42 protein-coding genes and 1 riboswitch (1 of these 43 only partly in view) are annotated in these 43453 nt (G+C 45.0%); of the genes, 18 read left to right on the top strand and 24 right to left on the bottom strand.

Annotation, left to right across the window (positions count from 1 at the left end; translation table 11 throughout):
- Positions 1-590, bottom strand: the beginning of a protein-coding gene (locus tag ACFO4O_RS09695; protein WP_382407836.1) for a methionine gamma-lyase. Its footprint begins 706 nt before the window's first position; the window shows 590 of its 1296 coding nt (coding positions 1-590); it begins with the start codon at positions 588-590; its stop codon lies beyond the left edge, outside the window.
- A 118-nt stretch (positions 591-708) separates the two neighbouring features.
- Here ACFO4O_RS09695 and ACFO4O_RS09700 point away from each other — a divergent pair, with 118 nt between their 5' ends.
- Both ACFO4O_RS09700 and ACFO4O_RS09705 read left to right on the top strand, forming a co-directional pair.
- The gene (locus tag ACFO4O_RS09700) at positions 709-1176 is read left to right on the top strand and encodes an Lrp/AsnC family transcriptional regulator (protein ID WP_382407838.1); all 468 of its coding nucleotides are present in this window, start codon (positions 709-711) and stop codon (positions 1174-1176) included.
- A 122-nt stretch (positions 1177-1298) separates the two neighbouring features.
- Complete coding sequence (locus tag ACFO4O_RS09705; RefSeq protein ID WP_382407840.1) at positions 1299-2216, top strand: M14 family metallopeptidase; 918 nt, start codon at positions 1299-1301, stop codon at positions 2214-2216.
- Between the two features lie 12 nt (positions 2217-2228).
- Here the strand turns inward: ACFO4O_RS09705 and ACFO4O_RS09710 are convergent, their stop codons facing one another.
- Both ACFO4O_RS09710 and ACFO4O_RS09715 read right to left on the bottom strand, forming a co-directional pair.
- A complete protein-coding gene (locus tag ACFO4O_RS09710) occupies positions 2229-2750 on the bottom strand; it encodes a GNAT family N-acetyltransferase (RefSeq protein WP_382407841.1) in 522 nt (173 codons plus the stop codon).
- Positions 2751-2932: 182 nt separating this feature from the next.
- Positions 2933-3085, bottom strand: coding sequence for a hypothetical protein (locus ACFO4O_RS09715; RefSeq protein WP_382407843.1), 153 nt, complete (start codon positions 3083-3085; stop codon positions 2933-2935).
- A gap of 621 nt (positions 3086-3706) precedes the next feature.
- Here ACFO4O_RS09715 and ACFO4O_RS09720 point away from each other — a divergent pair.
- Positions 3707-4636, top strand: a complete 930-nt coding sequence (locus ACFO4O_RS09720; protein ID WP_382407845.1) for a GGDEF domain-containing protein — start codon at positions 3707-3709, stop codon at positions 4634-4636.
- Positions 4637-4703: 67 nt separating this feature from the next.
- On the opposite strand, the gene ACFO4O_RS09725 is transcribed toward ACFO4O_RS09720, so the two are convergent.
- Together ACFO4O_RS09725 and ACFO4O_RS09730 are read right to left on the bottom strand one after the other, a co-directional pair.
- Positions 4704-5273, bottom strand: coding sequence for a DUF3016 domain-containing protein (locus ACFO4O_RS09725; RefSeq protein WP_382407847.1), 570 nt, complete (start codon positions 5271-5273; stop codon positions 4704-4706).
- Positions 5274-5468: 195 nt separating this feature from the next.
- Positions 5469-5837 (bottom strand): hypothetical protein, encoded by a 369-nt coding sequence (locus tag ACFO4O_RS09730; protein WP_382407848.1) that lies wholly within the window; start codon positions 5835-5837, stop codon positions 5469-5471.
- A 281-nt stretch (positions 5838-6118) separates the two neighbouring features.
- Between ACFO4O_RS09730 and ccoG the strand changes: the two genes are divergently transcribed.
- From ccoG to ACFO4O_RS09750, 4 genes are all read left to right on the top strand, one after another.
- Complete coding sequence (gene ccoG / locus ACFO4O_RS09735; RefSeq protein WP_382407850.1) at positions 6119-7558, top strand: cytochrome c oxidase accessory protein CcoG; 1440 nt, start codon at positions 6119-6121, stop codon at positions 7556-7558.
- Positions 7551-8540 carry a serine/threonine protein kinase gene (locus tag ACFO4O_RS09740; protein WP_382408307.1) on the top strand — a complete coding sequence of 330 codons (990 nt, stop codon included), beginning with the start codon at positions 7551-7553 and terminating at the stop codon, positions 8538-8540. The genes ccoG and ACFO4O_RS09740 overlap by 8 nt, the downstream gene beginning before the upstream one ends.
- Before the next feature lie 119 nt (positions 8541-8659).
- A riboswitch (cobalamin riboswitch) is annotated at positions 8660-8875 on the top strand.
- A 319-nt stretch (positions 8876-9194) separates the two neighbouring features.
- Positions 9195-11126, top strand: coding sequence for a TonB-dependent receptor plug domain-containing protein (locus ACFO4O_RS09745; RefSeq protein ID WP_382407852.1), 1932 nt, complete (start codon positions 9195-9197; stop codon positions 11124-11126).
- A gap of 77 nt (positions 11127-11203) precedes the next feature.
- Complete coding sequence (locus ACFO4O_RS09750) at positions 11204-11830, top strand: thiol:disulfide interchange protein DsbA/DsbL (protein ID WP_382407854.1); 627 nt, start codon at positions 11204-11206, stop codon at positions 11828-11830.
- 161 nt (positions 11831-11991) lie between these two features.
- Here the strand turns inward: ACFO4O_RS09750 and ACFO4O_RS09755 are convergent, their stop codons facing one another.
- Positions 11992-13557, bottom strand: coding sequence for a SulP family inorganic anion transporter (locus ACFO4O_RS09755; protein WP_382407855.1), 1566 nt, complete (start codon positions 13555-13557; stop codon positions 11992-11994).
- A gap of 278 nt (positions 13558-13835) precedes the next feature.
- Between ACFO4O_RS09755 and ACFO4O_RS09760 the strand changes: the two genes are divergently transcribed.
- The 4 genes from ACFO4O_RS09760 (at position 13836) to ACFO4O_RS09775 (ending at position 19447) form a co-directional block, all read left to right on the top strand.
- Complete coding sequence (locus ACFO4O_RS09760; RefSeq protein ID WP_382407857.1) at positions 13836-15593, top strand: diacylglycerol kinase family protein; 1758 nt, start codon at positions 13836-13838, stop codon at positions 15591-15593.
- Between the two features lie 162 nt (positions 15594-15755).
- Positions 15756-16328 carry a BON domain-containing protein gene (locus tag ACFO4O_RS09765; protein WP_382407859.1) on the top strand — a complete coding sequence of 191 codons (573 nt, stop codon included), beginning with the start codon at positions 15756-15758 and terminating at the stop codon, positions 16326-16328.
- Positions 16329-16603: 275 nt separating this feature from the next.
- On the top strand, positions 16604-18703 hold the full coding sequence (locus tag ACFO4O_RS09770; RefSeq protein WP_382407860.1) for a putative bifunctional diguanylate cyclase/phosphodiesterase: 2100 nt from the start codon (positions 16604-16606) through the stop codon (positions 18701-18703).
- Positions 18704-18859: 156 nt separating this feature from the next.
- Positions 18860-19447, top strand: a complete 588-nt coding sequence (locus ACFO4O_RS09775; protein WP_382407862.1) for a DUF502 domain-containing protein — start codon at positions 18860-18862, stop codon at positions 19445-19447.
- On the opposite strand, the gene ACFO4O_RS09780 is transcribed toward ACFO4O_RS09775, so the two are convergent.
- The 14 genes from ACFO4O_RS09780 to ACFO4O_RS09845 all read right to left on the bottom strand — a co-directional run bounded on the left by ACFO4O_RS09780 (position 19440) and on the right by ACFO4O_RS09845 (position 31382).
- A complete protein-coding gene (locus ACFO4O_RS09780) occupies positions 19440-19961 on the bottom strand; it encodes a hypothetical protein (protein ID WP_382407864.1) in 522 nt (173 codons plus the stop codon). The two genes, ACFO4O_RS09775 and ACFO4O_RS09780, sit on opposite strands and share 8 nt — an antisense overlap.
- A 33-nt stretch (positions 19962-19994) precedes the next feature.
- A complete protein-coding gene (locus tag ACFO4O_RS09785; RefSeq protein WP_382407866.1) occupies positions 19995-20429 on the bottom strand; it encodes a hemerythrin domain-containing protein in 435 nt (144 codons plus the stop codon).
- Positions 20430-20476: 47 nt separating this feature from the next.
- Positions 20477-21814: an NADP-specific glutamate dehydrogenase gene (gene gdhA / locus ACFO4O_RS09790; protein ID WP_382407868.1), complete on the bottom strand. Its 1338-nt coding sequence runs from the start codon at positions 21812-21814 to the stop codon at positions 20477-20479.
- Positions 21815-22035: 221 nt separating this feature from the next.
- Complete coding sequence (locus ACFO4O_RS09795; protein ID WP_382407870.1) at positions 22036-23970, bottom strand: response regulator; 1935 nt, start codon at positions 23968-23970, stop codon at positions 22036-22038.
- 21 nt (positions 23971-23991) lie between these two features.
- Positions 23992-24450, bottom strand: coding sequence for a response regulator (locus ACFO4O_RS09800; RefSeq protein WP_382408309.1), 459 nt, complete (start codon positions 24448-24450; stop codon positions 23992-23994).
- Positions 24443-25936: a sensor histidine kinase gene (locus tag ACFO4O_RS09805; RefSeq protein ID WP_382407872.1), complete on the bottom strand. Its 1494-nt coding sequence runs from the start codon at positions 25934-25936 to the stop codon at positions 24443-24445. Before ACFO4O_RS09805 ends, ACFO4O_RS09800 begins: the two co-directional genes overlap by 8 nt.
- Positions 25937-25946: 10 nt before the next feature.
- Positions 25947-26147, bottom strand: a complete 201-nt coding sequence (locus tag ACFO4O_RS09810; RefSeq protein WP_382407874.1) for a histidine kinase — start codon at positions 26145-26147, stop codon at positions 25947-25949.
- A 10-nt stretch (positions 26148-26157) separates the two neighbouring features.
- Positions 26158-27531, bottom strand: a complete 1374-nt coding sequence (locus ACFO4O_RS09815; protein WP_382407876.1) for a sigma-54-dependent transcriptional regulator — start codon at positions 27529-27531, stop codon at positions 26158-26160.
- Between the two features lie 398 nt (positions 27532-27929).
- Positions 27930-28394 (bottom strand): hypothetical protein, encoded by a 465-nt coding sequence (locus ACFO4O_RS09820; protein ID WP_382407878.1) that lies wholly within the window; start codon positions 28392-28394, stop codon positions 27930-27932.
- A 101-nt stretch (positions 28395-28495) separates the two neighbouring features.
- Complete coding sequence (locus ACFO4O_RS09825) at positions 28496-29413, bottom strand: mechanosensitive ion channel family protein (protein ID WP_382407880.1); 918 nt, start codon at positions 29411-29413, stop codon at positions 28496-28498.
- 219 nt (positions 29414-29632) lie between these two features.
- Positions 29633-29830 carry a hypothetical protein gene (locus ACFO4O_RS09830; RefSeq protein WP_382407882.1) on the bottom strand — a complete coding sequence of 66 codons (198 nt, stop codon included), beginning with the start codon at positions 29828-29830 and terminating at the stop codon, positions 29633-29635.
- A 145-nt stretch (positions 29831-29975) separates the two neighbouring features.
- Entirely contained in the window at positions 29976-30152 is a 177-nt protein-coding gene (locus ACFO4O_RS09835) for a DUF1328 family protein (protein WP_382407884.1), read from the bottom strand.
- A 161-nt stretch (positions 30153-30313) separates the two neighbouring features.
- A complete protein-coding gene (locus ACFO4O_RS09840) occupies positions 30314-30637 on the bottom strand; it encodes a BolA family protein (RefSeq protein ID WP_382407886.1) in 324 nt (107 codons plus the stop codon).
- Between the two features lie 121 nt (positions 30638-30758).
- Positions 30759-31382 (bottom strand): alpha-ketoglutarate-dependent dioxygenase AlkB family protein, encoded by a 624-nt coding sequence (locus tag ACFO4O_RS09845; protein WP_382407888.1) that lies wholly within the window; start codon positions 31380-31382, stop codon positions 30759-30761.
- A 58-nt stretch (positions 31383-31440) separates the two neighbouring features.
- Between ACFO4O_RS09845 and ACFO4O_RS09850 the strand changes: the two genes are divergently transcribed.
- Positions 31441-32673, top strand: coding sequence for a methyltransferase (locus tag ACFO4O_RS09850; RefSeq protein ID WP_382407890.1), 1233 nt, complete (start codon positions 31441-31443; stop codon positions 32671-32673).
- Positions 32674-32744: 71 nt separating this feature from the next.
- Positions 32745-33371, top strand: coding sequence for a peptidylprolyl isomerase (locus tag ACFO4O_RS09855; protein WP_382407892.1), 627 nt, complete (start codon positions 32745-32747; stop codon positions 33369-33371).
- A 50-nt stretch (positions 33372-33421) separates the two neighbouring features.
- Here ACFO4O_RS09855 and ACFO4O_RS09860 read toward each other — a convergent pair whose 3' ends face one another.
- Positions 33422-34216 (bottom strand): DUF6671 family protein, encoded by a 795-nt coding sequence (locus ACFO4O_RS09860; RefSeq protein WP_382407893.1) that lies wholly within the window; start codon positions 34214-34216, stop codon positions 33422-33424.
- A gap of 412 nt (positions 34217-34628) precedes the next feature.
- On the opposite strand from ACFO4O_RS09860, the gene ACFO4O_RS09865 reads away from it, so the two are divergent.
- Positions 34629-36269: an acetolactate synthase large subunit gene (locus tag ACFO4O_RS09865; RefSeq protein ID WP_382407894.1), complete on the top strand. Its 1641-nt coding sequence runs from the start codon at positions 34629-34631 to the stop codon at positions 36267-36269.
- A 10-nt stretch (positions 36270-36279) separates the two neighbouring features.
- Positions 36280-37710, top strand: coding sequence for an aldehyde dehydrogenase family protein (locus ACFO4O_RS09870; protein WP_382407895.1), 1431 nt, complete (start codon positions 36280-36282; stop codon positions 37708-37710).
- Here ACFO4O_RS09870 and ACFO4O_RS09875 read toward each other — a convergent pair.
- The 3 genes from ACFO4O_RS09875 to efp all read right to left on the bottom strand — a co-directional run bounded on the left by ACFO4O_RS09875 (position 37679) and on the right by efp (position 40163).
- Positions 37679-38461 carry an EAL domain-containing protein gene (locus tag ACFO4O_RS09875; RefSeq protein WP_382407897.1) on the bottom strand — a complete coding sequence of 261 codons (783 nt, stop codon included), beginning with the start codon at positions 38459-38461 and terminating at the stop codon, positions 37679-37681. The two genes, ACFO4O_RS09870 and ACFO4O_RS09875, sit on opposite strands and share 32 nt — an antisense overlap.
- A gap of 139 nt (positions 38462-38600) precedes the next feature.
- Complete coding sequence (gene epmA, locus ACFO4O_RS09880) at positions 38601-39587, bottom strand: elongation factor P--(R)-beta-lysine ligase (protein ID WP_382407899.1); 987 nt, start codon at positions 39585-39587, stop codon at positions 38601-38603.
- Between the two features lie 6 nt (positions 39588-39593).
- A complete protein-coding gene (gene efp / locus ACFO4O_RS09885; RefSeq protein ID WP_382407901.1) occupies positions 39594-40163 on the bottom strand; it encodes an elongation factor P in 570 nt (189 codons plus the stop codon).
- Positions 40164-40199: 36 nt separating this feature from the next.
- On the opposite strand from efp, the gene epmB reads away from it, so the two are divergent.
- The 3 genes from epmB to ACFO4O_RS09900 form a co-directional block, all read left to right on the top strand.
- Positions 40200-41228, top strand: a complete 1029-nt coding sequence (gene epmB / locus ACFO4O_RS09890; protein ID WP_382407903.1) for an EF-P beta-lysylation protein EpmB — start codon at positions 40200-40202, stop codon at positions 41226-41228.
- 352 nt (positions 41229-41580) lie between these two features.
- A complete protein-coding gene (locus ACFO4O_RS09895) occupies positions 41581-43110 on the top strand; it encodes a Fic family protein (RefSeq protein WP_382407904.1) in 1530 nt (509 codons plus the stop codon).
- 42 nt (positions 43111-43152) lie between these two features.
- On the top strand, positions 43153-43453 hold a 301-nt coding region (locus ACFO4O_RS09900; protein WP_382407906.1), incomplete at its 3' end, for a hypothetical protein.

The following is a 43453-nucleotide window of genomic DNA, read 5'->3' on the forward strand; positions in this document are numbered from 1 at the left end:
GGCTGCGTAAGGTACGGTGTTGCATAGGTGTTATCAACAATGCTGATTGCACCGGCGTCACGCGCTAGGCTGCATACAGTTTGTATGTCAACAATACGCATATTCGGATTAGCCGGCGTCTCAAAATAGACGAGTTTAGTGCGCGGCGTGATTGCGCTGGCGAGGGCATCTGTATCGGTCATATCAACAAACTTTACGCTCACGCCAAATTTACTTAAGCCATGCTGCATGAAGGCATAAGTGCATCCGTATAAGGTGATATCTGCAAGCACTTCGTCACCAGATTGTAACAATGTCCACATGGTAGCGCTTATCGCTCCCATCCCTGACGCAAAGCTCAATCCTGATTGAGCCCCTTCCAAACAAGCAATACGCTTTTCTAAAATATCGAGAGTAGGATTTGATATACGGCTGTAAAAGTGTCCTTGAGCATTGCCAGCAAACAAGTCGGCGCCATGTTCGGCACTCTCAAAAGTGTAGGTTGAGCTAAGGTGTAGCGGAGGATTAAGCGCGCCCTGCTCTTGCTGGGCGTCATAAGCAAAATGAATTGCGTTGGTAGCAAAGCCTGTATTATTAGATTGCTCAGACATAAGCTTCTCTTGAAATATAAACACGCCACTAGCTTACTACCAAATTTATGAAATTAACTTGCAATATATGCCACAGATACTATATTAATTAGCATTAAATGCTATAAATAAGCTATCAATGGATAAAATTGACCGAAATATTCTTCGCGAGCTGCAGCGCAATGGCCGAATCACTAATCAAGAGCTCGCAGAACGTGTAAATTTATCACCAAGTCCTTGTTTAAGACGCGTAAAACAGCTTGAACAATCAGGTTTAATCAAAGGCTACAATGTAGAGGTCGACCATGAGGCCTATGGTCTGCCGATCATCGTTTTTGTGCGCGTTCAGCTTGAGCGTCATAGCGCCGATGTAGTGAGTAAATTTGAAAAGGCGATAAAAGATGCCCAGCGAGTTTTAGAGTGTTATGTAATGACCGGGCGCTCAGATTATTTACTGAAAGTGATGGTAAAAGACCTGCACGATTACGAGCACTTTGTGCGCCACCAACTGCATGAAATTGGCAATATTGCGTCAATCGATACCAGTTTCGCTTATGGTGTTGTTAAACGCTCCCATGTGCTTCCTATGGTAGACTCAACATTGTAAAGTAAAGCGTTAACTAATCGATTAAGCTCAGCTAACAGTATCATAAGCTCGGCTCTGGATATAAAAAGCGCCCAGAGCTGAGGTTATTATATTCGCATCTAACATATAAAGAGCCAAAAAATATGCACACTCATTATCCTATCGGCACTCCCGGTAAACCATGGACGCAAGACGAAAAAGCGATATGGCGTAAACAGCAGTCTTGCTCGCGTTCGTATCGAACAGAAGTGCTTGAAAAACTTTATAAGCTAAATCACAAATTAGACCTGCATCATTATGGCGCACTTAACTACAATACTCAGCGCTATCCACTTTTTGCGCTGTGTACACCAAAGTTTAAGCCGAGTCTTCCAAGCGTGTTGATTACCGGCGGCGTACACGGCTACGAAACCAGCGGTGTTCAAGGTGCAATTTTGTTTATGCAAGATGCCATAGACCGCTACACCGACCACTTTAATTTTATAGTGGCACCCTGCGTAAGTCCGTGGGGCTATGAAACTATAAATCGATGGAACCCAAAGGCGGTAGACCCAAATCGCTCCTTTTTTGATAACGGTCCATCTGACGAAGCAAATGCAATTATGGCATTTGTTAAACCTTATCAAAGTCGTTTATTAGCGCATTTTGACCTACATGAAACAACCGACACCGACAACTCAGAATTTAGACCAGCGTTAGCGGCTCGAGACGGGATTGTGCAAGATAAATGGGAAATACCTGATGGGTTTTATACAGTTGGCGATAGCGGACGGGCCAAGCTAGATTTTCAAAAAGCGATTATAAAAAGCGTACAGGGCGTTACCCATATTGCACCGCCCGACAAGCACGGTAAACTGATTGGTAGCGATATGGTCAGCGATGGCGTGATTCTGTATGACAAGCGCAGCCTGCATTTATGCGGCGGCTTTACCGATGCCGAATATGTGACCACTACTGAGGTGTATCCCGATAGTCCAAAAGCCAATCCACAGCAATGTAATCGCGCCCAAGTTGCCGCTATTTGTGGTGGTCTTGACTATATTTTAAGTACTCAGGTCTAAACAGAACATGCTTTAAAGCGGTTTTTCCCAAAACAAGGCTCGACCCATCTCTGGGTCGAGTTCATAAGCCTTAAACCCGCATTTGATATAAGCTTGCTGCGCAGGGATATTTCCTTCCAATACCTCTAAAGTAATTTTACATGCATTGCGTTTTTCTGCCTCGAGCTCAATAGCATCCATCAAGGTTTTGCTCAAGTCCCTTCCTCTAAAAGCCGGCAACACAGCAAAATCATGTACGTTGATAACCGCTCGCCCTTTGAAGGTCGAAAAGCTCTCAATACAATTAGCAAACGCAACAGGTACCAAGTCGGCTGTGCTTATTTCAGCTGCATCTTTGTGCGCATACACCAATATGGAAAACACATAGGAGCGCGTCGACATTTCATGTATTAAACGCTCAGTTACCGATACCGGCACCGCTTGCCCGCCTCCCATAGGGTCTTTCGCGTAGGCCTGCAGCATGTAAATCAAGTCGGTAGCGTGGCGAGAATTGGCATAATCTACCAACGTTGTTACAAAGTGAAGAGAGGTCATTGTGAGACTCCGATTGTTCGGTGATTTTATTTAGTAGTTTGTCGAGAAATTTTGCTAAGTAAACTTGTCCGGTAATTGGGTCCAGTTACAAAGCTTGCTTATGAGGCTTAAATATATAGGCTAAGTGTAAAAGCCAGCTAAACAATTATTTGCCCATCGCGCCACTAAGGCAGAATGAGGAATTAGCTCGCCTTAAAATCAGAGCTTAAGACCTTAAGCGCTTTGAGTTTGCTTTCAAGATTGCTCAGCTTTTTCATCGTTACCGTTGCAAAAACAAAAGCTGAAATGCCCATCGACATACCGATTATGCCAAATACAAACCCTAATTCGTCCATGATCAAATCCCTCAAAATTGAAGTGTAGCTTTAAACTCTAAACCATTTTGGCAATTTAACAATGACCTTTTCATTTAGGCTTTCATTGAAATGCATTTGCGTTTGAACCTTACACTGAATTGCAGGGGCTCTAATTACCTCTCTTTGACTCAAAGGAGATGTGTAGAGGGCTTTTTAGTAATAAGAAGGTTTCAGATGGCTTTGTTTACCCTCCTTTAACTTCAAGGGGCTTTGACTTGCAGGAGGCTTTTTAGTGATAAGAAGGTTTGAAATGGCATGATTTGCAGGGGGGACTTTGCTTGAAAACATCGAAATCATGGATGATTTCGTTGAGCGCCCATGGATGGGATTACAGCGTTTTTCAAGCAAAGTCCCCCCTGCAAACAAAGGCCCTGTAAGTTCATAAAGAATTAAGATCCTGCTTCACTCTATAACGGCGTAGAGTTTCTCATGTTTGGTTCATTAGGTTTATTGCTTTATTTGATTATTTTTTGTACTATTTGGGCTGAAAGTAGCACGTTTACTAGAACTCGCGGTCGTATAATAAAGCAGCAATACAATAATTATAATAAAAGTACGTCGAAGGATTGACCTCAGTTGAATAATAAGCCGAGCGACGTAATGAAAATTTTTTTGATCAATGAGAATAAAAAAGAACGTGAATGGCTGACCAGTGCGCTAAAAATGAGCAGCCAAATAGATTCCGTTCTCTGCCATGAAAGAGGCTACGAACTCGAAGTAGAAGATGCTAGCTTTTCTTCCGCTTTCATCGTGGTGACCCAAGAACAATTCCCCGCACTGCGCAGGCAATTGTCCAAATACTATTCGGCAAAAGACCTGCCTTGTCCTATCTTAATTCTTACCGATTCGTTTGACAGTTTTGATGTGAGCGGCTATCGAAATTTTACTATCGACGCATTCCCTACGCACGCCGTAACGCCAGATATACTCAAATATTTGCTTGGTACGCTGCGCAGAGATTTCCGTAAAGACGTGAGGCTGAAACGCTTAGCACATTTTGACAGCCTAACGGGTGCTACCAATAGATATTTGTTTGGCGACAGAACCAAACAAACCATTGCCGCTGCGCGCAGGCAAAACGAACCGCTTGCATTTATGTATTTTGACTTAGATAAATTCAAAGAGATAAATGACAAATATGGGCACAACACCGGTGATGAATATCTAAAAACCTTTGTTGAAATTGTCCAAGAGAATGTACGAGACTCTGATACTTTCGGCCGGCTTGGTGGCGACGAATTTGGGCTACTGTTGCCAAAGTCCTACGAGATTGACGCTGTTAAAAAAGCAAAAAAGATCCTTCGCGATCTATCCGTCAAACAAAGTATAAATGGGCATCGACTGTCGATTGCTACCGCCATTGGCATCGCGGCGTTTACTGAAAGTGACTTAAAAAACGATATCAATTACAAGGCGCTTATCGGGTATGCAGACAAAGCGGCGTTCGCGTCAAAAAACAAAGGGAAACACCAATACTCGGTGTATCGCCACCCTGCTCGTACGCATAAAAAAGCAGCCATTAGAGCGTAAGGCTCTATGGCTGCTTTTTTGATATCATTCAATCAAGACACTGACTTAGCGTCCTGATGGTAGTAGCTTAACTAGCTTGTTCGTCGCTTTGCTTAAAAGTGTCTTTAAACCATTTCTCTAGCATGTTTTTTTCGTAGGGAAAGGCGTCGGTATTGTTTCGAATTCGCCCTGCGCGATTTAAATAGCTCATATCTTTAAGATTAACTTGGTCGGCCTGCAACTGCTCACCATTAGCATCGGTCAGGACAAAGCTAAACTTAATGCGCGGAAAATAAATGTCTTCCATCACGCGCACGTCAAACATAGTTGACCCAATTGGTACGCGCGGACTGCGTGTATCACCGGCTAAATCGATATCTTCAACCGTTACCGCTAATACTTGTCCTTCGGGAAGCGTCTGAGCAAGTTCATCAAAGTAATCTTGCATGGTCTTTAGCACATGCTCTCTAAATTTTGCTCTCGACTGGTTAGACGGGCGAATATCTGTGAAGCTTTTGGGCTCAACAAATTCTATCTTCAAACGGCTATCGGCATCATTTTGCGGCATTGATTCTGACGCAGTTGCATAGCAACTGAGGCCCAAACAAAGGGTCAGTGCACTTAAACACATGCTTTTATAGGCAGACTGGATTCTCATGGTCGTTAAACTCTCTATTTTTATCTATGTCCGTATACCCTAATTACCATACATATTAAGCCAGCCATGGCACAGCTTATGGTCGGTTATACCTGTGCTAAATATAGTCTATTTTGCGCACTTTTGAGACTTTGATATTGATAAAAAGTTCATCGCGCCAAAAATGTATCGCATTAAGACAGCTAAAACAGAGATTTACAAAGGGTCCAATACACCGGTTTGATTGATGTCTGAGCAAAACTTCATCAGATTATTGCCGAATAAATAGGGATTTTTATCATCCGCTAGACAATAGCGGCTATAGAATAAGCGGACCTTATCGATAGAGGACGTCACCTCATACACATAGTCGGTCTGATGAGGCTTAAGCGACATGTTGTTACGCAAAAACGCATTCTGCAACTTCACTAAGCGCGCACGCTCTGGCGCGCCCATGAGGATGTCCACCCAACCACTGAATGTTTCTCCTGCACCGCCAACAAAGGTCTGCACATACGTCATACGAAGGGCGACAATAATGAGCAAAACACCCAACACTCCCGCTATCCAACGCCAAATATTCACCTACAAAGTCTCCGCAATCATCTCATGTGTATCATAACCTAGTATACAAGATTAAAACGCCCATTTAGCCATACCTGATTATAAATTTTACTCACCAAAATTGAGCGCCTTCGTCATGCAAACAAAAATAAGTTGTTTCAAGTCCTGCTTTAAAAACCATCGTGTTGACAGATGCATGGCGAATTTATTGATCTCAGTTAACAAATCTAAAGTCATCAGGCGTATAATAATCCGATATCAGTTCTTTGATGAACTGCACTTATTACACTTTGGAGCACCGGATGAACGAAAAAATTCGCATCAAGGACATCACTCCTGTCAAAATTGCTAAGCCAAAAGATGCGTTGACCAAACCAAACTACTCTGCCCGAAGCCGCATCTATGTTCGCGCGGTTCAAGGCACGTTTGAGAATATCCGGCGTTTTTTTGGACTCATCTTTTTGGGTATATTTGCCCTCATTCCTTGGTTGGAATATCAGGGCCAGCAGGCGGTATTGCTAGATATTGCATCGCAGCGCTTTAATTTTTTCGCGATGACTCTATGGCCTCAAGACCTCACTATTTTGGCCTACACCTTAATTGTGTCAGCCTTCGCTTTATTTTTTGTTACCACCTTTGCCGGCAGAGTTTGGTGCGGTTTTATGTGCCCTCAAACCACATGGACATTTATATTTATATGGTTTGAAGAAAAAATTGAAGGCTCTCGAAACAAGCGCATGAAGCTTGATCAGCGCAAAATGGACGCTGACAAATTTGTCCGCAAAAGCCTCAAGCACTTCTCGTGGGTGGCCGTCGCCCTGCTTACATCTCTAACCTTTGTTGGTTACTTCACCCCTATTGACGCGCTTTTCATAGATTTTTTCACCTTTAATACTGGTTTTTGGGTGGCGTTTTGGGTCTTATTTTTTACCTTTTGTACCTACGCAAATGCCGGCTATATGCGCGAAATTATGTGCACCCACATGTGTCCGTACGCACGCTTTCAGTCGGCCATGTTTGATAAAGACACGTATACCGTTGCTTACAACGCCCAGCGCGGCGAAAAACGCGGGCCACGCACGCGCAAAATGACGCCTGAACAAGCACAGCAAAAAGGCTTAGGGGACTGCATTGATTGCAATTTGTGTGTGCAAGTATGTCCGACCGGGATTGATATCCGGAACGGCCTTCAGTACGAGTGTATTAACTGCGGTGCATGCGTTGATGCCTGTAACGGCGTAATGGAAAAAATGGGTTATGAAAAAAACCTTATCAGCTTTACCTCAGAACACGAATTAAAGGGCGGGACAACCAAAATATTTCGCTCTAAGCTTGTGGGTTACGCGGTTGTATTGCTCATCATGACCGGTCTTTTGATTGCTGATATTGCCACCCGCGTGCCTCTAGAAGTTGACATTATTCGTGACCGCAACTCTCTCGACAGAGAAACGAACGAGGGGCTGATAGAGAATGTATATACACTCAAAATTCTCAACAAGTCACAGCAAAAGCGAACCTACACCGTGGCGGTGAATGGCATTGTTGATGCGAGCTTTTATGGTGACACCGAAGTGACTGTTGAGGGCGGTGGCGTATTTACCCTGCCCATAAGCGTCGCAACCGACCCGAGCAATTTAGAGGTGGGTACACAAAAAATATATTTCCGCGTCAGTACTTTAGATGAACAAGGTGATACCATAGAGGTTGAAGAACCAAGTACATTTATATTTACCGGTGTCTGAATTTCATTTTACTCGACTTACCCCTGAGCTGATTTTAGACGGCATTGAAAGCCTTGATGTGCAAGTTGCATCAGGCCTTTTAGCCCTCAACAGCTATGAAAATCGCGTTTATCAGTTTGTAGCTGAAGACCAGCGCCGCTTTGTGGCAAAATTTTATCGGCCTTTGCGTTGGAGCGACGAGCAAATACTAGAGGAACATCGCTTCAGCCAATTGCTTGCTGAAGATGATATACAGGTGGTTGCCCCCCTCACTATTCACGGAAAATCATTGCACGAGCTAGACGGCTATCGATTTGCGCTTTTTCCTTCGGTGGGCGGTCGCCAGTTTGAGGTGGATAATTTAGACCAGCTTGAATCGGTTGGGCGCACTATAGGAAAGATGCACCGTAGGGCACATACCGAGAGCTTTGCATATCGTCCGCCCATCAGCATTGAAACCCATCTTCAAGCGCCAATTACAACACTTAAAACCCATGATATTGTGCCGCCTCATTTGCACACTGCATTTTTCACTATTATTGAGCAATTAATTGAGCGCACCACCTCTGATTACACAAAAGCGATAGCGCAGTGCCGCAGCGGTGCTCGTTTACATGGCGATGTACATCCTGGCAATATCCTGTGGCGAGACGGTCCGATATTCGTTGATTTTGACGACTGCAGAAACGGCCCAGCCATCCAAGACCTATGGATGATGTTGAGCGGCGACCGTCAGCAGCAGCTACTGCAGCTTGATATACTGGTTAACGCCTATGAAGAATTTCATGAGCTAGACTACAAAGAGTTTCACCTTATCGAACCCTTACGCGCCATGCGCATGGTGCATTATATGGCTTGGCTTGCCCTACGTTGGCAAGACCCAGCCTTCCCCACCGCTTTTCCATGGTTTGGTGAAGATAAGTACTGGGAAGGTCAAATCTTGGCTCTCAAAGAACAGTTTGCTGCGCTCGACGAGGCAACGCTTAGCTTAAGCCCTTACTAAGACCTACTCGATTGAAGCCACCCAATGATTATTTTTATATAATTCATAACCTTAATGGCGTTGCTTATTCACTTTATTACCGTATCATTTGAGCGGTTAAGGTGCTTAATATATCTAGCGCGTTTTTAGTTAGTAGCAGTTTTCAAATGCAAACGGGTATGTTGAGGTAAACGGGAAACAGGTGAAATACCTGTGCTGCCCCCGCAACGGTAAGCAACATGCAACCCTGCCCTTAATGCTGTTTAGTTATTCATTTAACCGCACAAGCGAAAAGTCGCACATAAGCGCGTAATCGATGAATCGCAAAAGTTATTGTCTTATGCACACTTAAAAGCGTGCGCGCACAAGGATGTGCGCGCCCGAGCGGCCAGGATGGCGAAAAGCGTCTTTTAAGTGTGTATAAGACTTTAACTAGATTCATCGATTACGCGCTCAACAACAGCATTAAAGGTAGGGTTGTGAGTTCTGCAAATACAATCAAGTCTTGATTGCGTCAGCCACTGTGAACTTTGCTAACAAGCTTAAATCATGGGAAGGTTTTGTCAGAATGTTGTAAGCCCGGATACCGGCCTTAATAAGCGGATACAGGTCAGTATATTGCTTGTATCTATTATTATTTGGCATTGCTCGGCGGGAGCAATTACAAGGACTTACATGAAACATACTCTACTATTTCTTGCACTGGGATACAGTGTGAGCGGACAGGCATTGGCCGCTCAAACCCCTCAAGCACCATCACAATCTGTGGCATCTTTTGATGATGAACTTGAAACTATCAGCATTACCGGCTCTAGAAGCCCTATCGCACAAAAATATGTTGCCGGCGCACTCAGCGTGATTGACCAAGCACAAATTGAAGCCTCCGGTGCCTTAGATTTAAGCGAACTTCTGCGCACCATACCAAGCGTGAATATTTCTCAAAGTGGCCCGATGGGTACGCTTAGAGAAATTCGATTTCGTGGCAGCGAAAGTAATCACGTTTTAGTGATGCTCGACGGCGTGGAAATTAACGACCTAGGGCAAGGCGGACTCATTGATTTGTCGCATCTTACGCTAGCAAACATAAGCAGAATCGAAGTGCTGCGCGGCCCCCAAAGCGCCTTATGGGGAAGTGCCGCCGTTGCTGGCATAATTAGCATCACATCAAAAACCGCCAGCGATAGCTTCAGTGCCAATCTTGCAGCGGGCTACGGCAATAAAAATACCGCTCAGGTGCGCGGCGCGGTCTCAGGTCGTGACGACAACTTTAGCTACAGCCTAAGCCTTGCTCACCTTAATACCGATGGCGAAAATATTGCTCGCCCGTCTGTTGCTAGCGGCGATGGGGAGGACGACGGTTATAAAAATACCACCGCATATGCGAAGCTTGCTTATCGCTTTTCTAAGCACAACAGAATAGATGCTAACGCGCGTTTAGTTGACTACAAAAGCGATTTTGACAGTACAGACTTCTCTACGGGTTTAATTGCAGATGCCAACAATGTGTCTAACGGTGAGCAGCACTCGTTTGGCGTAAATTGGTATTTTAGCTTGCCCAAGAGCATTTGGTCTCAACAATTGTCGTATCAATACAGTGACCAAGAAAACAAAAACTTCTCAGACGCTGTGTTTAGTGGCTCTACCAAAGGCGAGAAACATAGACTGGTTTACAATCATACTTTTGACATTGAAAGTGGGCATGTAAATGTGGGTATTGATGCAGTAGACGAGCAATACACGCAGGCAGGCCCTGTTACCTTCGGCGATCCCAATCAGCAGCAAGACAATAAAACGCTATCGTTTATTGCAGATACCCACCAGCGCTTAGGTGCAGGTCTATCCATTTCTGCTAGCTATAGAGCAGATAATAACGATGAGTTTGATAATGCCTACAGCTACCGAGTCGGACTTAGCTTTCAAGCGAGCGATACTATCAAGACCTTTATAAGCTACGGAAAAGCGGTTAAAAACCCCAGTTTTACAGAACGCTTTGGGTTTTTCCCAGGTACGTTTTTGGGCAATGAGGCCTTAGAGCCAGAATCGTCTCGCTCTTTTGAGCTTGGCATAGACACCAGCATTGCAGATGTCGATGTGCAGGCGAGCTGGTATCGGGCCAAGCTGCAAGACGAAATTCTTGGCTTTGTATTTGATGCAGACAGCGGCTTGTTTACCGCCCAAAATGCGACCGAAGATAGCGAGCGCGAAGGCATCGAAATAGAACTTAGCCGTGCCCTCAAACAGTGGCGCTGGTCGCTTAGTTACGCCTATTTAGACGCCAGTGAGGCCAACGCAGTTGAACTTCGTAGAGCTCGGCACAGCGGTTCGGCTTGGTTAAGCTATGATTTACATACCAAGCACTCTGTGTACGTCCAAGCAGACTATACCGGCACGCGCTTTGACCGCTTCTTTCCACCGTTTCCAGCGCCATCTGAAGTGTTAAGCCTTGATAATTACTGGTTGCTAAGCGCGAACTATCGATATAACTACAGTGAGCAAATTTCTGCCTCGGTACGTATCTCTAATGCTTTAGACGAGCAGTTTGAGGATGTGATTGGTTTTTCCGGCCAGTCGCGGCGCATATTCGCATCGCTAAATTATCGATGGTAGATGCTCAATGTGCTATGATTTTTGGGAACTTATTTAATCTATGCCTATCTTAAAGGCTTTTGGTAAAGGAAATAACTATGCAGAAGTATGTTGTTGGGCTGATATTCGCCTTACTGGTTTCATTTAATGCCTTGGCACAAATGGTGCCATGGGAAGAGGGTAAGCATTATCAGATCATTTCTGAAGAAGCGACTAAGAAACCAGAAGTGAAAGAGTTTTTCTCGTTCTGGTGCCCGGCATGCTACAGCTTTGAACCCATCGTAGCGCAAATCAAAGCTAAGCTAGATGACGATGTGAAGTTTGACAAAGTACATGTTAACTTTATGCGTTTTACTGGCCCAGATGTGCAGGATGACGCCACAAAAGCGATGATGATTGCACGAAGCCTCAAGCAAAGCGACGCGATGAATGCAGCTATTTTTAACTATATTCATCAGCAACGAGCGACAGTGACCGGTTTAGATGACTTAAGAAAGGTGTTTATTGTTAACGGCATAGACGCAGCAGATTTTGACAAGCAGGCTAAGAGCTTCAGTGTGAATAGTCTTGTTGCGCGTAACAATAACGCAATAGATGAGTATAGACAGCACATAAACGGCGTGCCGAATTTTATTGTAAACGGTAAGTATCAGGTCATTCTCGCGCGCGATCTAAGTGCTGATGACTACGCTAACTTGGTAGTTTGGTTAAGCGAACAACCTTAAGGCTTGAACGTTTTATCTTGTATATGAAAGCCAAACTGCAAGGTCATAGTGCTGACTGAATACTGACTTAAGCACTAGCAAGAAAGACTGATAACAAAAAACCGGCAAATTGAGATGCCGGTTTTTTTTATGCCTGCTACCTAGCCCGTGTATATTTAAGGCTAGCCTAGCTCATCTGAAACAATGCGGTAACGTGGGTCTTCGTTAACATTGATTTCAACGTATTCGCCGGCTTTAGTAAGCAAAGTCTGACACTCTGAACTGATATGGCGGATGTGCAGTTTTTTGCCTTGCTCTTTGTATTTGTCGGCTAGTCCGTCTAATGCGTCGATGCCAGAGGAGTCCCAAATTCTAGATTCTTTAAAATCAATCACAACATCATCAGGGTCGTTTTGAATATCGAATATATCTTTGAAATGCGAGACAGAACCGAAGAATAATGGGCCGTCGAGGTCATACACCTTCCAACCGTCTTTATCAATATGAGTGCGCGCAACAATATGCGTCGCGTGTTTCCAAGCAAATACCAACGCCGATACAATCACACCTACCACAACGGCAATCGCTAAATCGGCGACTACGGTGATGCCCGTCACTAGAAACAATACAAAAGCATCCTCTTTGTTCACGCCGCGCACAATTCTAAAGCTTGCCCATTCAAAAGTACCAATTACCACCACAAACATTACTCCAACTAAGGCCGCCAGTGGGATCATCTCAATTAAGGGAGCTGCAAACAAAATAAAACCAAGTAGTACAAGTGCCGCGGTAATACCTGATAAACGCCCGCGACCGCCTGAATTAATGTTGATCATTGATTGACCAATCATGGCACATCCGCCCATACCGCCAAAAAAGCCATTTACGGTATTGGCAACACCTTGACCCACACATTCTTTATTACCGCGCCCACGCGTGTCGGTCATATCGTCTATCAGGCTCAGTGTAAGCAGTGACTCTATTAAGCCAACTAAACACAGAATGACGGCCGTTGGTAAGATTATGTAAAAGGTTTCCATAGTAAAGGGAACCATGGGAATACTGAAGCTCGGCAATTCACCAGCCAGGGTAACGGTATCTCGTTGCGCTTCTGGTACCATGTCTTTAACAAAATCAATTACGGTACGCGCTTCTAAATCTAAGCCATGCACCAGCAAGGTGACCGTCACAATCGCCACAAGCGATGCGGGTACCGCCGTGGTGAGTTTAGGGAGTAAATAGATAATTGCCATGGTGAGCAGCACCAAACCTAGCATCCAGTATAAAACGCTGCCTGTCATCCAAGTCATGTCGCCCATGGCGTTCACTACTTTAAATTGCCCAAGCTGCGCTAAAAAAATCACAATGGCTAAACCGTTTACAAAGCCCAACATTACCGGATAAGGCACCAAGCGAATGAACTTTCCTAACTTAAATACCCCAGCCATGATTTGCAAAATACCGGCGAGCACAACCGCCGCGAAAAGATATTGCACTCCGTGTTGAGCTACCAGTGCGACCATCACCACCGCCATCGCGCCGGTTGCGCCAGAGATCATACCGGGTCTGCCGCCTATGGCTGAGGTGATAAGTCCCATCATAAACGCGGCATACAAACCCACCATGGGTTCTACGCCAGCAACAAAGGCAAAAGCAACTGCCTCTGGCACCAAAGCTAAAGCGACGGTGATGCCTGATAGCACATCATTTTTAACGTTGCCTTGTGTTCCGTTAATTAAATTAAACATATTTTCTCTAAGGTTATTCCTGAAAATGGGCGCGAGTTTAGCAGAAATCTAATCGGACTTCTTTTAACAGTTTGTTAAAACGACTGAAATTTAAACAAGATGAGCTTGATAACACGGATGTAAAATTTTCACATGTGTCGTCTATTTGCACCCATCATTTCTGGATACTGTTCATTTTTATTTTGTAAACCACTGAATAAACGAGCTTTATTTAATTTTGTTTATGGTCTGTTTGTTGCAATCCAAACAAGATTTTTGTGATTTACACGGAGTGTGTTTTGTTTATTGTTAAGTATTATCTACTCGTTAGTATCTTGTTTGCCCTTGCGGCGTTCTATTCACCAAACCTTTATTTCTCGGTCGCGTTTGGATGGATTGCCCTGTCGTTTACCGCGGTGTCTTTCGCTTACATGAGCGATTCCCCGTGGATCTTCCGTAAAAATGACAGAGGCAACATCCCTTTCTATATACAATGGGTATTTGTTCCATTTCTAATCGCAGTGCAAATTTACAATAGCTGGCAGCGTTATAACGATAGCGTACCGCCTGTTCAAGAAATTAAGCCTAAGCTATTTTTAGCATGTCGCTTATTTCCCTCCGACGTACAAACCTTAAAAACGAACGAGGTAACTGCAATTTTAGACGCTACCGCAGAGTTTTCGGGTATGAACTGGAGCGCTGATGATGAAAATCTTGATTATCTGAATATTCCTATTCTTGACCATCAAGCGCCGCATAGCGACGATTTGGTCAAAGCAATTAACTGGATACATAATCATATCCGCAACGAGCAAGGGGTAGTGGTGCACTGCGCGCTCGGACGTGGGCGCTCTGTGCTAATCATGGCAGCCTACCTAATTGCGGCGCAGCATGCTAAATCGGTGGACGATGCCGTTAAGCAGATCAATAAAATCAGGGGCACTGCGCGGCTTAACAGCTATCAGCATAAAAAACTGTCGCAGATGCATGAAGATGGGGTGTTAAACCTAAAGCAACGCGCGTTGCTCATTGTGAATCCCGCCTCAGGCGGCGGTGCATGGGAGCAGGCCCAACACATTGTTGAACAAACGCTGTCGCAGCGCTATCAACTATCGATTGCATACACCGAAAAAGATCAGCCTGTTGCAGATACCATCAAAGAGCACGACTTAATGGCGTTTGAGTGCTTGCTCGCCTGTGGCGGAGACGGCACGGTTAACGCAGTGGCAAAAGCCCTACATGACACACATGGCGATAAACAAGCAAGCCCAGCCCCCACATTTGGCATAATTCCCTTAGGGACCACCAACGCCCTGAGCCAAGTTTTGTATGCAAGCAGCGCAAAAAATAAGCTAATTGAGATAGCCTGCCAAGCAATTGTGGCAGGCAATACTAAAGATATTGATGCGGCAACATGCAATGAGCATATTATGCTACTGGCCGTTGGCATAGGATTTGAGCATAAAATGATTGCCGGGGCTGATCGTAAGAAAAAAGACGAGCTCGGAGAACTTGCCTATCTAAGCGCATTATTTGATGCCCTCAAAGAAAATGACACCCAGTCATACACAATATCGATAGACGGACAGGAGGCAAGAACGATTGAAGCTAGCAGTATCCTAGTGGCGAATGCTGCTCCCCTTACCAGCTTATTATCGCAGGGCAGAGGGGCGCCAAACCCTACAGACGGCAAGCTTGATTTGACGATTTTAAACACGCGGGATTCAACATCACAACCCTTTGCAAAACTCATTGCACAAGCGGTTTCAAAAGGTGGATTGAATCTTGATGAGCAAGCAGATTTACAGCATGCCTTTGTGAAAAATCTGCGTATCAGCAAAACCGTCAGTAACAGCAAAAGCCGCAGCGACAGCCAAACTAAGATGGAAGAGCTCAGTTTTGCGATTGATGGAGAGCTGCAGAATAGCTCTGAGCTAAATATAGCGGTGATACCCGGCGCGTTTACCATGTTTGCCAATGAGCAAATGGATGACAAATACCTTGCGTCGGCAGAGGTAGACAACGCAGAGGTAGACAACGCAGAGGTAGACAACTAAGACAAACAGGCTCGACTGCAAATACATACAAAAGCTACACGCCAATATGTAGCATTTACACTCATTGAACAGGGAGAAATTATTTAATACATATAAAACAACAACTTAACTATTGGCATCTTATTCGCATTCTTTAAGCGAATTCTTAAAAAGGAGAAAACGATGAAACGCAACAAACTAACAGCTTTAATCACATCGACTTTAGTGGCTGCATCAATTAGCACATCAGCTATGGCCATGGACAATAAGAATACGTGGAAAGACGATGCGATGGATGCATGGATAGACGGTAAGGCAGAAGCTACCTTATTGTTTAACGGCAACTTAGACTCTTTCGATATAAATACCGATGTTAATAACAGCACCGTAACCTTAACGGGTAAAGTTGAGACATCAATCGACAAAGAACTCGCAGAAGAATTAGTGTTAGGTATTGATGGTGTAGAGAGCGTAGATAATCGCTTAACTGTGATGAATGACAACTCTTCAGATGATATGTCGGTGACGTCAGCATTTACCGATGCGAAAATATCATCAGTAGTCAAATCACGCTTATTGTTTGACTCGGAAGTGTCGGGTACAGCCATCAATGTGGATGTAGACAATCAAGTCGTCACGCTAAAGGGTAAAGTTCAGTCTGAAGCAGCCAAGCAGTTGGCGGTAACGATTGCACAAAATACCAATGACGTGAAAAGTGTAAACGATGATTTAATGGTCGAGAGCGAATCGGAATAACATTCGCCTTAATTGATTTTGTGGCAAAGTGTTATCTCGATGGCGCGATGTCACGATGATGAAAATATTAAATCATTAGATTAAAAACGGCCGGCATCCCCGGCCGTTTTTGCGTCTGGCAAATAAGGCTACAAACGTTTTCCCATAGGCAACATGCCTTAGTGGTTATGACGTAGTTAGGACGTAGTTATGACGCATTTACGACTTACGAAAAATTAAGTTTTGCCGATATTTATGATAATGTTAATAGATTCGTCACTGGACAACTTTACCCTGTGAAGCTTTTTGGACACTCAAAGGTAACTCACTCTAAGCATATCCTTGCCATATTGCTGCTAATTTTGTGCGCCCTTTCGGCAGTATTTTTATATCTTGTTGGCGCGTTTGATTATGAAACAGATGCACTTGCTTCAAATAAAATAGTGGACGCAACCCACCTTCGACAAGGGAGCTCAGTGTCGCATGTTCAGCAAACTGACAAAGGCATTGAAACGATTTGCATCATCAACAGTGTTAGCAGCCAACCTATCTGCGGCGCCACTTTGTGGACTAGTGAAACGACCGGCGAAGGCTGGAACCTTAATGAATATACCGATATAGAAATTGGCATCACAAAGCACACTGAACATGCTAAACAAAAAGTAAAGCTCTCTCTAAAAAACTATAATGAGATTTACAGCACGCCAGACGACGTCATATCTCAAAAATACAACAGCGTCGAAATGTATTTAAATAAGGCCTCAAATATTTATACCGTACCGCTTTCTTACTTTCAAGTTGAGAGCTGGTGGATGTCTAGATATAACGTTGAATTTGATACCGCTCAGGTTGAATATGACAACGTGCAAGCTATTGAGATATTGCTAAAAAATGTCAACGAGACCGGCATCTATCGAATAACGATTGATAGCGTGAAACTTAAAGGGCAACTGCTCGGCGTCACGCATATTCTTACCATCCTGTTGGTGATCTTAATTTTAATTATCTTTTTGCTGATTGACCGCCAGCGCGCCAATCAACGCAAAATGGCGCTCATCGACCCACTTACCAAATTGCACAACCGCAGAGGCTTATACGAATGGGTAAGTGCTTTGGGAATTCATGCTAAACAAAGCAGAGTCCTTACCGTACTTTACATGGACATCGACGATTTTAAGCATACCAATGATACTTATGGCCACTTAGTTGGAGACTTATTGCTCAAAGGATTTTGCGAGCGCGTAAGCAGCGCAATCAGCCAGCACGAGCAAGCCGATAAAGCACTTATTTTTACGCGTTTATCTGGCGACGAGTTTATCATTATAGTGGCCGATGCTGATGCTGAATATGCTCGCGTTCTTGGAGAATCAATACTCAATGCGCTTGTTGAGCCATTGATTCTAAATGACAACAAAATCAATATTAACGTAAGTATGGGCATAGCCTCATTGCAACACTCCTCAAGTAATATCAAAGAGCTTATGCGCAAAGCAGATGCCGCCATGTATTTCGCTAAAAAGCAGGGTAAAAACCAATTTAAGATTTACGATAGCGAAGTTGAACGTGAGCATTTTAACCGTCAGAAAATTGCAGACGATATTGCTAAAGCCATTGACGAGGACGCCTTTGAGCTCGCATTTGTCCCTATTTTTAATACGCATTCAAAGCAGGTTCATAGCGTTGAGGTATTACTAAAAGCCAAGTCTGATGCCTTAAGTACATTGGACCCTAGCTTATACTTAAGCGTGGCAAAAGAGTTTGCCTTGCTCGAAGCGCTAGACACATGGCTGTTTGAATCTACGCTAAAAGTGCTTAACGAACATAGCGAGTTAATTACCAAGCTCGATATTGCATTTTGCATCAATGTATCGCTGAGTGAGTTGATCAACGGAAAGTACCTGAAAAAACTGCAAGGCTTAATTGAAAAGCATGACATTGCGCCGCACTGGCTGATGCTAGAAATATCCGCCGGCCCTGATGAGACAAAGGCAACAGACTTGACCGATGTAGGCTTTTTGCACGATATTAATAACGCGAAGATTGCCCTTACCCTTGATAGATTCGGTGAAGAAAGTCTGCCCATAGAACAGCTCTCAAGCTTTCCAATACGCAATGTGAAACTATCGCGAAAACTGCTAGATGCGTGCAAAGATAAAGACAGTCGTCAGCGTATTGTCGTACAAAGCATCATAAAGCTAGCGAAAAATTTAGACATAAGCGTCATTGCTGAGAGTGTGGACTCACTAGAGCAATTCTACCTCTTAGAATCACTGGGTTGCGATATGATTCAAGGAAACCTGTTTTGTGAGGCGCTTAGCCTTGAAGAACTGGCAAAAGGGCTGCGCAATCAAAAAGCGATGTCCCCCTCTTCCATATCTACAACATCACAAGAGTAATTCACTCACCTTACCCGCTCTCAAGCAAACGGCGGTATGACTTGCAGTCATAAGCATCTATACTGTGACTCATACTTTTAACCTATACTTTGGCCCTGATCATTGCCCCACAACGTCGGCGATGCGATATGGTTTTTGTTTCGGATGTTGCTACTCATGTTTAATCGTCTTGTTATTCTTATTCTTAAAGGCCTCATTGCTGTATTGCCTTTGGGTCTAACGCTTTACTTCCTATACTGGCTTGCCACCACCGTTGAGGCCGGGTTGTCGCCCTATTTTACCTCAGAGTATTATTTTCCTGGTTTGGGCATTGTGACCACCCTAGTAGCACTTGCCTTGTTAGGTATGCTGGTGAACGCCTATGTTGTTAAACTGATTATTGCTTACAGTAATCGTTTTATTGAAAAACTCCCGCTAATTAAAACTCTTTATGGTGCAATCCGTGATGCTGTGGAGCTTTTTAAAAGTAACAATAAAGACGGCGAGCGCAAACCGGTATCGGTGTTAATTGCGCCCGACATCCACGCTATCGGATTTATCACCAATACCAGCGTTGCTGAAAAACTCTTCCCTCAACAAGGAAAGGTGCCTGTATACATGCCGCTGAGTTATCAAATCGGCGGATACACTCTATACGTGCCGGAGGATAAAATTACTTACTTGGATATTGACGTCGAGACCGCCATGCGCATTGCAATGACTGGCGGTACTTCAATACAGGCTGACGTAGAGGAAATCAAATAACGCTGGAGGCGCCCGCCTGCTTCATGAGCGGCGCTATATCGCTTTTTGCTGTGTGTTCATTGTCGAGCTTTATGATCAGCGTCCACTCCTTATTATTTACCGCTGCTACTGCGGCCTGATTAACCGCATCATGCTGCGGTTTAAGTGATAATAAGCCCGACAAAAACAAACCAATGAACAAACCAGGGCTTAGCATGGCAATATACGTAAAGGTAGGGTTTAGCTGCGTAAAGTTAGGTCCAAAATTAACTAACAACCAGCCTAACCCTAAACCCGCAAAAAGACCTAGCGAGCCGTAGAGTAAATGCAGCCATAACATAGATTCGCCTATCTTATCGCTGCTACCCTCTAACTTGTGGCTTGCAGCTTTGCTTCCCGGCTCAATGACTTTGGCCGCAGCGGGATTTAACTCAAATTTATTTACAATCATCTCTTTAGCGCTGACTGCCTTATCTCTACTGTTGAAAATTCCGGCTATACGAGAGTCGCCAGCGGCCCATGTAGAAGTTGCCATTATTTTCTCCTTATACTCTTTGTTCTAATATTGCTATGAGGATTCATCCATCTCTTTTAAGTAATCATCTGCCAATTGTTCCTTTTCGCTCATTGACAGGACTTTGCCCGCCTGCTGAAAAAACTCTGTTTCTTCTTCTTCAAGATGATGGAGTACTTTGTGCTGGAGCTGCTTCATCAATGTTAACCATGCAGACGAGCTATAGTCGGTGTTGTCTAGTTTGCTCAATAGCTCATCAAGCTGATGATGCTCTGCCACGCCGTGCCGAGACATTTGCACCGTTGCATCTGAATGCATCAGCGGCGCATAAAAGTATCGCTCCTCGGCTGTTGCGTGTTTTTTAAGCTCGGTTTTAAGCTGCGTATAAAATTCTTCTCTCACTGAAGATTCGCCGCTAGTGTCGACGAGCACGCGCATGAGCGCTCGCTGTTTGTCGTGATCTTGTCTAAGTGCTTCAAAAATTTGCATCTGCCTTCCTCTTGATTTTTATCTTAGTTTGTATCTTTGTTATCGTTTTAATAACCGCTCATCACCATGGCGTCAGCCAATCGCCTGAACCCGGCTACCGTCGCACTGCGTGCATAATTGCATGTTGTTTCTTGTGCTCGCTGACTTTCGTCTATGCAGGCGCGGTGAATCGACTGCATAGTGTCTTGCAGTTGTTTATCGAGAGAGTCTGCGCTCCTGTAGGTAAAATCAGCGTTCTGCTGCATCTCAAAGCCCGATAAGACCACGCCACCTGCATTTGCTGCTTTACCCGGAACATAAATAAGCCCCGATTCTTGCAACAGCTTCTGAGCATCTGAAGTACAGGGCATGTTTGCCCCTTCAATGAGCGTACTTGCGCCGCTATTAACGATATGTTGGGCTTTGCTTTCGTCGATTTCGTTTTGCGTGGCGCACGGAAGCGCGACATCGAATGTTAGTTCCCACGGCGTGGCGTGTTTGTCGTACTCTCCTTTTGCGTTTTGGGCCAAGCTCGCCAAGGCGTTTTTCTCAGTAGCGCCATCTTGTTTGAGCCATTTAAGGTCGTCAGCAGACATCCCGCCTTCGTCAATGTATGTGCCGCGACTGTTAGATAAACTGATGACTTTCGCGCCTCGCTCAACCGCCTTGATAGCGCCATGTATAGCAACGTTGCCTGCACCTGAGAATGCCAGCTTTTTGCCTTCTAAAGCTTGCTCTTGATGCGCCAACACGTCTTGCAGAAAATAAATCAAACCAAAGCCCGTCGCCTGCACCCGTAACTCACTGCCAGCGAGCTGCACGGGTTTGCCAGAGAGTTGCCCGTCGTACTTTTTATTTGTGCGCAGGTATTGCCCAAACATCCAACCAAGCTCGGTAGAAGATACGCCAATGTCCCCTGCTGGTACGTCGGTTTTTGCACCGATATAGCGACTCAATTGATTCATATATGCATTGCAAAATCGACGTATCTCGTTGACGCTTGCGTTTTTTGGGTCAAAATCGGCGCCGCCTTTTCCAGCACCTAAGCTAAGTCCACTGAGCGCATTCTTGAAGCTTTGCTCAAAGGCTAAGAATTTTAAGATAGATTCTGTACAACTCGGGGTAAAGCGCGTTCCGCCTTTATAGGGGCCCAAAAGTTGGCTGTGCTGAATGCGCCAGCCACGATTGACTCTTGCTTGATGCTCATCGTCTTCCCATTCCACTTTAAACTCAATGACCTGATCTGGGCTGAGCAAACGCCGCAACACATTGTGTTGTTTATATTGCTCATTGGCCTGATATACCGGAATGATTTCGTCGCATGCCGCATTAACGGCCTGAAGATATTCAGACTGTTCACCCACTTGCGTTGTGAGTGTTTGCATAATTTCATCTTGTAGACTCAAACTTCGTGCCTCTTTTATTGCAGTCAATTTAACAAAGCCATTGACTGAAACGCTTATAATTAAAAGAGGGATTACAACATCCGTGCCATTGCAGCTAGAATTTAAACTATTGATTTAATGTGGATATTTATTTTAAGGCACGTAGACACAAAAATATGAAAGCAACAAATTCACAGTTTACAGAAAATTTTACAAGTCGCCCGCTACAGGTTGGAAAAGGCTTAGAGCAAGGTTTGCAGTTGCTGAAGTGATACGGGTTTTAGCAGGCTTGATGTAATACGATATCGGCTCATGTTGCTATCAGACACTTGCTCACCGCTCAACACAATAACATCAATGTCTGGAAAGCGCTCACGCAGTTCGCTAAGCAGTATATCGCCGCTTAAGTCAGGCAGACCCAAATCGAGTAACACTAGATTAAATGCTTCTTGGGATAGGCCTGCAAAGCAATCTTGGGCATTTGAAAAATGCGTCACCGAATAATTTAGTTTACCTAGCAGTATTTGCATAATACCGGCACTGTCAGCGTCGTCTTCTACCAATGCGATGCGACCTTTAATGCCGGTTTGAACATCCTCGGTAAGAAACTGTTTAAGCGTTTTAAGCAGCAAGTCTCGGTCAATTGGCTTTGCTAATAAACCTTGAAAACCAAGTTCAAATAAAGACTGTTTAGTCCCTTTTTGGATAGCCGCCGTCACTGCAACAACCGGCAATTGCGGCGCCATCTCTTTCAGTGCCAGCATTGCCTCTTGCCCTGTCATTAGCGGCATGTGCAAATCCATCAGCACCAAGTCTATTGGTGTTCCCGATGCTTTCGCTTGCTGATATATGTCAATTGCAGACTTTCCGTTTCGGGCATATTCAACCTCACAGCCTGTATGTTTAACGTATTGGCCTAACAACTGCCTTATCTCAAACACATCATCTACAATCAATACTCTACCGGCGAGCGGCGTAAGGTCTTTGGCCGCTTCTGGCTCCTTTTGCAGCTCAAATTCTAAGTGAGAGCGGCGCTCATCATCGGCTTTCACAATGGGCAGAGTCACAGTGAATTCACTGCCTTGACCAAAAACAGAGGAGATATGGATGCTTCCGTGCATTTGTTTAATAATTTCCGACGAAATAGATAAGCCTAAACCGGCGCCACCTGCTTTACGATTGGCAACATCTTCAATCTGCGTAAATGGCGTAAAAATACTGTCAATCTGCGTTTCGTCCATACCAATGCCAGTATCGATGACCTTAATGACCAAATCAGTGTCGTCAACTTGAGCAAGACTCATTGAAACCCGCCCACTGTCTGTGAACTTAATCGCATTTCCGAGCAGATTAATAAGCACCTGCTTGAGCCGCAATTCGTCTATCATTACAGTATGATAAATCGGCGTTTGCGTCGCACACTCAAACGCTAAACCTTTATCCAAAGCATTTACCGACAGTAAGGAATATACTTCTTTTATGAGCTTGTGTAGGTCAGTTTCACGATTTTGCAGCTCAAATTTACCTGCGGCGATTTTCGATAGGTCGAGCACATCGTTCAACAAATTAAGCAGGTGCTTGCCGTTATTGGCAATAATCGATAGCTCTTTTTGCAAGGGCGCAGCGCTATCGTTTTCAAGCAATAAGGATGTGTAGCCTAATATTGAAGTGAGAGGCGTTCTAAGTTCATGACTTAAGTGCGCGATAAACTTATCTTTCGCTATATTTTCACTTTGAATGCGCTGATTTGATACCTTTGCAAACTCTAACTCTTTGCGTGATACAGCGTAGCGAATAGACTTAGCGAATACCTCTGAATCGATAGCCGATTTCATAATATAGTCTTGAGCGCCAAGTTTGATGGCTAGATTTTCGACCTGCTCATCATTTTGACCTGTGAGCATAATGATGGGCGTCGCTATGAGCTTATCGTCAAGTGCGCGTAAAATTTCAACGCCTTCAAAATAACCCAAATGATGATCTAGTAAACACAAATCAAAGCTATTGGACTGCAAATATTCAATGACGAGCTGTTTATCACAACATGAAACAATCTCACATTCGGAACAGACTAAAGGCGCGAGTCTTTCTTCGATAATAAAAACGTCATCATCATCGTCATCCACAATCAACACGCGTTTAAGCTCACTTAAAAACCGCGGTTTCATATCGCGCATTGCGTCGTTCAAATCATTCATTTAATGGGGTAATTGAGGAACAGTGGCGTGATCAGACCAATAGTGGCCAAAGGTTTTCATCATTTCTACCAAGGTATCAAAGTTGGTAGGTTTTACCATGTAGGACGCTGCCCCTAAATCGTAGCCCTGGGTAACATCCTCTTCACTGTTGGAGGTTGAAAAAATTACCACTGGGATACGCCTTAGTATGGCATCTTCTTTGAGCTGTTTGAGTGTATCGCGACCATCGAGTATGGGCATATTTAAGTCGAGCAGTATGACGCTCGGCATAACATCGCTGCTCGCATCTGCAAATTCGCCCTCCCGACGCAAAAATTGCAACAACTGCTGACCGTCTTCTACCGTTTTACACTGTTCACCAAAGCCAGCGGCCTCCATGGCGTCTTGCGCGAGAAGTCTATCGTCCTCATCATCATCGGCCAACAACACAAAAAACGGGCTATTTTCGAGGCTATTCATCATCGCTCTCACCTTCGCTAATTTGATTTAGGTAGTTAGTTGCTGGCAGCACAATTGAAAAACATGCTCCCTCGTTTACCTTACTTTTTGCCGAAATTTCACCATTGTGGCGCTCCACAATACGCCGGCATATCGACAAACCGATGCCGGTTCCAGCGTACTCATTCCTGTTATGCAAACGCTGGAATGGGGCAAAAATTTTATCGGCATATTCTTGTTCAAACCCAATACCGTTATCGGCCACTTTTATCTCAAACCAATCTTCTAAGTTGGGAAGATTGATATGCTCTGGAGCACTGGTTTTCCGCACTTCAATCTTAATCTTCGGTGGGGTGTTGGGTAAAGAAAATTTGAGCGCGTTTGACAATAAATTAATAAACAGCTGATGCATTTGAGTGGGGTCAGCCTGAATTTCGGGCAAATCGGGCACTTCGATATGTGCGTCTAGCTCTTCGATTGTTACGCTCAAATCATCGACACAGTTGTCGAGTGTTTGGTTCAAAGAAACCGACTCAAAATCCTTACCCCTTGTAGACACTCGTGAAAACGCCAACAAATCGCTAATTAGTCGACTCATCCTCATCGCTGCACTCTGCATCCTCTGTAAGTAATCTTGTCCTTTGTCTCCTAAGCTTTCGCCGTATTGACTCAGCAGTCTATCGCCAAACGTTTGTATCTTTCTCAGTGGCTCCTGCAGGTCGTGGGAGGCTACAAAGGCAAAATCCTCAAGCTCACGGTTACTGCGTTTGAGCTCTTCTGAATAAATCGATAGCTCTTGCGTGCGCTCCTCAACCGCGAAGTACAGCGAAGCATTTTGCTCTTCAATTTCGCGCTGGCGCTGCTTTTGAAACCTTATATTCAAGCGCGCTAAAAAAAATATCCCAATCACTAAGAGTAAGCTCGTGATAAGCGATAATGCAAAGGTTGTACGCGATTCTGCAGTCACTTTTTGAAGGGTGCTCGACAGCTTTTCTCGATGCTCATTTTCCGCCGCAGACAACTGCTCAAACAGCGCCCGAATCTCATTATACAGTTCAACGCTTGCGCCTCGTGCCAGCGAATCCCTGATGGCTTGCACGTCGTTGTCGCGGGCGTCGGCCACATTTTGTTCAAGCTCAGTTATCATTTGTTCAATGAGGCTGGCTACCTCTAAAATTCTCGCTTTTTGTCCCGGAATGTCTGAATCTAATGCCCTTGCCGTTTTTAAATGCTCATCCATACGCGACAGCGCTTGACGATAGTGCTGCATGTCTTGCTCTTGCTGCATCAGTAAATAACCGCGCTGACCTGACTCTGCCGTGAGTAGGCTAATATGCAGCTCATCAAGCGCTACCATCACATCTCCGGTATTGCGAATATTTGCCTGCAGCACATTCAATTCAGAGATGGTAGAGCGCGCAATGTAGGTGTTAATACCAATTAGCAGTAAAAACAAAAGGGTAATAATCGCCCAAGTCACCGATGAGTGTTTTGTTTCCCTGTTCACGGTTTATTTCTCACGTTTTATCGCCACTGCTTTGACTGATCTCTTGAAGCGACTCAGAGCAGTCTTGGCAATATTGTATTATTTTATTCGCCGCTTCGGTTACAGCAGCATCATGCTCGCTGCCCTCTACAAGCATTTTAATCAGTTCAGCCTGCATTGAAATGTTATTCAAAGGGCGCCTAGCATCATGAATACCTTGTAATAAATCCATCACGTCTTCCCTATAGTTCGTCGCCGTAGGCATGTAAACGGTTGTAGAGTGTTTTGGTACTTATACCAAGCATCTCTGCGGCCAAGGTTTTGTTATTGTCGACCTTCGCCAAGGTTGCGTAAATGAGCTCTTTTTCTAGCTCTTCTATGGTTTTTCCGGCAGCGATTGAGCCTTTTTGTTGATGATTTTGCGAAAATGGCGAGTCAAAACTGTCGGGTAATTCAAGCGCCTTTTTACCCGGTTCGCTCATGATAAACGCCCGATGAATGCTGTGACGTAGCTCTCGTACATTGCCAGGCCAGTCATGCTGACATAAGCGCTCAATTTGCTTATTGCTTAAACTAAATGCCTCGCCATGCTCATGGTTTAGCTGTTCTACAAACGCCTTAGCTAATAAGGGGATATCGTCTTTGCGCTCTTTTAAACTTGGGATGCTGATAGGAAATACCGCTAGCCTAAAATAGATGTCTTCTCGCAAGATGTTCTCTCTCGCAATATCTTCAAGCGTTCGGTTGGTTGCGCTAATCACCCGGCAATCTACCGGCATTTCTTGCGTGCCACCCACTCTGCAAACGCGCTTGGTTTCCAGCACACGTAGCAAGTTAGGCTGCATATCAAGAGGCATTTCGGTCACTTCGTCTAAGAACAAGGTTCCTTGATTGGCGCGTTCAAATACGCCCGGTTTTTGCGCGACGGCACCGGTAAATGCGCCCTTCTCATGCCCAAAAAGCTCACTGCCAATAAGCTCTTTAGAAAAGCCGCCACAGTTTGTCGCAATTAAGTCACCCTTAGGATTTGCAGCATTGTGAATAGCTTGAGCAACAAGCTCTTTCCCTACGCCGCTTTCGCCCATTAACATGACGTTTGCACCACTTCGGGCCACGCGCTCAATCATTTTATATAGCGCCTGCATGGGTGCAGACTCACCAATGAGTACATCAAAATGATGATGAATATTGGCCTGTTTCACATCTTGTTTGGACGCGCTGTTGCCAGTCTGTTGAGCCGCTTGAGCATTTTGCTGTTTAGCCGCGCGCCGTGGATGCAGCACCGATTCGATATCTTCTCGCTGAATCGGTTTAATTAGATAATTAACGCTGGGACCAGCAATGGGCGCAATAATCGACTTGATATCAGACTTCCCCGTTATAAAGGTAACGCGCGGTATCTTTTTTTGCTTTTGAACGTGATTGAATATTTGCAGGCCGTTGCCGTCGGGGAGCATGAAATCAATCAGAATATGATCAAATTCATTTAGCGCTAACCACTCTTTGGCGTCTTTTACCGAATCGGAAATAGAAACATGATGGCCAAGATGCTCAATGATCCGGCTCATGACTTGGGTAAATTCTTGGTCGTCATCAATTAATAGAATCGATTTCACGCAATATCCTTATTATTGTTTAACGTTATTATTGGACACATCGCACTGTCGTCGCGCAGCAATTTATGCTGCTCTTTTATTGGCCGCTTGAAGTTTGCCGCTTGCAGCTCTGACTGACCCGGAAGGCCCTGATTAGCTCCAAAAAGCCTCAAAAAGTAAAGCCGCGACAGTCATACCGACTAAATATGTAGATAAGTATACGTTAATAAAGCAATAAGGGTTAATTTGCATTTGGCCATGTTTATGTCGCATGTTTGTATTGAACGTGGATTAAACTGATGTTGTGTAAGATGTAAAAAGCGCAGCCAATGCCGCGCTTTTAACTTCTTGCTAACAATATAAACGTGCTGCTCTCAAGGTATGTGTTTCAAACAAATGAACACAGCACCTAAGCAGATTTAACGCTTATACGTTTTGAGTTCGCTCATGTCTTTAACCACCACATTTTCGCTGCCGCTTAGGCTCTGATAGGCCGAGGCAATCTGAGTGTGAGTCTCTTTGTCTTTTTCTGTGGTATACAGCACTGTAATACCCAGTTCCGCATCACTGCTTTGAGAAGCAGTGTCATTTTTGCTGCTATTAGCAGTATCACTTTCACTTGCGTGATACCTGACGAGCACCGGCTCTGCTATCCCCTCAATGTGCAGCTCCATGCGTGCTGAGGGCTCTGCAACATCAAACATTTTTTCAGTGTTTTTGTTTTTGAGTAATACACGGTCAGGCGTTTCGGGGCTAACTTGTGCCTGCGCACTTGAAGCGAACAGGGCCAAAAGCGCCGCAACTGAAATCATCTTGCTAGCCGCTACCGTAAATGCTCCAATTTTCTTAACCAGTTTTACCGATTCAGATTTATCGCTAATCATCGTTCTATCTCCTGTATATAATTGCCTAAAAATTAATGCTTAAAATAATCTGCAAAGCCTAAGCGCTGCGCTCATTAAGAGTTTGCGACCTTACTCAGGACTTACTCAGCGCCGGATTGTTGAGATTGTTTCTCGCTTAACATAGCGTTTAGCTTTTCGCCGCCTTTAATTCCAAAATCGAGTGTTCTGATGGGGAAAGGAATTAATATGTCGTTTTCAGCAAGCGTTTTGTGGACAATACTCACGCCACGATGTCTGGCCTGCATAAAGCTTGGCTCTCCTGGATAGTCAATCCAAAACCACACCAGCAAGTTTACACTGCTGTCGCCAAAGCCCTCTGCAAACACGTTTATTTCGTCTTTTTTAATAATCCAATCTTCTTTTTTTAGGGCATCGCATATCACATCAACCGCGTGCTCAATGTCATCGGCGTACGAAATGCCCACCGGAATTTCAATTCGTCGATACCCTTCATGGCTGTAGTTAGTAACAATATTGCGAAATAAAATTTTATTCGGAATGATTTCTAGCTGGCCAAAGAAGGTTTCAACTAAGGTATTTCGCAAATTGATTGCTTTTACCGTACCAAAAACGCCGTCGGCTTCTATCACATCGCCAATTTGGAAGGGTTTACGAATACCCATGGCGATACCGGCGATTAGGTTTTCGGTCATATCTTGGAAGGCAAATCCGATTGCCAAACCCACAATACCTGCCCCAGCAAGTAAGGATGTGACTGTCCCTGTGAGTCCAAGAAACTCAAGCGCGATGAAGATACCCGCAGTAAATACGATCACTTTGAATATGGCCGCGAGTAAATCAGCAATCTGCTTAGATTCGAACATTCGATGCAGCATAGTCGACATCAATCGACCTGCAATCCGTGCAAGAATGGCAAAAACAATCGCAATAACAAGGGCAACCACCATGTTAGGCAAGTGTTTAATTCCCATCTCAAGCCATGAATTTACTTTGTCGTAAATTAAGGTCCAAAAATTATTGAGTGCATCCAATTCCAAAATCGTATCCTCTTACTGCGCTTGATACTGCTAAGCGTTGTTTTCCAAAAATCTGAAATATATTTAAAAACTAAAAAACGAAGTATTAAAAGCGTAATGCCAGAATGTCTAAGCCTCGGCCTGCCATCTTTCAATTATTGGCTACAGTAGGCCATACTGCTCATGCAGAAGGTTTGACATAAAAAAGCCCCCGTTAGGAGGCCAGATTTAAGCTAACGCTTAACAGTCTTTATCTTTTGCGTCGGCGTTTTCTTTCACGTCTTCACATGCGTCTTCAATTGCATTACCTGCATCTGTGACGATTTCGTCAATCTTCTCGCCCGCTTCCTCTGCATCATTGTCTGCACATGCAGCCAACGAAAGTGCGAAAAATGCGGCAAGTGAAAATGTACCTAGTTTTTTAATAACATTTGTCATGGTTTCTTCCTTAAATGTGTTTAGCAATTTTTATTGCTACTGATGTAGTTTTGATCTTCTAATGTGCTTTGATTAGAGGCCCTTACTGCTTTCTGAAAAGGTAAAGGCCTCCGATGTCGATGTAACCAACCAATTAACAATGCAACTAGGCCTTCGGTGATTTACCTCTTAGCGCATTAGCCACTAGCGAAAGTACCAGTAGTACTAAAAACACAAAGAATAAAATCTGAGCGATACCTGATGCTGCTCCTGCAATACCGCCAAAACCAAATACTGCCGCTATAATTGCGATGATAAAAAATGTAATTGCCCAACCTAACATAAGTTTCTCCTTATTGAGTTTTTCATACGTTCGGTAGAATGGATGCGAAATACATTCCAATTAATAAGCCATTGAATTTATTGGAGAATGATAAATACGCAGCGTTTTTTGCTGCGTATTAGAGAAGGAATTACTCAGTGATAGGGAAGAAATTACCTGATTTAGGCCTGCTCGGCCTTGCTGCCGCCTAAACAATTTGGTGAAGCCGGCACAGCGCCATGCTTTTCTTGCCATTCGCTTGGTGTGTAAGTGTGAAGTGCTAGTGCATGCACCGGGCCTGCTAGCTGTTCCGACAACAATGAATTGATCATGCGATGGCGCGCTATCAAACGCTTGGTCTCAAACGCTTGCGAGACCACAGTCACTTTAAAATGTGTCTCTGAGTTTTCAGGTACTGAATGCATGTGGCTTTCATTTTCAACGTTTAACCATTGTATGGGCAAAGCATCCTGTAGTGTTGATTCGATTTGTTTCTGTACCTTCATTTTTAATCCTCTATGCTGTTGGTGAGGTGTTGTGTAGCTCTGTTCTGCCTTGCGTTCTTTGCTCTGCACCGCTCTGCTCAGCGTTGCCTTGGCTAAGTATCACGCATCAATCTGAATCGCTTTAGTTTGACGAGCCGTGAACATAGCGAAAGGTAAAATTAACGCGTTCAGTATCTACTCGCTTTGTTTTGCTAATGCCATGATGCCAAAACGTTTGCGTGCTGCCGCGCATTATGAGCAAAGAACCGTGATGTAAAACCACCCGCCGTTTTTCACCCGTTGATAAGTGTTTAAAATCAAAATTTCGACTCGCCCCTAAACTTACCGAGGCTATTACCGGCTGCTCGCCAAGTTCTGGCTCATTGTCAGCATGCATGCCCATGCTGTCTTGACCGTGCCGATATAAATTCGCCAACACCGAGTTAAATGGCGTGTCGCAGGTTTGCTCACAATAACGCTTGAGCTCAAGCAATTTTTTTTCCCAAGCTAGCGGCACCATTTTTATACCCGAGTAAGCATAGCTAGCATCTGCATCGCCATACCAAGCTTGCAGACGCGGTACTGGCACCGATTTACCGAACATGCGAATGTTAGGTTGAGACCACGCCAAGCGCTCAATAAAATGCTTGAGCAATTTGTCAGCGGTTTCTGCCTTTAGCCAACTTTGCAATAGCCACACATCTGCGTCTTGCATATTTAAGTTAACCCACTGCGGCCCTAGCAAGCTTTTTTGTTCCTGTTGCAAACAAAACCTTTTGGTCGATGTTACAATAGGCACATTGTACCACTGACAAAGTCATCCCTTGAACACCAATACCGAGTTTTCTATTTGTGGGCGTCAACTTCGCTTGCTGCGTTTTCCAGAACAAGGCGCACACTCATCGCTGCAGGCTTGGGATGCGGCCGATGAATTGTTGTTAAACCATTTATCAGAGCAAAACTTAATAGCCAGCAAAGGCATTGCGATTATTAACGATGATTTTGGCGCGCTTTACTGTGCGCTAGCTGATGCCTCTCCCTTGGTTTTCTCCGACTCATTTATGGCGCATACCGCCATAAAGCAAAATGCAAAGCGCAATGAACTATCCGCCCCATGGCTTTATTCGCCTTTAGCGCTGGAGCAAGCGCAGTTTACCCGTGAAGCACTACTTGATCCCTCCGCAGGTAGTCATGAACAGGCAACAAGCCCATTAAGCCTCGTCTTGATTAAAATTCCGCGCACCTTGGCGCTGCTAGAGCAGCAACTTATTGCGCTTAGGCAGCATATCACGCCGAATACCCAAATTATTGCAGCGGCAAAAGTTAAAAGCGTCACATCTAATGTACTGAAGATGTTTGAGCGCTACATCGGGCCTACTAAAACCTCTTTAGCGGTAAAAAAAGCCCGATTAATATTTGCCCAAGCGCTCAACAGCGACGACAACGCTAACCCTCTGAATGATATTAAAAGCCCTTTCCCGAGCGTTGTCACCGACCCGGCAATAGAGTTTTCGCTTTACAATCATGCTAACGTGTTCTGCCGAGACCAGCTCGACATAGGCGCGCGGTTAATGCTGTCACATTTACCGAGCCATTTCAGCGGAAGCTGCATTGACTTAGGCTGTGGTAACGGCGTGCTGGGTATTGCTATGATGAAGCAAAACCCTGATGCATCAATGGTATTTGTTGATGAATCTTTTATGGCAATAGCTTCGGCGAAATTAAGTGTTGAGCATGCATTTAAAGGCAGCGATAAATCAAAAAATATAGGCTTTGAGGTAAGTCACTGCTTACACTCATTATTACAGCGCTCTGCTGAACCGGTTGACATGGTGCTCTGCAACCCACCCTTTCATCAACAAAACGTGATCACCGATGAAATTGCTTGGCAAATGTTTTTAGACGCAAAACGTATGCTTAAACCAGGCGGCGAACTGCGCATCGTTGCTAATCGTCACTTAGACTACCCAAATAAGCTCAAACGCCTGTTTGGGGCTTGCAAGCTAGTGGCGAATAACCGAAAATTTGTGGTCTTGAGTGCAATTAAGCAGCGCTGATTAACTCATGCGAATACGGCTGCAGGGCCAGCAATAGCGCGCATTGCTCTGAAAATAAGAAGGAATACAACATGATGTCAAAAATTTACACCATTGTAGGCGCGGTAGCGCTATTTGTGTTGAGTGTAAGCATGGGCAGCGCCCAAGAAGTTGACCCAAGTAAGCAGGCCGGCTCAAAAATTCAAGCTGATAATTATTATCCCAGAGTCGCCCTTGATACCAGCATGGGAAAAATAGTAATTGAGCTTAATCGCAACAAAGCGCCGTTAACCGTGAATAACTTTTTGGATTACGTGCAGCGCAAAGAATACGATAACACCTTGTTTCATCGGATCATCGCTGACTATATTGTGCAAGGTGGCGGATACTCGCCTGAATTTAAGCAAAAAGAGGTAAAAGGTCCGGTACTAAACGAATCTGGAAATGGCCTAAAAAACAACTATTACTCCGTTGCCATGGCTCGACAAGACAACCCGCATTCTGCTACCCGCCAGTTTTTCTTTAATATGAATGATAATGAAAATCTGGACCCTGGGCGAAGTTGGGGATACACAGTGTTTGCTACGGTAGTTGAAGGCACAGAAGTGCTCGATGCCATGTCACAGGTAGAGACCGAATATCGACCGCTGATTCGCTTTCAAGACGTACCCAAAGAGCCTATTATTTTAAAAACTGCGACAATACTGCCGCCCCTCTAGGGCCTGAGTTTCCCCTTGGCGGTTGCCTGTTTTCTGGCGCAAGCTTGTTCTTACGGATTGCAGCTAAGGCAGTAAAAAGAAGGGGCGACGGCCTGTTCGTTTCTTTGCATGACAGTGTGGTCACAGTGGTCACATTTTGCCCTTGAACCAAGGGCGAGAGTGCTAGGCGCATGGCATAGCTCACACGGCAGTCCACTTTCTTTTTTATCAAATACAAAATTCGGATGCGCGCATTTAGGGCACAGCGCGCAAAGCCGCTTGCCTAAATCTTCTGCGGCCAATGCAATGTTCGTTTGCCGCGCTGGGCAATTCATCGCTCTGAAATCTGGCGCAAGGCTGATTGGAAAGCTATGGCCTTTAAGCGCAAGCAAAGCGGCATCGATTGACTGCAAGCCCTTACCAATCAAACCCGCGCCGCTTTGCTGACCTTCAAACACATGCCACGCCTGTGCGCCGTCAAACAGTTTATGGTGTTGTTTAAGCGCATCCATGCTATCGACAGTCCACACCGACAGCGGAAGGGGTTTAGCTACACTGGCAATAATTTCTACTGCATTGCTCTTGTCAACAAAGGCCAGTATCTCTTGATTGACTATTCCAAAACCAAGTTCTTCATTAAAACTGCCTTCGCTGCCAATGCCAGCGCTCAATCCGGTGAGTTCACAGGCCATGCGCGCTTTAATTAATGCGGTTTCTTTGGCTGATTTTGTTCGCGCTATGCGATTATCGAAGGTACCCAAGGTATCGGTATCAAAAGCATCGGTATGCACAATATCAATACCATAAAGTCGCTTAAATGCGGGGGCAATGATATCTTGCTTACCATGCTTGGTAAGAAATGCCACCGCGCTTGGCGCGTTTTTGTAAAGGGAAACCTTTGAACAGGCATGGGAGCTTGGCAATACGGTGGCTCTTTTTAATAAGTGATGGGCAGATGGTAGCAAATTTAAAATACCGCGCGCCAGATTTACTCACCTACTCGGCTAAAGTTCAGCTTTATCTTAGCGTAATTTGGAATATGTATTGTTCAAAGTGCATTTGATTTTTGCCTTGCTGCTCAATAGAGTGAGCAATTACAGTGATTAAGTACAGTGGGTAAATGCAGGAAGTCCATACTGCGAGCAAGTACGCAGGCCACTTATGAATAGTTATGTATTTTCTGGCGGCCATATTTAAACGGACTGACCTGCAGGCTCGAACAAAGTTACTTGCAGGGGTATTTACTAAAACGCACACATTCTCAAGAAAGGACGGTATATGAAAGCATCAGACTTAATGGTTAAAGCGCTTGAGGCAGAGGGCGTTGAATATATTTTTGGGATACCGGGGGAAGAAAACCTCGATTTACTTGAGTCTCTTCGTGGCTCCAATATTAAGCTCATTCTTACGCGTCACGAGCAGGGCGCAGGCTTTATGGCAGCAACGTATGGCCGGCTCACCGGTAAAGTAGGTGTATGTTTATCTACTTTAGGTCCGGGGGCAACAAACCTAGTTACACCAGCCGCTTACGCCCAATTAGGCGCGATGCCCATTCTTATGATAACCGGACAAAAACCTATTAAAACCAGTAAACAAGGGCGGTTTCAGGTTATCGATGTAGTTGACATGATGCGACCCATTACCAAATACACCACGCAAGTGGTAAGCGGAGACCGAATACCCTCGGTTGTGCGCGAAGCGTTTCGCCTAGCTAGCGAAGAACGCCCTGGAGCAACTCATATCGAATTGCCCGAAGACATTGCCGCAGAAGACACCTCAGCGCCTCTACTGACACCAAGTACCGTTCGCCGCCCAATTGCAGAGTACAAGGCGATTAGCGGCGCCATTGAAATGATTGAACAAGCAAAATCGCCGGTGCTTCTTATTGGCGCTGCTGCCAATCGAAAACTCACCGCAAAAATGCTCGGGCAGTTTATTGATAAAACCGGCATACCGTTTATCACCACGCAAATGGGTAAAGGCGTGATAGACGAATCGCATCATCTATTTATGGGTAATACCGCGCTGTCGTCTGGCGATTTTGTGCACCGGGCTATTGAGCGCGCCGACCTAATTATTAATGTAGGTCACGACGTGGTAGAAAAGCCTCCCTTTTTCATGCATGTTGGCGGGCAAAAAGTGATGCACATTAACTTTGAGACCGCTGCCGTCGACCCCGTGTATTTTCCTCAGCTTGAGGTCGTGGGCGACATTGCTAATAGTATTTGGCAAATAAAAGAAAGCATCAAACCGCAAACGCACTGGAAGCTTAAATTTTACGAGGATGTGAATGAGGCCTACACCAAACATCGCTGCGCGGCAGAGCAAGACGACCGCTTTCCTATATTGCCCGAGCGCTTGGTAAAAGAAGTGCGCGAGGCAATGCCCAAAGACGGCATTGTTACCCTCGATAACGGCGTTTATAAAATATGGTTTGCACGTAATTACCCGGCTAATTTCCCAAATACGCTGCTTTTAGATAATGCTCTGGCAACCATGGGCGCAGGTTTACCGTCGGCAATGGCTGCCAAATTGGTGCATCCAGACAAGCCCGTGATTACCGTATGTGGTGACGGCGGTTTTATGATGAACAGCCAAGAAATTGAAACCGCTGTGCGTTTGAAATTGCATATTGTGATTTTGATTCTGCGCGATGACGCTTATGGCATGATCAAATGGAAGCAGTCGAATATGGGCTTTGACAACTACGGACTAGACTATCAAAACCCTGATTTTGTGAAATATGTTGAGAGCTACGGCGGCATAGGCTGGCGGGTATCCTCGGCTAGTGAGGTGTCTGAGCAGATCAAAGCGTGTTTAGCCCAGCCAGGCGTGCATTTAATCGATATCCCAATCGACTACAGCCTGAATGACGAGACCCTAAACAAAACGATTCGCGAACTTAGCGCAAAGCTATAAGGAGCAATGTATGTTAGCCTCATCCTACCCTTACTATTTGGCAAACAAAGCAGTGTATGCCAACCAAGATTTGGACGTTACTAATAAGTACACCAACGAAGTAGCAACAAAAGTAGCGCTGGCAGACGCAAAGGTTATCGATAAGGCCATAAGCGCCGCTGACGAGGCGCAAAAGGCAATGAATAAGATGCCGCCCTATCAGCGCCAGCAGATATTAGAACACTGCGTAGAGGGCTTCAAAAAACGGTTTGATGAACTCGCGCATTCGCTTTGCATTGAAGCGGGCAAGCCTATCAAAGATGCTAGGGGCGAGGTAACGCGCCTCATCGACACCTTTAAAATAGCCGCAGAAGAAGCCGTGCGCATTAATGGTGAAGTAACTAATTTAGAAATTACTGAGCGCGCAAAGGGATATACTGGCATGTACAAACATGTGCCCATTGGTCCATGCTCCTTTATTTCTCCGTTTAACTTTCCGCTGAATTTAGCGGCGCATAAAATTGCGCCAGCCATCGCCGCGGGCTGCGCCTTTGTTTTAAAGCCCGCCAGCCGCACGCCAATAGGAGCGCTCATTATTGGTGAAATTTTGGCTGAGACCGACTTGCCCGAAGGCGCGTTTTCAATATTACCGTGCTCTCGCGACGGTGCAGATTTATTTACCACCGATGAACGTTTTAAGCTCTTGAGCTTTACTGGCTCTCCCGATGTGGGGTGGCAGCTAAAAGCAAAAGCAGGAAAAAAGCCCGTTGTGCTTGAGCTCGGCGGCAATGCCGCCTGCATAGTAGACGCCGACAGTGATATTGACGACGCCATCACGCGCATTATTTTTGGCGCTTACTACCAGTCAGGACAAAGCTGCATAAGCGTACAGAGGGTACTGATACATTCGAGCATTTACGAGCGCTTCAAAAACCAGTACGTAGAAAAGGTCAAAGCCTTGGTGCACGGCGACCCCTTAAGTGAAGATACCTTTATCGGACCTATGATTTCAGAGGGCGAGGCAAAGCGTCTTGAATCTTGGATACATGAGGCTGTAGATGCCGGCGCTAACTTGCTGTGTGGCGGCGAGCGCAACGGCGCCATGTTACGCGCCACGGTGCTTGAAAATGCACCTCGCGATACACAAGTCAACGCTGAAGAAGCATTCGGGCCGGTGTCTGTTATCAGCGCGTTCGATGACTTTGATGAAGCGCTAGAGCGGGTTAACGACAGTCAGTTTGGCCTGCAGGCCGGCGTATTTACTCGCGACATTTACAAAGCACATAAAGCATGGGACGAATTGCATGTTGGCGGCGTGGTCATTGGTGATGTGCCGAGCTGGCGGGTAGACAACATGCCCTACGGGGGCGTGAAGGAGTCAGGTCTAGGCCGTGAAGGTATTCGCTACGCCATTGCCGATATGACCGAAATTAAGCTGATGATACTGCGGACGCCTCAGTAGGAAGCAAAAGGGCTTTTATTGCGTCAAAATCTACCTCTGGCAAATGCTCAAAACCGGGCTTTGCCAGGTAGAAACCTTGAAAATATCTAAATCCTAAGTTGTATAAGACCTTGAGTTCTTCAGCGGTTTCAACACCTTCGACCACAATATAATTGGTTACCGAGTTAAGTAAGGCTCTCGTGTCGGTGACGATCCCGAGGCGACGCGCGTCTTTGTCTATGCCTTTTATAAGTGCTCGGTCCATCTTCACTGCGTCGGTGTGCACATCACACAAGAGCTTGATACCTGAATATCCCGCCCCGAAGTCGTCTATTGCAGTTTGAAAACCGCGGCTACGATAATCATTAATAATGTTGATAACGTGGTCTGGATTTAATACAGATTCATCTTCGGTAAATTCAAAAATGATGCGATCGGTTGGAAAACCAACCGCTTTGGCGGTATTGAGCGTTGTTTTGATGCATCGTGAAGGCTCATACACGGCGTTGGGCATAAAGTTAATCGACAAAAAACCTTGCAAGTTAAGCTTTGCGGCTAGCTCTATTGCTTTAACTCTGCACGATTGGTCGAGCCAATATAAATCTTCATAGGGCACAGCATCAAACACGCTTGCAGCCCCCTGCCCGTCGGTTTGTCGCACCAAGGCCTCATAACCGTGTACCGTAAAACTGTCAAGATTCACAATTGGCTGGAAAGCCATGGTGATGTTTACCGGCAGTTTTTTAGGCGTTTTACACTTGGTGCAGGTCATATGGAATGAGTACTTTAAATTGCGTTTCTATAATTTAGCATATCGGCAGGATTTCGCTTTTATTAAATAAATTTCAAAGGCTTATATAGACTAAAGACTAATAACTGATGGTTGATTGTTCGGTCTCCGTCTGAGTGCATTATGCACGAGTCTCGTCAAAGCTAATAACCTCTGAGATCGCATCTGCTTTCAGCGCGAGCATAATTAACCTATCAACACCTAAAGCGACACCAGAGCACTGAGGTAGTCCGTGCTCTAGCGCGCCTAAAAAACGTTCATCTATGGGTTTTGTAGGCAACTGTAAGCTCTGACGCAGCGCGTTATCTTGCTCAAAGCGTTTACGCTGAAGCTTAGCATCGGTAAGTTCTTCAAAACCGTTGGCAAGTTCAACGCTACGATAATAAAACTCAAAGCGCAGCGCCGTTTTACCGCAGGGGGCGAGTTTTGCAAGGGAAGCCTGAGAGGCAGGAAATTCATATACGCACACCGGATAGTCTTGCCCAATATTAGGCTCAATGCATTGCGAAAACAGTAACTGCAATATTGCATCTTGTAAGGCTTGTTGCTCATGGTTTGACTGCTTAAGCTGCAAAATATAATCACCAAAGCCCTTGGTGTTGGCCAATTCAACGAGCGTATCGAGAGTAACAGAAAGAGGGTCAATATCTAAGCTGTCAATAAATGCCTGCTGATAACTCATTTGCCTGATAGCGGCTCTCTCGCAAGGTAGCACATGCGCCAGTAAGTCGCTGACTTCAGCAATCAACTCATGCATGCTAAACCCAAGTCGGTACCACTCTAGCATTGTAAATTCAACATTATGGAGGCGGCCGCTTTCATCCTCACGAAAACACTTTGCCATTTGATAAATATCAGGCGCGCCGGCCGCTAACAAGCGTTTCATCGAAAATTCGGGTGAGGTTTGCAGATATAAAGGGGCATGCGTAGACGAAGAGCGCCGCTGTACAGGCAAGCCATTTAGGTAAACGTCGGTTATTGTGCCGGCGCAAAGCGCAGGGGTTTCAACTTCCATCACATTGCGCGCAGCAAAAAATGCGCGGATTTGAGACAAAAAAGCTGCGCGTTGGCGCAGCCTTTCAATGCTGGCAGAGGGTTGCCATTGCATATGCGCTTACTTCTGAGCGCGAGATGCGTATTCGCCGCTGCGCGTATCAACCTTGATCACTTCGCCCTGCTGCACAAACAGCGGCACACGTACCACAGCGCCCGTACTCAAGGTGGCAGGTTTGCCGCCGGTACCTGCTGTATCGCCCTTCAGGCCTGGGTCAGTTTCAACAATTTCTAGCTCAACAAAATTAGGAGGCGTGACCACAATAGGACTGCCGTTCCATAATGTAAGCGTGCATTCATCGTTTTCCACTAACCACTTTACATTCTCGCCAACTGCTTTAGCATCAGCAGCGATTTGTTCAAAGGTCTCGTTGTTCATGAAGTGCCAAAATTCGCCGTCGGAATACAAATACGAAAGCGTAGTATCTATTACGTCTGCACCTTCTACCGATTCGCCCGAACGAAACGTTTTTTCTAAGACTTTACCAGAAATCAGTTTGCGGATGCGCACACGGTTAAATGCTTGCCCTTTTCCGGGTTTCACGTATTCGTTTTCTAGAATTGAACAGGGCTCGCCGTCTAGCATCACCTTAAGACCTGCTTTAAACTCGTTAGTACTGAAATTAGCCATTAATTGTTCTGATCCTTTCGCTGGAAATAGATTTACATGCAGATAATACCTAAAAAAACCATTCCTGTAGAGATACCTTGGCAAAAAGAATTAGCACGCGCTTTTACCACGCCCGAATCTCTGCTGGCATATCTGCAAATTGATGCCGACAAATACCGCAGTCACTTTTCTGCCCGCGACTTGTTTGTTATGCGCGTGCCGCGACCGTTTGCCGACCTCATGAATGCTGGTGATTGGCACGACCCGCTGCTTGCACAGGTGATGCCGCGCGAGCAGGAGTTCTTTAGCCCACCAGGCTATAGCACCGACCCTCTTGATGAGCAAAGCAATACCACCCCAGGAATTTTGCATAAATACCTAAACCGTGCTCTGCTTATTGTAAAAGGTGGTTGTGCTGTTAACTGCCGTTATTGTTTTAGGCGTCATTTTCCTTATCAAGAAAACGCCGTAAGCAAACAAAAATGGCTTGAGGTGATGGCGTATATTGAGCGCGACAAAAACCTTGACGAAATTATCTTTTCAGGCGGCGATCCGCTGATGGCCAAAGACAGCCACTTGAAGTGGCTCGCTGAGCAAATATCAAAAATTAAACACATTAAGCGAATTCGCATTCACACGCGACTCCCCGTAGTCATCCCCTCGCGTATTAACACCGAATTTTTAGATTGGTTTGGCTCACTTGGCCAGCAAAAAATCATGGTGCTGCACATAAATCATGCCAATGAAGTAGGCGCAGGTTTAATTGAGGCGTGCGCTAAGCTGAAGAAAGCAGGGGTAACCTTACTGAATCAGGCAGTGCTGCTGCGCGATATTAATCACACTAGCGAGGCGCAAATTGCCTTGAATGAAGCGGTATTTTCAGCGGGGATCCTGCCTTACTATCTGCATTTGCTCGACAAAGTACAAGGCGCTGCGCATTTTGATGTGGGCGAAGAAGAAGCAAAAGTCATGATGGCCGATGTGATAAAACGTCAGCCGGGCTACTTAGTGCCCAAACTCGTTAGAGAAATTGCGGGACAGCCCGGCAAAACGCCGATTGATTTAGGGCTTCAGCCTAACACTTAAACTACGCATAAGTGGTTTTAGCAATACTTTGACTACCAATATGATGCAACAGGTAACACTAAGCGCAATTCAGACAAAGGGCATCACAAATACCGGTAGTGAATGCTGCGACACAAATTGGTATTGGCGCTCTGTTGTATGGCTCTGCTAAAGCATGTGTTGTTGTTAAATTAGCCTAATAAATCTGTTTCTTAAGTGCCCTCCTCAAGCTAATGAGCATTAAAGCCTAAAAACAATGAAGCATTAAAACCTATAAATAAGATGACATCAAAACCTATACTTGATATAACACTAAAACCTAGAGGTAATGATTGTTAAACATTCATTATCACGAGTAATGGCTGGAGCAGACATGAGGGGTGTATCACATAAGCTAGCAGATTCACTTGAGCAATTACAACAGCTTCAGGAGTCTGGGTTTGTTGCCATCCAGTCAAAGCAACTCAGCAGAGTGCATCGAGAGCGGCTATTGAAGCATGGATTTATTCGCGAAGTTATTCGGGGCTGGTACATATCGGCAATGCCTGATGAAAAGCCTGGCGACAGTACATCTTGGTATACCTCTTTTTGGGATTTTTGCGTCGCTTATTTGTCACAGCGATTCGACAATTCTTGGTGTCTTTCACCGGAGCAATCACTCAGTCTGCATATTGGCGATAAAACCGTGCCTCAGCAACTGCTCGTGCGCTCACCCAAAGGCAATAATAAACCCACTGCCTTTGTGCACAAAACCTCAATTTTTGATGTCAGGTTGAATCTGCCCGCCACAGAACACATTGAAAACCTTGAAGGGCTAAATGTTTACAGCTTAGCGGCAGCGCTTGTTTATTCGTCGGCGAATCAGTTTCAAAATGCCCCCATCCATATGCGTACAGCCTTATCGATGGTCACTGATGCATCCGACGTATTATCCGTTTTACTCGCGGGCAATCATAGCGTGATTGCCGGCCGATTGGTGGGGGCTTTTAGAAATATTGGCAGAGATCTAATTGCTGATAATATTTTAAAGGGCATGCAAGCGGCTGATTTGAAAGTGCAGGAAAAAGACCCATTCGCCGAAAAAGTACAGATTAGCCTTGGTCGTCGTGATGTCTCTCCCCATGTTAATCGCATGCGGTTAATGTGGGCGCAAATGCGTGAAAATATTATCGTGCACTTTCCAGAACAACCACACCAAACCATTGACATCGAAACCTACATGACCGAAGTGGAAGATAAATACGTCACAGACGCCTACCACTCACTCTCCATTGAAGGCTATCGGGTAACTCACGAATTGATTGAACTGGTTCGCTCTGGCAACTGGCAAGCTGAAGGTTCAGACGAGAGTAAAAAACACTTAGACGCCATGGCTGCTAGAGGCTACTGGGATGCGTTTCAAAAAGTTAAAATAGCTGTATTAGCAGTATTAGAAGGTAAGAACCCTGGCGATGTATTAGAACAGACGCACAGCGACTGGTATCTCGCCTTATTTGGCCCAAGTGTTGCCGACGGTATTATAAAACAGTCGGACTTGGCTGGTTATCGGTCAGGGCCAGTCTATATTCGCCAGTCTATGCACACTCCACCAAACAGAGAGGCTGTTCGCGACATGATGCCAACGCTGTTTGACCTTCTCGCGGAAGAGAAAAATGCAGCCGTCAGAGTGGTACTAGGACACTTCATTTTTGTCTACATCCACCCTTATTTTGATGGCAACGGCAGAATAGGAAGATTCATTATGAATCTAATGATGGCATCTGGTGGTTGCCCTTGGACAATTGTGCCGGTTGAGCGGCGCGATGAATACATGCAAGCCTTGGAAGCAGCCAGCGTCAAGCAGGATATTGTGCCTTTTACAAAGTTTTTAGCTTCACTACTTAAACCAGAGAACGGGTTATAGGCTTAGTAAACCGTTTCATATTGACTTTCGAGGTGGTCTGCTTTGTATCCCAGCCAAAATGTTACGTGCACGGGAACATCCGTTCAGCCTGCGATTACAACGTTTTCCGAGCGCAATGAGTACACCTACGATAGTTTAGCCCGTTTATATACAAAAGACGTTACGATTGATGACGAGACCTTCACGCATCGGTATTATTATGACCGTTACAGCCGCCTAAGAGATAAAGATACGCCGTATGGTCAAGCATACAATTATCAATATGATGCTGTGGGCAACTTACAGTCTATCTATTACTACTATGAAGAGAAGATATGGGAAGCGCAAAAATACAATAAGCGCG

Source organism: Glaciecola siphonariae (assembly GCF_042652645.1).
Lineage (GTDB): Bacteria > Pseudomonadota > Gammaproteobacteria > Enterobacterales > Alteromonadaceae > Glaciecola > Glaciecola siphonariae.

Coding starts and splice junctions, on each gene's coding strand:
- ACFO4O_RS09700 (WP_382407838.1), top strand. CDS start 709: ATGGATAAAATTGACCGAAATATTCTTCGCGAGCTGCAGCGCAATGGC.
- ACFO4O_RS09705 (WP_382407840.1), top strand. CDS start 1,299: ATGCACACTCATTATCCTATCGGCACTCCCGGTAAACCATGGACGCAA.
- ACFO4O_RS09710 (WP_382407841.1), bottom strand. CDS start 2,750: ATGACCTCTCTTCACTTTGTAACAACGTTGGTAGATTATGCCAATTCT.
- ACFO4O_RS09715 (WP_382407843.1), bottom strand. CDS start 3,085: ATGGACGAATTAGGGTTTGTATTTGGCATAATCGGTATGTCGATGGGC.
- ACFO4O_RS09720 (WP_382407845.1), top strand. CDS start 3,707: ATGAAAATTTTTTTGATCAATGAGAATAAAAAAGAACGTGAATGGCTG.
- ACFO4O_RS09725 (WP_382407847.1), bottom strand. CDS start 5,273: ATGAGAATCCAGTCTGCCTATAAAAGCATGTGTTTAAGTGCACTGACC.
- ccoG (WP_382407850.1), top strand. CDS start 6,119: ATGAACGAAAAAATTCGCATCAAGGACATCACTCCTGTCAAAATTGCT.
- ACFO4O_RS09745 (WP_382407852.1), top strand. CDS start 9,195: ATGAAACATACTCTACTATTTCTTGCACTGGGATACAGTGTGAGCGGA.
- ACFO4O_RS09750 (WP_382407854.1), top strand. CDS start 11,204: ATGCAGAAGTATGTTGTTGGGCTGATATTCGCCTTACTGGTTTCATTT.
- ACFO4O_RS09755 (WP_382407855.1), bottom strand. CDS start 13,557: ATGTTTAATTTAATTAACGGAACACAAGGCAACGTTAAAAATGATGTG.
- ACFO4O_RS09765 (WP_382407859.1), top strand. CDS start 15,756: ATGAAACGCAACAAACTAACAGCTTTAATCACATCGACTTTAGTGGCT.
- ACFO4O_RS09775 (WP_382407862.1), top strand. CDS start 18,860: ATGTTTAATCGTCTTGTTATTCTTATTCTTAAAGGCCTCATTGCTGTA.
- ACFO4O_RS09780 (WP_382407864.1), bottom strand. CDS start 19,961: ATGGCAACTTCTACATGGGCCGCTGGCGACTCTCGTATAGCCGGAATT.
- ACFO4O_RS09785 (WP_382407866.1), bottom strand. CDS start 20,429: ATGCAAATTTTTGAAGCACTTAGACAAGATCACGACAAACAGCGAGCG.
- ACFO4O_RS09795 (WP_382407870.1), bottom strand. CDS start 23,970: ATGCGCGATATGAAACCGCGGTTTTTAAGTGAGCTTAAACGCGTGTTG.
- ACFO4O_RS09800 (WP_382408309.1), bottom strand. CDS start 24,450: ATGAATAGCCTCGAAAATAGCCCGTTTTTTGTGTTGTTGGCCGATGAT.
- ACFO4O_RS09810 (WP_382407874.1), bottom strand. CDS start 26,147: ATGGATTTATTACAAGGTATTCATGATGCTAGGCGCCCTTTGAATAAC.
- ACFO4O_RS09820 (WP_382407878.1), bottom strand. CDS start 28,394: ATGATTAGCGATAAATCTGAATCGGTAAAACTGGTTAAGAAAATTGGA.
- ACFO4O_RS09830 (WP_382407882.1), bottom strand. CDS start 29,830: ATGACAAATGTTATTAAAAAACTAGGTACATTTTCACTTGCCGCATTT.
- ACFO4O_RS09835 (WP_382407884.1), bottom strand. CDS start 30,152: ATGTTAGGTTGGGCAATTACATTTTTTATCATCGCAATTATAGCGGCA.
- ACFO4O_RS09840 (WP_382407886.1), bottom strand. CDS start 30,637: ATGAAGGTACAGAAACAAATCGAATCAACACTACAGGATGCTTTGCCC.
- ACFO4O_RS09855 (WP_382407892.1), top strand. CDS start 32,745: ATGATGTCAAAAATTTACACCATTGTAGGCGCGGTAGCGCTATTTGTG.
- ACFO4O_RS09865 (WP_382407894.1), top strand. CDS start 34,629: ATGAAAGCATCAGACTTAATGGTTAAAGCGCTTGAGGCAGAGGGCGTT.
- ACFO4O_RS09870 (WP_382407895.1), top strand. CDS start 36,280: ATGTTAGCCTCATCCTACCCTTACTATTTGGCAAACAAAGCAGTGTAT.
- ACFO4O_RS09875 (WP_382407897.1), bottom strand. CDS start 38,461: ATGACCTGCACCAAGTGTAAAACGCCTAAAAAACTGCCGGTAAACATC.
- epmA (WP_382407899.1), bottom strand. CDS start 39,587: ATGCAATGGCAACCCTCTGCCAGCATTGAAAGGCTGCGCCAACGCGCA.
- efp (WP_382407901.1), bottom strand. CDS start 40,163: ATGGCTAATTTCAGTACTAACGAGTTTAAAGCAGGTCTTAAGGTGATG.
- epmB (WP_382407903.1), top strand. CDS start 40,200: ATGCAGATAATACCTAAAAAAACCATTCCTGTAGAGATACCTTGGCAA.
- ACFO4O_RS09895 (WP_382407904.1), top strand. CDS start 41,581: ATGAGGGGTGTATCACATAAGCTAGCAGATTCACTTGAGCAATTACAA.